Origin of the sequence: Flavobacterium undicola (genome assembly GCF_009909155.2) — a bacterium.
Lineage (GTDB): Bacteria > Bacteroidota > Bacteroidia > Flavobacteriales > Flavobacteriaceae > Flavobacterium > Flavobacterium undicola.
Genome location: NZ_JAAAPM020000031.1, coordinates 1 through 41,511, shown reverse-complemented (window position 1 = coordinate 41,511; position 41,511 = coordinate 1). Strand labels below are relative to the sequence as shown.

At 33.8% G+C, this 41,511-nt stretch carries 36 protein-coding genes and 1 tRNA gene; 26 read left to right on the top strand and 11 right to left on the bottom strand.

The features are described 5' to 3' along the window. Window positions 1–333 precede the first annotated feature (333 nt). On the bottom strand, window positions 334–768 hold the full coding sequence (locus GTZ96_RS15390) for a hypothetical protein (protein ID WP_161644799.1): 435 nt from the start codon (window positions 766–768) through the stop codon (window positions 334–336). 142 nt (window positions 769–910) lie between these two features. On the opposite strand from GTZ96_RS15390, the gene GTZ96_RS15385 reads away from it, so the two are divergent. The 3 genes from GTZ96_RS15385 (at window position 911) to GTZ96_RS15375 (ending at window position 3,145) form a co-directional block, all read left to right on the top strand. Beyond that, on the top strand, window positions 911–1,822 hold the full coding sequence (locus tag GTZ96_RS15385) for a tyrosine-type recombinase/integrase (protein ID WP_161644801.1): 912 nt from the start codon (window positions 911–913) through the stop codon (window positions 1,820–1,822). Further along, entirely contained in the window at window positions 1,801–2,916 is a 1,116-nt protein-coding gene (locus GTZ96_RS15380) for an IS91 family transposase (RefSeq protein WP_161644798.1), read from the top strand. The genes GTZ96_RS15385 and GTZ96_RS15380 overlap by 22 nt, the downstream gene beginning before the upstream one ends. Window positions 2,917–2,998: 82 nt before the next feature. Beyond that, window positions 2,999–3,145, top strand: a complete 147-nt coding sequence (locus GTZ96_RS15375; RefSeq protein ID WP_181033215.1) for a hypothetical protein — start codon at window positions 2,999–3,001, stop codon at window positions 3,143–3,145. On the opposite strand, the gene GTZ96_RS15370 is transcribed toward GTZ96_RS15375, so the two are convergent. From GTZ96_RS15370 to GTZ96_RS15350, 5 genes are all read right to left on the bottom strand, one after another. Beyond that, entirely contained in the window at window positions 3,135–4,277 is a 1,143-nt protein-coding gene (locus GTZ96_RS15370; protein WP_161644797.1) for a pentapeptide repeat-containing protein, read from the bottom strand. The two genes, GTZ96_RS15375 and GTZ96_RS15370, sit on opposite strands and share 11 nt — an antisense overlap. A gap of 346 nt (window positions 4,278–4,623) precedes the next feature. Further along, window positions 4,624–5,913 (bottom strand): DEAD/DEAH box helicase, encoded by a 1,290-nt coding sequence (locus GTZ96_RS15365; RefSeq protein ID WP_161644796.1) that lies wholly within the window; start codon window positions 5,911–5,913, stop codon window positions 4,624–4,626. A gap of 324 nt (window positions 5,914–6,237) precedes the next feature. Next, on the bottom strand, window positions 6,238–8,280 hold the full coding sequence (locus tag GTZ96_RS15360) for a protein-disulfide reductase DsbD family protein (protein WP_161644795.1): 2,043 nt from the start codon (window positions 8,278–8,280) through the stop codon (window positions 6,238–6,240). After that, on the bottom strand, window positions 8,280–9,590 hold the full coding sequence (gene tilS / locus GTZ96_RS15355; RefSeq protein WP_161644794.1) for a tRNA lysidine(34) synthetase TilS: 1,311 nt from the start codon (window positions 9,588–9,590) through the stop codon (window positions 8,280–8,282). The genes GTZ96_RS15360 and tilS overlap by 1 nt, the downstream gene beginning before the upstream one ends. 17 nt (window positions 9,591–9,607) lie before the next feature. After that, window positions 9,608–10,894 carry an anthranilate synthase component I family protein gene (locus GTZ96_RS15350; RefSeq protein ID WP_161644793.1) on the bottom strand — a complete coding sequence of 429 codons (1,287 nt, stop codon included), beginning with the start codon at window positions 10,892–10,894 and terminating at the stop codon, window positions 9,608–9,610. Between the two features lie 196 nt (window positions 10,895–11,090). Here GTZ96_RS15350 and GTZ96_RS15345 point away from each other — a divergent pair, with 196 nt between their 5' ends. Then, window positions 11,091–11,981 carry a DUF4349 domain-containing protein gene (locus GTZ96_RS15345; RefSeq protein WP_161644792.1) on the top strand — a complete coding sequence of 297 codons (891 nt, stop codon included), beginning with the start codon at window positions 11,091–11,093 and terminating at the stop codon, window positions 11,979–11,981. Window positions 11,982–12,951: 970 nt separating this feature from the next. Further along, complete coding sequence (locus GTZ96_RS15340) at window positions 12,952–13,332, top strand: DoxX family membrane protein (RefSeq protein WP_161644791.1); 381 nt, start codon at window positions 12,952–12,954, stop codon at window positions 13,330–13,332. A 61-nt stretch (window positions 13,333–13,393) separates the two neighbouring features. Here GTZ96_RS15340 and lpdA read toward each other — a convergent pair whose 3' ends face one another. Further along, complete coding sequence (lpdA, locus tag GTZ96_RS15335) at window positions 13,394–14,797, bottom strand: dihydrolipoyl dehydrogenase (protein WP_161644790.1); 1,404 nt, start codon at window positions 14,795–14,797, stop codon at window positions 13,394–13,396. 353 nt (window positions 14,798–15,150) lie between these two features. Here lpdA and GTZ96_RS15330 point away from each other — a divergent pair, with 353 nt between their 5' ends. Beyond that, window positions 15,151–15,819, top strand: a complete 669-nt coding sequence (locus GTZ96_RS15330; protein WP_161644789.1) for an FAD-binding oxidoreductase — start codon at window positions 15,151–15,153, stop codon at window positions 15,817–15,819. A 209-nt stretch (window positions 15,820–16,028) separates the two neighbouring features. Here GTZ96_RS15330 and GTZ96_RS15325 read toward each other — a convergent pair whose 3' ends face one another. The 3 genes from GTZ96_RS15325 to GTZ96_RS15315 form a co-directional block, all read right to left on the bottom strand. Then, window positions 16,029–16,334 carry a hypothetical protein gene (locus GTZ96_RS15325; RefSeq protein WP_161644788.1) on the bottom strand — a complete coding sequence of 102 codons (306 nt, stop codon included), beginning with the start codon at window positions 16,332–16,334 and terminating at the stop codon, window positions 16,029–16,031. Between the two features lie 126 nt (window positions 16,335–16,460). Then, on the bottom strand, window positions 16,461–17,888 hold the full coding sequence (locus GTZ96_RS15320; RefSeq protein ID WP_161644787.1) for a hypothetical protein: 1,428 nt from the start codon (window positions 17,886–17,888) through the stop codon (window positions 16,461–16,463). 232 nt (window positions 17,889–18,120) lie between these two features. Next, window positions 18,121–21,084 carry an FAD-binding and (Fe-S)-binding domain-containing protein gene (locus GTZ96_RS15315; protein ID WP_161644786.1) on the bottom strand — a complete coding sequence of 988 codons (2,964 nt, stop codon included), beginning with the start codon at window positions 21,082–21,084 and terminating at the stop codon, window positions 18,121–18,123. A gap of 764 nt (window positions 21,085–21,848) precedes the next feature. On the opposite strand from GTZ96_RS15315, the gene GTZ96_RS15310 reads away from it, so the two are divergent. From GTZ96_RS15310 to GTZ96_RS15240, 15 genes are all read left to right on the top strand, one after another. Beyond that, on the top strand, window positions 21,849–23,429 hold the full coding sequence (locus GTZ96_RS15310) for a glycoside hydrolase family 10 protein (protein ID WP_161644785.1): 1,581 nt from the start codon (window positions 21,849–21,851) through the stop codon (window positions 23,427–23,429). Continuing rightward, on the top strand, window positions 23,413–24,672 hold the full coding sequence (locus GTZ96_RS15305; RefSeq protein ID WP_161644784.1) for an MFS transporter: 1,260 nt from the start codon (window positions 23,413–23,415) through the stop codon (window positions 24,670–24,672). The genes GTZ96_RS15310 and GTZ96_RS15305 overlap by 17 nt, the downstream gene beginning before the upstream one ends. Before the next feature lie 128 nt (window positions 24,673–24,800). Next, window positions 24,801–25,625 carry a KilA-N domain-containing protein gene (locus tag GTZ96_RS15300; protein ID WP_161644783.1) on the top strand — a complete coding sequence of 275 codons (825 nt, stop codon included), beginning with the start codon at window positions 24,801–24,803 and terminating at the stop codon, window positions 25,623–25,625. A 26-nt stretch (window positions 25,626–25,651) separates the two neighbouring features. Continuing rightward, the gene (locus tag GTZ96_RS15295; RefSeq protein WP_161644782.1) at window positions 25,652–27,247 is read left to right on the top strand and encodes a glycoside hydrolase family 3 protein; all 1,596 of its coding nucleotides are present in this window, start codon (window positions 25,652–25,654) and stop codon (window positions 27,245–27,247) included. Between the two features lie 134 nt (window positions 27,248–27,381). Continuing rightward, window positions 27,382–28,020: a peroxiredoxin gene (locus tag GTZ96_RS15290; protein WP_161644781.1), complete on the top strand. Its 639-nt coding sequence runs from the start codon at window positions 27,382–27,384 to the stop codon at window positions 28,018–28,020. 211 nt (window positions 28,021–28,231) lie between these two features. Then, entirely contained in the window at window positions 28,232–28,540 is a 309-nt protein-coding gene (locus GTZ96_RS15285) for a thioredoxin family protein (protein ID WP_161644800.1), read from the top strand. Window positions 28,541–28,581: 41 nt separating this feature from the next. After that, window positions 28,582–28,839, top strand: a complete 258-nt coding sequence (locus GTZ96_RS15280) for a DUF6952 family protein (RefSeq protein WP_161644780.1) — start codon at window positions 28,582–28,584, stop codon at window positions 28,837–28,839. Window positions 28,840–29,025: 186 nt separating this feature from the next. After that, window positions 29,026–29,523: a thiol peroxidase gene (tpx, locus tag GTZ96_RS15275; RefSeq protein WP_161644779.1), complete on the top strand. Its 498-nt coding sequence runs from the start codon at window positions 29,026–29,028 to the stop codon at window positions 29,521–29,523. Window positions 29,524–29,533: 10 nt separating this feature from the next. Continuing rightward, window positions 29,534–29,908 carry a diacylglycerol kinase gene (locus tag GTZ96_RS15270; RefSeq protein WP_161644778.1) on the top strand — a complete coding sequence of 125 codons (375 nt, stop codon included), beginning with the start codon at window positions 29,534–29,536 and terminating at the stop codon, window positions 29,906–29,908. 20 nt (window positions 29,909–29,928) lie between these two features. Next, window positions 29,929–32,376 (top strand): DNA translocase FtsK, encoded by a 2,448-nt coding sequence (locus tag GTZ96_RS15265; RefSeq protein WP_161644777.1) that lies wholly within the window; start codon window positions 29,929–29,931, stop codon window positions 32,374–32,376. A 4-nt stretch (window positions 32,377–32,380) separates the two neighbouring features. Then, window positions 32,381–33,022 carry a LolA family protein gene (locus GTZ96_RS15260; RefSeq protein WP_161644776.1) on the top strand — a complete coding sequence of 214 codons (642 nt, stop codon included), beginning with the start codon at window positions 32,381–32,383 and terminating at the stop codon, window positions 33,020–33,022. 8 nt (window positions 33,023–33,030) lie between these two features. After that, window positions 33,031–34,488 carry an LptF/LptG family permease gene (locus GTZ96_RS15255; RefSeq protein WP_161644775.1) on the top strand — a complete coding sequence of 486 codons (1,458 nt, stop codon included), beginning with the start codon at window positions 33,031–33,033 and terminating at the stop codon, window positions 34,486–34,488. Beyond that, entirely contained in the window at window positions 34,488–35,621 is a 1,134-nt protein-coding gene (gene ribB, locus GTZ96_RS15250; RefSeq protein ID WP_161644774.1) for a 3,4-dihydroxy-2-butanone-4-phosphate synthase, read from the top strand. The genes GTZ96_RS15255 and ribB overlap by 1 nt, the downstream gene beginning before the upstream one ends. Before the next feature lie 168 nt (window positions 35,622–35,789). Next, a tRNA-Ser gene (locus GTZ96_RS15245) sits at window positions 35,790–35,877 on the top strand. 248 nt (window positions 35,878–36,125) lie between these two features. After that, on the top strand, window positions 36,126–37,370 hold the full coding sequence (locus tag GTZ96_RS15240; protein ID WP_161644773.1) for a site-specific integrase: 1,245 nt from the start codon (window positions 36,126–36,128) through the stop codon (window positions 37,368–37,370). A gap of 84 nt (window positions 37,371–37,454) precedes the next feature. Here the strand turns inward: GTZ96_RS15240 and GTZ96_RS15235 are convergent, their stop codons facing one another. Further along, window positions 37,455–37,754: a hypothetical protein gene (locus GTZ96_RS15235; RefSeq protein WP_161644772.1), complete on the bottom strand. Its 300-nt coding sequence runs from the start codon at window positions 37,752–37,754 to the stop codon at window positions 37,455–37,457. Window positions 37,755–37,985: 231 nt separating this feature from the next. Here GTZ96_RS15235 and GTZ96_RS15230 point away from each other — a divergent pair, with 231 nt between their 5' ends. The 5 genes from GTZ96_RS15230 to GTZ96_RS15210 all read left to right on the top strand — a co-directional run bounded on the left by GTZ96_RS15230 (window position 37,986) and on the right by GTZ96_RS15210 (window position 41,190). Continuing rightward, the gene (locus tag GTZ96_RS15230) at window positions 37,986–38,567 is read left to right on the top strand and encodes a Crp/Fnr family transcriptional regulator (RefSeq protein ID WP_161644771.1); all 582 of its coding nucleotides are present in this window, start codon (window positions 37,986–37,988) and stop codon (window positions 38,565–38,567) included. A 124-nt stretch (window positions 38,568–38,691) separates the two neighbouring features. Continuing rightward, a complete protein-coding gene (locus GTZ96_RS15225) occupies window positions 38,692–39,429 on the top strand; it encodes an SDR family NAD(P)-dependent oxidoreductase (RefSeq protein ID WP_161644770.1) in 738 nt (245 codons plus the stop codon). A 120-nt stretch (window positions 39,430–39,549) separates the two neighbouring features. After that, window positions 39,550–40,200 (top strand): NAD(P)-dependent oxidoreductase, encoded by a 651-nt coding sequence (locus GTZ96_RS15220; RefSeq protein ID WP_161644769.1) that lies wholly within the window; start codon window positions 39,550–39,552, stop codon window positions 40,198–40,200. A 157-nt stretch (window positions 40,201–40,357) separates the two neighbouring features. Continuing rightward, entirely contained in the window at window positions 40,358–40,720 is a 363-nt protein-coding gene (locus GTZ96_RS15215) for a nuclear transport factor 2 family protein (protein WP_161644768.1), read from the top strand. A gap of 11 nt (window positions 40,721–40,731) precedes the next feature. Further along, on the top strand, window positions 40,732–41,190 hold the full coding sequence (locus GTZ96_RS15210) for a nuclear transport factor 2 family protein (RefSeq protein ID WP_161644767.1): 459 nt from the start codon (window positions 40,732–40,734) through the stop codon (window positions 41,188–41,190). Window positions 41,191–41,511 lie beyond the last annotated feature (321 nt).

Here is a 41,511-nt window from a genome sequence, read left to right as displayed (position 1 = left end):
AAAATCCTCTTGAAAATCTACAAATTTATTTTACGATAACTCCATAGTGTGACGGATGTGTAATCGGTTCCGTTCAACACGAGTTTCATTGTTCGTGCTGCGCACGCAACGAAACTCTAACTGTTAGGTACAGGCTATTTATCGCTTTTTAAATTATTAACATATTTGGATGATTTTCCGTTCCAATAACAGTTTATGCATCTGCCATTTTCAAATTTGTGCTCGCAATTTTTCTTTTCATACAAATAAAATGAGCATTCAGGACATAAAGAAGTCATTTCTGATGATTCTGAAAAATAAAGACTTTTGCATTCGTCACATTTTTGAGTTTTACTATTCATTTAAAGATTGCCTTTTTAAATTTATAACAGTATTTACACTTTTAATTAATCCAATTGAAGCTTTTCCTGTTTCCATTTGAAAATCCATTTGTTCTCCGTAAATATCAACAATTCTAAAGATTGATAATTTTGGTTTATTTACAATGCCTTTAAAATCTCTAAAAATCACATCATCAATTGATTCAAAATCTATTGATTTAAGTTTGTTATTTTCTATCTCTAAAATCTGACGAGTTGTTATTAAAGTATGTTTAGCTTGACTTTTTATTTCAAAGATTGGAAGCTCATTTTTATCCAATTCAAAGTCAATATACTTATTTTCAGTTTCTGCCGTAACTATTTTAGAATATGTCCAAGTATTAATATCCATCGCAGAGCGTTTTATAGACGCAATTGTTATATTTTGAATAGAGATGTCTTTTTTCACTTAAGGCTCTTTTAGCTTGTAGCGTATGTTGAACTAAACCTTCGGTAGCACTTATCGTAGTTTTAGTACCTTACGAATATAATTAAATTTCGTAAGTTATGGTTACAAAAAAAAGCATCCAGAAGATTTAAGAGAAAATAAAATTCTCAATCAAGCCAAACGAGAAGTTCCCGGTTTTGAGGAGCTACTAGATCGTTTTGAGCGCACGGTTTCGGTCTTAGGTCGAAGCCAAAGTACTTTTACTAATTATTCTCGTCACGTAGCTTCTATTTCCTTGTATTTTGGAAAAATCCCAACGGAGCTCGATGCCGAACAAGTTCATGACTACCTGTTTTATCTTCAAAAAAAGTCTAAAACACCTTCTCAAACGTATTTTAAGCATTGTGTTTACGGGCTTCGTTTTTTATTAAAATCCGAAGGCTTGCCTTATGAGTATCTTCGTTTACCTTCGATAAAACACGAGAAGAAACTTCCAGTTGTTTTGAGTAAAGAAGAAGTTTGGTCGCTGCTCGTACATGCTAAATTACTTAAGCACAAAATTCTAATTGGACTTCTTTACGGTTGTGGACTTCGTTGTATGGAAGTGCGTTCAGTACGTTTGCAGGATTTGGATTTTGATCGCAAACAGCTCAAGGTCGTTCAAGGCAAAGGCAAAAAAGACCGTTATGTTCCGCTTTCGATTCACTTAATACGAGGCTTAAGAAAATACATTGAAGCAGAAAAACCTCAAGATTATCTTTTTAATGGTCAGCCTGTTGGTCGCGGAGGAGGCGATTTTGATAGTCGTTATTCCCAGCGAGGAGTGCAGTGGGTTATCAAACAAGTAAGTAAATCAGCTGGTATAATTAAAGAAGTTCATGTGCATTCGCTGCGACATTCTTATGCTACCCATCTTTTGGAAGACGGGATGGATATTATGACCCTCAAAGAGCTTTTGGGACACCAAAACATAGAGACTACCTTAGAGTATTTGCAGATAGCACAATTAGAGAGTCAGCAAAAGTTCAGTCCCCTTGATACGCTCTTTGCCCAATGCAGCCAAAATTTGAAGTAGCCGATGTACTGCAAAAGTTAGGAGCAAGAATAGAAAATTTAGGTTTAAATACTTGGCAGCTTCGAACCTTGTCAGCAGTTAAAAAATGCCGAACATCACAATTGGGCGGTCATATTGATGCCTGTGATAGTTGTGGGAATATGAGCATTAGCTACAATAGTTGCCGCAACCGTCATTGCCCGAAGTGTCAGGGTGAAAATCGAGAAGATTGGATATCCAAAAGAGAAACAGAACTTTTGCCTGTTCCTTATTTTCATGCGGTTTTTACTTTGCCTGATAGCATCAATTCCTTAGCGATGCACCAGCCTAAAATGGTGTACGATACCTTGTTTGAAGCGACTTGGGAAACACTACAAACTTTTGGTAAAAAGAAGGGAATTCAAATGGGTATGATTGCCGTTTTACACACTTGGGGACAGCAATTGAGTTTGCATCCACACCTGCATTGCATTGTGCCTGGAGGAGGAGTAAATAAAGAGGGACAATGGCAAAACAGCGACTCCAAAGGCAATTTTCTATTTTCAGTCAAGGCATTATCCAAGGTTTTTAGGGCTAAATATTGCGAAAAACTCAAGGCGAAAAATCCGATTGGCTACGAACAAATTCGGCAGGAATTATGGAGAAAAGATTGGGTGGTATTTGCCAAGCGACCTTTTGGAAGTTCAAAATCGGTGGTGGAATATTTGGGGAGATATACCCGTAAAATCGCTGTTAGTAACCATAGAATCAGGAATATTGATTCTCAAAACGTGATTTTTGATTACAAGGATTATCGAATGGCGGGAGTCAAAAAACAAATGTCCCTTACGCACGGGGAGTTTATTAGACGGTTTTCGTTGCATATTTTACCCAAACGGTTTGTAAAAATTCGCCATTATGGTTTTCTGAGCAGTACTTGGAAGCGTGAAAAGCTAAAGCTTTTACAGGAAAAACTTCAAGTAAAAGTATTAGAAAAAGTAGAAAAGAAGCCTTTTTTACCCAAATGTCCTTGTTGTAAAGTGGGCAATTTACATACGATAGCTGTTTTTGATCAGCGTGGTCCGCCTGTTTGGTATCTTGGCGGTAGCCAAAACACAAGTCCCTATAAAAGCTAAATTATGGGTAAGGGTATGTATGCCCAAAAGTGAAGAAAAACACTCGGAAACGCACAAAAATACTTCTCAAAAAAAAAAGAGGATGCTGAATCCTCTTGAAAGGCTAAAAATATTTTATCAAAAAACCCATAGTTGCGGAATGACAGCGGTTCCGTTCAACACAGGTTTCATTGTTGGTGCTACGCACGCAACGAAACCTTTGCTGTTAGCGGTAGGACTTAGTCGTTAATCTTCTGAATCTGTTCCAATAAAATTTCTTTGATATTGTTATCATATTCTGCTATAGGCAAAACCCATTCATATTTTAAAAAATGGTCAAACATTCCCCAATGTTCATTTGGTTTTTCAATAATTGGAATAACTTGCAGTGATGGCATACTTTGAACAATACCTAAAAGCTCTTGCGGAATACTTTTTGGATCTGTTATATCTGCTACTATGAATTTACTCAATCTTGCAATTGTAGTTATTGTTTCTTGAGTTGTCCTATTCGAAGGTTTTTCAAAATCAAAAATTATTGGAGCATAACCATGGCTTCGTAAAATCTCTTTTATTTCATTAAGTTTTAGCTTTCTTTCAGGAGTAAACCTTCCTAAGATTAAAACAACTTTTGATGTAACAGTTTCTATAATATCTTTAATCTCAGAATTATTTAAAAGTAAATAGACAAACTGAGCAACTTTAATATTGTCTAAAGTTATTTCTGGTTCATGTTCAGCAGTTATTATTAAATCATTTTGAATAGTGTTTTCATTAGTTGAAACGTTCCAAATAGATACTCCATAAATATTCGAATAAGATAAATCAGTGCCATATAAAATATTGTCAACAAAATGACATCCAACTAAAATGCAGTTTCTCAAAATTGCATTTTGTAAATTAGCTTGTGTGAAATTACAATGTGTTAAATCGCAAAATTCAAAATTTGCGCTTTCTAAGTTTGCAGTATTAAATTCACAACCTGATAATTCGGAATTGGATAAGTTTGCGTTTTCAAAATTTGAGTCGTAGAATTTTGCGTCATAAGTTAACCAATTAGTAAGGATAGCGCTTTCAAAGTTGGCTTCGCAAGCTTGCATATTACTGGCTTGAACGTCATTTAGATTTGCCCCAATAAATATAGCATTATCGGCAATCACTTCTTGTAGATTGGTGTTTTCTAAATTTGAATATGAAAAATTTGTTCCATATAGCGAAGCTCCATTAAAATCACCGTCTTTAAAATTATAATATGACAAGTCTAAACCATCTAATTGCGCCCAAACAAATTCGGGTTTCATTTCGGGGTTTTCTAAACGCCACTTGTTCCATTTCTCATGGCCACTATAAAGTAATTCTAAATGTTGTTTGTTTGGTTCCACTTATATGTTGTTTAGTCTTACCGCTAACTTGTATATAGGCGAAACAAACCTTCGCCAATCTACCCTAATTTGGGTGTATACGCGAAGGTTTATTTCGCTTTATGATTTTTCAAATATATTGATTTTTTCTTACAAGTCATTTGGCTATTTTAGATTTGTGAAATGAATTTGCAAAATGATATTTTGAAAATATAACGCTCTAAATAGCCCCGACCTGTCTGCCGACAGGCAGGTAGAAACGAAAATCCTCCCGATTTTTCTTCGGGAGATTGTAGTGTATAGCGGGAGGAGACTTCCTTAAAAAACAAAATCATGCTGCTCCTAAAAAATCTTAATTTCTTAGCTATTATCTATTAGAACGTCTGTCATTATTGGTATTTGGACGTCTTGGACCAAAGCTGTTATTGCTGCTACGGTTTGTACTATCCGTTTTTGGTTTCTTAGGAGTCGAATTACGTTGTGGTCTGCCTTGACCTTGTTTTATAGGTTCGGTTGAAGCATTAGGATCTGGCTCAAAACCTTTAATATTTTCTTTCGGCAATTTCAAGCCGACCAATTTTTCTATATCGCGTAAAAAAGTGGTTTCGTCCGGACTAACTAACGAAATAGCTTCTCCACTTGCTCCGGCTCTTCCGGTTCTACCAATTCGGTGAACATAATCTTCAGGAATATTGGGCAATTCAAAATTAACAACATGCGGTAATAATGGAATATCCAAACCTCGAGCGGCAATATCTGTGGCGACCAAAGCGGTTAGGCTTCCGTTTTTGAAACCGGCTAAGGCTTTAGTTCGTGCGCCCTGACCTTTATTTCCGTGAATAGCTGCTGCTTTAATACCTGCACTAATCATGCTTTCGCAAAGTTTGTTGGCCCCTTGTTTGGTACGGGTAAATACCAAAATCTGTTTCCAGTTGCCTTCCGTAATCAGTTTAATGATCAATTCTGTTTTTTTCTGCTTTGCAACAGGATATACTTTTTGAATAATAGCATCTACTGTTGTGTTTTCCGGGGTTGCTTCAACATGAACGGGATGGTGCAAAATACCCATTGCCAATTTCTTAATATCTTTTGAAAAGGTTGCCGAAAACATCAAGTTTTGCCTTTTTGAAGGTAATACTTTTATAATGCGCTCAATATCTCGTACGAAACCCATGTCTAGCATACGATCCGCTTCATCTAAAACTAAGATTTCAACTTTGGCAAGCGATATTAAACCTTGGTTTTGCAAATCGATTAATCGACCGGGAGTCGCGACCAAAATATCAAGACCTTGACGTATTTGTGCGGCTTGTGGTTTTTGGTTTACGCCTCCAAAAATTACGGCGCTGCGCAAATCCAGAAATTCACTGTATTCTTTTATATTGGCAAATATTTGAGCAGCCAATTCTCTTGTAGGAGTCAATATTAAGGCACGAACGGGTCTTTGTCTTAAGTGTTGTCCTTGCGATAATAATTGTAATATTGGTAGTGTAAAACCTGCCGTTTTTCCTGTTCCAGTTTGCGCAGACGCTAATACATCTTTACCTTCTAAAATTGGTGGAATTGCCTTTTGTTGTATTGGAGAAGGTGCTGTATATCCTTTTTTACTGATAGCTTTTAATAAAGCATCAGATAAGCCTAATGAATTAAATGACATAAATTGTGTTTATGAAGTAAACACTAATTTGAGTACTTCTTTAATTTGGCGCGAAGATACTGCTAATTTTTTCAATGTGCTTTTTATTGCTTGACTTTGCTTAAATAAAAGATAGTGATGGCTGGCTGGGATGATTATAGGGATTTTTGAATACAGATTAACGATTCTTGATTTTAGATTTTATGTTAGTAAATAAAAAATCGTTTGTTTTTCAGGAACTCGTAAATCTGAAATCAAGAATCGTTAATCAAAAATCTACAATCATTTTTATTGTATCGTACTTCTGTGATAAAAAAATGAAATTAGTTATAGGTCTAATTGCTATTACTTAAACTTCGCTATTCCAGCTTTCAACCAATTATAATATTCTTCAACTCCTACATAACTAATTGTTGGCTGCTCAGCATTTAAACTATTACCTTCTAAGTCAGTTAACACATATAAAGGCTGCGTATTGGTTTTGTATTTAGAAATCATAAAATCAGTCCACTTATCCCCTATGGTTTCAATTTCAGCACCCGTTGTTGGAGAAACAAACTGTTGTAATTTTGGCAATTCTCTTTTATCATCAACGTAAAGCGAAATCAAAACGATTTGGTCTTTCAAAATAGACAATACATTAGGATCTGACCAAACATTGTTTTCCATTTTGCGGCAATTTACACAAGCAAATCCTGTAAAATCGAGCATTATGGGTTTATTTACTTTTTTAGCATAAGTCAATCCATTTTGATAATTATCAAAAACAACTAATCCATGAGGGCCAATTTTTGCGCCTTCAGGTAAATCAATTTTAGCCGCACTTTTCCCCGAAACACTCAATCCCATTGGGCTTTCGCTATATTCCATCGGTGGTGGAAAAGCATTGATAATTTTCAAAGGCGCTCCCCAAAGTCCCGGAATTAAATAAACAGTAAAGGTCAACACTAACAATCCCATTAGTAATCTTCCAACAGAAATACTTGACATTGGACTATCATGCGGCAAGGTTATTTTTCCAAACAAATACAAAGCTAAAGCTCCGAAAACAGCAATCCAAATAGCGATGAAAACTTCTCTTTCTAATATATGTAACTGCAAAACCAAATCGGCATTCGATAAAAATTTAAAAGCCAAAGCCAATTCTAAGAATCCTAAAACCACTTTTACCGTGTTCAACCAACCTCCCGACTTTGGTAAAGAATGCAACCAACCCGGAAAAAAAGCAAATAACATAAATGGCAGAGCCAATGCCGAAGAAAAACCAAGCATCCCTATTATTGGTGCCAAACCGCCATTAGAAGCGGCTTCAACCAACAAACTTCCTACGATAGGTCCTGTACAAGAAAAGGAAACAATGGCTAAGGCCAATGCCATAAATACAATTCCTAATATTCCGCCTCTATCGGCTTGACTATCTACTTTATTTGCCCAGGAATTGGGTAATACAATTTCGAAAGCTCCTAAAAAAGAAATCGCAAAAACGACCAATAAAATAAAAAACAACAGATTAAACCAAACATTTGTTGACAAGGCATTCAATGCATCTGCACCAAAAATAGCCGTAACAATCGACCCCAATAAAACATAAATTACAATTATCGAAACTCCATAAATAATAGCATTTCGTATTCCTCTGGCACGCGTTTTACTTTGTTTGGTAAAAAAACTAACCGTCATTGGAATCATCGGAAAAACACAAGGTGTCAGCAAAGCGGTAAACCCAAACAAAAAAGCAACAAAAAAGATAGACCAAAGACTTCTTGGAACAGTTTCAGTAGTATTTGATATAGCTGCTTTTTCAGGAGCAACCACAATATCACTTGCACCAAGACTAGGAGTTATCGAATCTGTTTTTGTACTATCAATAAGCTTTGTATTTTGAACTGATTCATTCAGAAGATTCTCTTTATGATTAGGAGTAACTACAGCAATTGAAGTAGCAGGAATTTGAAAAGTAAATTTCTTAGATTGATTAATACACACTTCTTTACAGGCTTGGTAGTTAAGTTCTACTTCAACCTTATTTAGCTTTAAATTGGTTAGTTTAATCTCCTGCTGAATTTGAGCTTTACCTTCAAAAAAGGTTTCATTTACCTCAAAAACATCATTATAAGCCGTCTTAGTTTTACTCTCTTTGGCTTTGCCAATTAAACTATAATTCCCTGATTGATTTTTAAAAACAAGCTCCATTGGCAACGGTCCTCCATCTGGAGTAAACTGCGAATACATGTGCCACTCTTTTTCAATCACCGCGTTAAAAGTCAATACAAAAACACCTTCTGACTTTTGTTCTATTTTGGTTGTCCATTTAACAGGATCTAAAATTTGAGAATTTACATTGGTAAAAACCAAAAAAGCGGTAAGTATAAATAATAGTTTCTTCATTATTGCAATGCTATTTTTAATATGTTTTTTGTGGAATTATCGATTCTGAATCGTTCATCTTGTCGAATGCCAACCACCCAAACAATCTGATCTGCCGACCATAAAACCCAACAATTTTCTTTTTCTAATAAAGATAATTTTTCGTCTTTAAAAAGCTTACTTAACTTTTTAGACTTTCCATCCATTCCAAAAGGCTGAAAAGAATCACCTTCTTTCCATTTTTTTAAAACCAATGGATAAACCAACTTATCTTCATCAACAAATATAATTGAATTTGAAGCATCTGAAATAACCGCTGCTTCGCAAAAAGTAAGATTTAAGGGAATATTAACAGCCGGAGTATTTTTTTCTACAAAATACACTTCATTATCTTCTTCCTGAAAAACTGGACTCAAAATCAATACTTCTCTGTCTTTCAACAATCGATAATCCGCTGAAAAAACCTGCTTCCCTGATTGACTCTCCACCAAACCATAAACATCGTCCCAGGCCGAAAAACCAAATTCATGCAACCATTGGTACAAATAAGATTTATAATTGGGTAATTTCAGCAATTGGTTCAAGTCAAAAACAATAGTCTCACCTTCTTCTCTTGCTACTTGCTGATACACCATAATAGCAGCGTCTTCAACTAATTCCTGAGAGTCATTCAAATACGACTGTGTTTTTTGAAAGGATTCCACAAACTGCGGATTCAATTCTTTCAACAATGGCACCAGATGATGTCTAATTTTATTGCGCAAATATTTATCCGAAGCATTACTGCTATCTTCCCGCCACTGAATGTTATTTTCACTGGCATATTCCAAAATTTCTTCTCTTGTAAAAGGCAACAACGGACGTACAATTTTATCATTTTGAGCCGGAATCCCAACCAAACCTTCTAATCCAGTTCCACGACTCAGGTTGATTAAAAAGGTTTCGATATTATCATCGGCATGATGCGCCGTTAAAATGTAATCGTAATTCTCCGTTTCTAAAAGTTCATAAAACCAATTGTAACGCAATTCCCGAGCCGCAATTTGAGTCGAAAGCTTGTAATCATTCGCAAAAGCTTCGGTGTCAAACTGAGTCAAAAAAAATGGAATTTCATTTGCATTAGCGTAATCCTGAACAAAATTCTGATCTCCAAAACTTTCCAATCCACGCAATTGGAAATTACAGTGTGCCAAAGCAATAGAATGCTTTAATTCATTAAACAAATGAACTAAAACCATACTGTCAATTCCGCCACTTGTAGCCAGCAGCAATTTGCTTTTTTCTAAAAAAGCAAAATTTTGATCGATATGTTTTTTGAACTTGTTGAGCATATACTAAAAATTAAAACTTATTTTAAAACTTCAAACATCGCTTTGGCTTTCAGCAAACATTCTTCGTATTCTTTTTCAGGAACAGAAAGCGAAGTGATAGCACTTCCTACCGAAAAGGACAAATATTGATTTTGCTGATTATACAATATACTTCGAATAACAACATTAAAATCAAAATCGCCATCAGGAGTAAAATACCCCACGGCACCGCTGTACAAACCTCGCTTAGTTTCTTCGAGTTCTTCAATGATTTTCATTACCGAAATCTTAGGTGCTCCCGTCATACTTCCCATAGGAAAAGTATGTTTTAAAGCATCAACTACAGTGTACTGCGGGTCTAATTTTGAAGTAATAGTTGAAATCATTTGGTGCACTTGCAAAAAGGAATAAATTCCACACAATTCCGTCACCTGAACCGAACCTTTTTGAGCCGTATGCGATAAATCATTTCGTACCAAATCGGTTATCATAATATTCTCAGCACGTTCTTTAGCATCGGCGGCTAATTTATTTTTCGATTCTTCATCTTCAATTGGATCTAAAAATCGTTTTGCCGTTCCTTTTATAGGCTGAGAAATAAGCAACTCCCCTTCTTTTTTCAAATAACGTTCTGGCGATGCCGACAATAAAAATTGCTTGTAATTCTTAAAAAACACCGCAAAAGGTGGTTTCGAAATTTTATTCAGCTTCAAAAAAGTCTCCAACGGATCAATTCGGGCGTTTTCAGCATAAAATTCCATGCAAAAATTAGCCTCATACAAATCTCCATGATGAATGTGTTCGAGCATTTTAGACACTTTTTCGCGATAGCCCTCAGCTGAAATTCGTTGCTGAATTTGCACATGGGTATCAAAAGTCTCAAAATCGGTAACAATTGCTTTGATTTCGTCCCAATCGGCTTCAAATTCATCATCGCAAAAATTCAAATACCGAATTTCGATTTCATTTCCTTTGGCTAAAAAGAGTTTTTTAGGCTGAAAGAAATACAAATCAGGAAATTCTAAACCATCAAAATTAGCCGACGTTAAAGTCTCAATATCATTTTTTAAATCATAAGACAAATAACCAAAAATCCAATCCTGAATGGTTTGCTGGTATTGTTTTAAATCTTCAAAAGCATTAAAATAATCGGTTTTTATAGAAGTAAAAGCATCAACAGCCAGAATCCAATCGTAACTGGAATACTCTTGTTGGTATTGGTTACTATCCATAAAAGTTACTTCTCGAAATTGTTGCGACCACAATAAAAGCTGCTTTTTGATATCGACCAGATGCGTTATGTCTTGTTTAAAGGATGTTCTCAATGTAAAATTTTAAAAGGTAAAATTACAATAAAAAAAAATAGCTTCTCTAGTAGAAATTTCACAAAACCAGCGCATAGTTAAATAAATATTAAAAAAGATTTTTCTTACCAAAACCTCTTATATTTGACATGAAATTCAGGCCTAAAATTTCGCGAACAATCAATCAAAAAATCATCCACTCTAAAAGAAAAAATCTATGAACAAAATTGTAAAAAGTAGTTTGCTACTATTCACTTTTACGACATTAATGATTAGCTGTAAAAAAAGTGAAGCGCCAGAAGAACTAGCAACAAATAATATTGTTACTGAAGCTGCTATTTCTTCTTCTGCTGCAGTAGAAAAAAAAGACAGTACCCGAAAATTCGTTCGTACGGCCGACTTGAAATTCAAAGTGAAAAATGTTCCCCAAACTACTTATGCTATTGAAAACATCACCAATAAATTTGATGGATTTGTTACTTACACCAACTTACAAAGTAACATTATTGATCAATATGAAACCAAAATAAGCCAGGACAGCACGCTGGAATCCATTCGATACAATATTGAAAACAACATCACAATTCGAGTACCTAACAAACGTTTGGATACGGTTATAAAATGCATCGCCAAACAAATTGACTTTCTAAATTATCGCGTCATAAAAGCGGATGATGTTTCGCTAAAAATACTTTCGAACCAACTCTCACAAGAAAGAAGTGCCAACAAAGAAAAAAGAGTAGAAAAAGCGATTGATACCAAAGGCAAAAAAATCAATGATGTGATAGATGCTGAAAATAACTTGGCAAACCAAAAAGAACAAAAAGACGCAGCGAAATTAGAAAACCTGTCCATCCAGGATCAGGTTAATTTTAGCACACTGACTATCCAAATATACCAACGCGAATCGATCAAACAAGAAATGATTGCCAATACCAAAGATTACAATCACTATAAACCCAACATTGGAATACGCCTACTCGATTCTCTAAAAGCAGGCTGGAATGTTTTGCTTGATATTATTGTATTTGTTTTTGAAATTTGGTGGTTACTATTAATAGGCTTTGGTGGATTCTTGCTTTATAAAAAGTATTACCAAAAAGAATAACTTATAACACCCCTTAGGTGTAATTTTTATTCTAAAAAAGTAATATAAAATGACGTTATAACTTCTCGTCAGTTCGAGTGAATTTTCAGAAAATGCGATAGCTTTTTCTGAAAATTTGTATCAAGAACCATTTTTTAATAAAAACGTCATTGGTAGTGTTTTTTTTTTTGTGTAGTCGCGAAAAATCGGGACTACACAAAAAATGCTTGTCTGCCACAGGCAGATATCGAGAACCTTGTTTTAATGATATTTTTCTTGTTCTCGATACGATCCCGCCCAAAAGTGGGATCACTACCAATGAAGTTTTTATTAAAAGTAAAAAATTAGATTTACCAATTTTCTTTTTTGCTTGATCAAAAAAGAAACAAAAAAATCAAGTCTCACGCTTCCTCGTCGGTCAAATTAGTTTTCGAATGCTAAAAGAAAAGAACTCTCCGCCGCGGCGGATCAAACAGCTTTTCTTTTTACGTATTCTTCAAACATTTGACACTCGACTGCGGAAGCTAAGGACAACTAAAACCCTAGAAAAAAAACAATTTAATTTACAATTGACAAAATATCAACGTCATTTTATATTGCTTTTTTGAATAAATCATACCTCGAACTGACGAAAAATTATCATCAAAAACTAATTACCCACTCAAAACGAATACACATTACCCAATTTATCACAAGGAAATAAAAGCCAAAAACAACCTAATTCCACTCCATTTACTGTAACAAACAATTAATTGATTATCAAATTAACATTTTATTAAATAATAATTCTTCTATATCAGAAAAATCAGTTCTTTTTTTTGTAAATTTACTATAAGCTACAAAAACATACAACGATTATTAATCGTTACATAGTTAAAAAAAGCTTGTTTTTCTGATTTAGACGGTTATCTAGGGAGAGTTTTTACTACGAATGAAAGTGCTGAACCGCAACAGAATTTTGTGATTTGTTAACCAATAAAACCTATATATCATGAAAATCGCAACTCTTATTGTTCGTACGTTAATGGGAGCTATATTCCTTTGTACTTCTATCAGTTATTTTGTCCTCTCAAATCCGGAACCCGTTTCAACAGGTGATTTCAAAGCATTTCAAGTGGGTCTTATTGCCTCAACTTATTTGATGCCATTAGCTAAATCAATTGAATTTTTATGTGGTTTATCCTTTGTATCAGGAAAATTTACCACCTTAGCCAATATTATCATTTTCCCAGTGATTATCAATATTTTATTAATCAATTATTTTTTAAACCCACACGACTTACCTATAGCTATTGCTGTTTTTGCAGGCAACGTATTTCTAATTTATAGCCACTGGCATAACTATGAAGGATTATTTAAAATGAATGGTTAAAAAAAACAAAAAACCCGTCTCATAAGAAACGGGTTTTTTTTATATAAAAAGGAACTGATTTTTAAATGTGTAACGCTCTATTGTCAGTTGCTGCTAATGCTGCTTCTTTTATTGCTTCCGCAAATGTAGGATGTGCATGAGACATTCTTGAAATATCTTCAGCAGAAGCTTTGTATTCCATTGCTACTACCGCTTCAGCAATTAAATCAGCTGTTCTGGCTCCAATCATGTGAATACCTAAAACTTCATCCGTTTTAGCATCAGCAAGGATTTTTACAAAACCATCTAAATCAGCACTTGCTCTTGCACGTCCTAAAGCTTTAAATGGGAAACTTCCTGATTTGTAAGCTACGCCAGCCGCTTTCAATTGCTCTTCTGTTTGTCCAACAGCCGCAACTTCCGGCCAAGTGTAAACTACTCCAGGAATTAAGTTATAATCAATATGTGGTTTTTGACCCGCTAATATTTCAGCAACCATAGTTCCTTCTTCTTCCGCTTTATGAGCTAACATCGCACCACGTACTACGTCACCAATTGCGTAAATATTAGAAGCCGAAGTTTGTAAATGATCGTTTACTTCAACTTGACCTCTTTCAGAAATTTTAACTCCTGCATTTTCAGCGTTCAATCCATCAGTATATGGACGACGACCAACAGAAACTAATGAATAATCTCCTTCTAAAGTAATTACTTCTCCTTTTGCATTTTCTGCTTTCACAGTAACTACATCACCAGCTCTTTCCACTGATTGTACTTTGTGAGAAGTATAGAATTTCATTCCTTGTTTTTTCAAGACTTTTGTCAATTCTTTAGACAAAGAAGCATCCATTCCCGGAATAATTCTGTCCATGAATTCCACAACCGAAACCTGAGCACCCAAACGTAAATACACTTGACCTAATTCGATTCCGATAACTCCACCTCCAATGATTACAAGGTGTTTTGGCACTTCTTTTAAATTTAAAGCTTCAGTAGAAGTGATGATTCTTTCTTTATCAATTGAGATAAAAGGCAAAGAAGATGGCTTAGAACCTGTTGCTATAATAGTATGTTTCGCTTCTATAGTTTCTGAAGTTCCATCTGCTTTTGCAACAGCAACGTGTGTAGCATCAACAAAAGACCCCAAACCATTAAAAACAGTAATGTTATTTTTATCCATCAAGTAGTTGATTCCACCAGAAGTTTGATCCACAACTGCCGTTTTACGAGCAATCATTTTTTCTAAATTCACTTTTACTTCTCCCGAAACTTCGATTCCGTGATCTGCAAAATGAGCAATTTCAGCATAATGATGAGAAGAAGACAACAAAGCTTTTGAAGGAATACATCCTACATTAAGACAAGTTCCTCCAAGTGTGGAATATTTTTCGATAATGGCTGTTTTGAAGCCTAGTTGCGCACAACGAATCGCTGATACATATCCTCCAGGTCCAGAACCTATAACGACTACGTCAAATGAATTCATAGTATATTGTTTTTTATTATTTTTTTAAAATCTCGAAGAGCAAAAATAGGGAATTATGTTTTGTTTAAAGTTTAAAAAATGAGATATTTTGTTAGTTTTTGTAATCAATTTAAGCTCTTTAAGACTGATATCTTTACAAATGAATGGCTAGATTTAATATAAAATTACGCCCTGCAATTGAGCTATCATTTATAATAAACATTAAAAAGAATTTTTAAAATAAACTATAAAACTAAAAACCAACAATTTAACCACTTGTAATCACACAAAACTTAATCATTTTTCGTAAATTTAATACTCATTTTTAAAGTTTTGGTATCCACTTGAGTCTTAACCATCTAAAACAATTACTTATGGATAATTATGTTGTTAAAGTCTTGCAAGCTGTTTTTATCACCCATGATGTAAAACGTTTTGTTGTTGAAAAACCGGAAGGATATCATTTCATTCCCGGTCAGGCAACAGAAGTTTCCATCAATCTACCGGAATGGAAAGATGAATTAAGACCTTTTACATTTACCTGCCTGGGAGAGGAGAACCATCTCGAATTCATCATTAAAATTTACAACGACCATAAAGGGGTTACAGCCATGTTAGGTCGTGTTAACAAAGGAGACGAATTGATTATTCGCGATGTTTGGGGAGCCATTCAATACAAAAAACCGGGAATATTTATTGCCGGAGGTGCAGGAATCACTCCTTTTATTGCTATTTTCAGGGATTTGTACCAAAAAAACCAACTACAAGGAAACCGACTCATCTACTCCAACAAAACCTCGGAAGATGTTATCATAGCTAAGGAATTACAAGAAATGCTCAACGATGATTTCATAAATATCTTTACCCGGGAAAACGTCACCGGATTTGTGGGTAAAAGAATAGACCGTAAATACCTGATAGAAAATATTGCCGATTTCAGTCAACATTTTTACATCTGTGGGCCATCTGCTTTTGTAAAAAACATCAGCAATTTATTGATTGAATTGGGTGCAACTGCTGATGAAGTTGTTTTTGAAAAATAAAACAGTATAAATACTTATTTCAATTTTACCGCAAAGTTCGCAAGGCTTTTTCTGTTGATATATTGAGAAAACGCAAAGTTCGCAGCACTTTGTGAACTTTGCGTTTTATTTAAACTTCTTTATAAAACCTTGCGAACTTTGCGGTTAAAACTTTTTTCACATTATTAAGATTTGTGGGCACTATCTCTATACATAACGGAATTGTGTAACTATTGAGTTAAATCAGTGTGGTCAGGAATTTTATTTCTAAAGTTATTATTCTTTATCTTATTTACTATTTTATATATTAAAAAGACAATGAAAATTATATTAATCAAATTCCATAAATTCAAACTAATATAATTTGTTTTTTGCCAAAAAGTCATACTTTCCAGACTTCCATATTCTCCTTTACTTTCCTCATAAAAATCATCATACCCCATTAACATCACCCCAAGAAAAAGATACACAGCTAAATCAAAGACAATTAATCCCATCCCAATTAATATATTTTTTAATGTGAATAGCTTTTTCATTGCTAGTTAAAATTTGTTTTGAAAATCTTTGCGAGTACAGAATACAATTCTGCGCTAACAATTGTGGTAAATCTGCGCGGTCGGGTCTACGCTAACGATTTTGGTAAATCAGCACAGTTCTTTTTTTTAACTTATAGTTATTTCTCTAATTCTGTCAGATAAAAACCTTTCAGTATATGCTGTATTCCAATTGTCATAGTTTTGTAAAAGTTGAATTATGTCATTATCAACTAGTGGAATAATCAGACCACGACCATCTCGAAAAGTATCTTTACATCTATTCATAAATAGTTCAAAATTATCAATTTGTCTACAAATAATAAATCCTACTTGTCCTCTGTTTACAGAAAAACGACCGCCAATTTGGTCAAGTTCAGGATTTACTATATCTCGACTATAGTTTTTACATTCGATAAATATGAATGGACAAGGAATTTTATGGTTTTCTGATAATCTGTAAAAAACACCAATTTTGGCTGCGTTATCAAAAGTAATATCAATTCTTTTTCTTCCTTCGTGAATTTCCCTTTCTTTTATTGGATTTATTAAATGAGGATAGAATACTAATTCTAATATTCCAATAATTATGTTATGAAAATCTGAAGCAGAATCAGTTCCTGGTGGGATAGCTTGCAACCTAACAATCAAATCTTGTGTAATTTGTGTAATATCAATATCCGTAATTTCAATATTTGTTAAGGATTTTATATCAGTTTCATCTTTAAATTGTTCTAATACTTCTGGGTGCTGTAAAGTGAAACGTCTCAAAAAACCTTTTGATTGTGGATTTATTTCTTTAATACTTTTTTTAGTAACGAAATGCGCACCATTGTTTTTTCTTTGAACTAATGCGGTTTGTAACCTTAAGTTTTCGTTTTGTAAACACTCTAAAACAAAGTGATTATAATATTTATCAGGTGTGTAGCCTTTACAAAAAGAAACTATTCCTTTAGGAATTAATAGAATTTTTCGATCATTTATAACAAGCATCTCAGTATGTTCAATTTCCCATTCATCTGTTCGTCTATTCCAAAAATAATCAGAAGAAATACCAGGAGTTAATAGAATGTTGTGAAGATTACATTGATTCTGAGTATAAGTTATCAAATGTGAAGTAATTATATTGGTTGTCATATCTGATAATTTATCTTTTCCAAAATTATCTACAAACAAAATATTATCTTCAATGTCTTGAATTAATCCTGTTTGGATAGCTCTACTTCTTAGTAAACTGTCGTAAATTTTATCAGTATCTTGATTTCCAACACCGCGACCTCTTGGATTTCCAACTGACATTCCTAAACAAGTAGAATTTGGCTCGTGAAGATGGTCAAATAATTCTTTTGCCTCATCTTCATTTCCGTTTCTAATCAAATCTATAACACGTTGAAAAAAACTTCTTAAAGTTAATGTAGCATCAATTGACCAATTATCTTGTTTTTTTCCCAAAAAGAAAGGGTCTAAAAATAGTGGTAAATCTTCATTGGTATCAATATTAACAAAGTCAAGCTCAGCTTGAGATTTGTTTAGATTAAAAATCTCACTAATTTTCATAATTTAATTTTTTGTCATTTTTTTTGCAAAAATTGCTTGTAACTCATAAACACATACAAGTTTATACAACTTTTCTTAATATGCAAAACAAAAATACGTTTATTCTTATTTTTTCATATAAACAAAACACCAAAACAACTCACAAAAAAAGAGCTAAACTCCTTATAGAAGAATAGCTCTTTTTACTATTGATTTTTGAAATTGAAATTGATATTGCAATTGCTATTGAAATTTAATTCCTCAAACAACTTTTTAAAATAGAAACTGGATGCTGGGCTTTTCGACTGGTACCATCAAAAATTTGATGACGACAAGAAGTTCCTGCTGCGGCAATATCTACATCAGCATCAGTTGATCTAATTTTTGGGAACAAAGTATCTTCTCCCATTTGCATACTTATTTCGTAGTGTTCTTCTTCATATCCAAAAGAACCCGCCATCCCGCAACAACCGGAGTTGTAAATAGTAACCGAATTGTTTTTAGGTAGATTCAACATCGTAAAAGTAGCTTCGACAGCACTCAATGATTTCTGGTGACAATGTCCGTGAATTTTAATTTGTTTTTCGTTGGTTGAAAATTGTCCTGCATGGATTTTTCCTGCTCCAATTTCTTTCTTGAAAAACTCTTCGATAGTCAAAACGTTTTTAGCTAAATTTTGAGCCGCAGTTTTGTCTTCTGCCAATCTTAAATATTCGTCTCTAAAAGTCAATATTGCCGAAGGTTCAATTCCTATTAACTGGCAATCGTCTGAAATAATAGGTGCAAAAGTAGCGACGTTTTTAATGGCGATCATTTTAGCTTCTTCCAGAAATCCTTTCGAAATATAAGCTCTTCCACTTTCTTCATGTTCCACAACAATCACTTCGTAACCTAATTTTGTCAACAATTCGAAGGCATCAATCCCAACATTCACATCATAATAATTAGTGAATTCATCGCAAAACAAAACTACTTTTCCATTTGGATATTTCTTATTGTCATTACCATTGCTATTGACATTGTTATTGACATTGTTATTGACATTGTTATTGACATTGTTATTGCTAAGCCATTTTCTAAAAGTCTGTTTGGCTAACAACGGAACTTCTCTTTGCTGCGCTACTCCCATTCCTTTTTTCACAATGGAAAGATTAGAAACAAAATTAGTCAAGGCAGGAAAAAGACTTCCCATCTTATTCATTTTGGCATTATTAGCAAAGATTTTATTTCGAAATGAAAAACCATTTGCTTTTTGGTATTGGTACAAAAACTCCGCTTTTAAAGTCGCCACATCCACATTAGACGGGCATTCGCTGGCACAGGCTTTACAACTCACACACAATTCAAAAACCTCATACAATTCCTTGTGATTGAATTTATTATCTTTTTCAGAATGCGTTAAATATTCGCGTAAAGCGTTTGCACGGGCACGGGTTGTATCTTTTTCATTGCGGGTAGCGCGATAACTAGGACACAAGGTTCCTCCTGCCGAAGGTAATTTTCTACAATCGCCGGAACCATTGCATTTTTCGGCAGCTCTTAAAATCCCCATACTGTCTGAGAAATCCTGAATGGTTTGAATATCCGGTTCTACCCTATCAGTTTCAAAACGGAAATTCTCATCCATCTTTAGCGCATTGACAATTTTCCCCATATTCAATACCGAATTCGGGTCGAATGCTAATTTGATACGTTTGAGTAATTCGTAATTTTTTTCGCCAATCATAAAAGGTAAAAACTCACCTCTTACAATTCCGTCACCGTGTTCTCCACTTAACGAACCTCTATATTTTTTTACCAAAATAGCCACTTCGGTAGCGATGTTTCTAAATTGGTAAACACCTTCTTTCGTCTTTAAATTCAAAACGGGACGTAGGTGCAATTCGCCCGCTCCGGCATGTGCATAATAAATGGCGTCTTGTCCGTGACGTTTCATCATAGCCGAAAAATCGGCAATATAATTAGGTAAATCACTCAACTCCACTGCTGTATCTTCAATAGAATCGGCTGCTTTATCATCGCCCACAATACTTCCTAAAAGTCCAAGACCCGCTTTGCGGAGTTCGTTTACTTTATCAACATCTGCTCCATATAATTTTACCGAAGCATAACCAAAATTATTGTCTTCTAAATCTTTGATCAAAGCATCAGCCTGTTTTTCGGCCTCATCCATATTAATATAGGAAGCCACTTCAAACATCATAATCGCTTTGGGTTCACCCTGAATAAAAAAGCGATTTTTACTTTGCTCTTTATTGTGTTTGGTACAATCTAAGATGATATCATCAATCATTTCGCAGGTGTACAAATGATGCTTCATGGCAATCATTACTGCTTCTAAACTCTCTTGAATACTCTCAAAATGAGTTACCACCATGATGTTGTTTGTTGGCGGTAAATCATCTAATTGCAAAGTCACTTCGGTTGTAAAAGCCAGTGTTCCTTCGCTACCACAAAGCAACTTACCCACATTTATTGTTGGTTCAGTACCACCAAATAAATCCGATTTTAATAAAACATCAACCGCATAACCGGTATTTCGTCTGTGGATTTCCGGTTTTGGAAATTCGTTTATGATCTCTTGCTGGTTGGCTTCATTGGACAATTCCTCATAAAGCTCTGTATAAATCGAATTTTCAAGTGAATCTCCTTTGGTTTTTTCTACGAATTCAGCCGAAGTAATGGTATTAAAAACTACCTGAGAACCATCGGCCAACACCGTTTTTATCTCAATAATTTTATCACGGGTCACTCCGTAACGGATAGAAGTTGTTCCCGAAGAATTATTCCCCACCATTCCTCCTACCATACAACGATTAGAAGTAGACGTATTAGGTCCAAAAAACAATCCGTGTGGTTTTAAATACAAATTCAATTCGTCCCGAATCACACCTGGTTGTACTGTAATCGTCTTTTTCTCCGCATCAAAAGCGACAATTTTTGTAAAATGTTTTGATACATCTACCACAATTCCGTCTCCAATAGTTTGTCCAGCTAAGGAAGTCCCGGCAGTTCTGGGAATTAATGTCGTTTTATTGTCAATTGCATAACGCACTAACTTGACAATATCCTCAGTCGTTTTGGGCAAAGCTACCGCCAAAGGAACAATTCGGTATGCCGAAGCATCAGTAGCGTATAATGTTTTATGAAGATTATCAAATAAAAGTGTTCCTTCTAAAGAATCGGACAATTGCTTTAACGAATGTGAATGAGACATATGTGGACTATCTTAGGGTATCTTAAAATATTATTCAAAAATTATTTGACAAATATAAATATACCTGTTGGTTGAAAGTGTTTTTTGATTATAAATTTTCTTGTTCTCGATACCTGCCTTTGGGCAGACAGACATTTTTATCAAAAGTAAAAAAATTGATTTACCAATTTTCTTTTTTGCTTGATCAAAAAAGAAACAAAAAAATATTCATGCGCTCTTATTGTTTTTCGGTATTCATGAATCTTCGATTTCAAGTCTTACACTTCCTCGTCGGTCAAATTAGTTTTCGAATTAGCTTTGCTCTGTTCGCCTTCGGCTCGAGTCTAAAAGAAAAGAACTCTCCGCCGCGGCGGATCAAACAGCTTTTCTTTTTGCGTATTCTTCAAACATTTGACACTCGACTGCGGAAGCTAAGGACAATAAATAGTAATTTGATTTATCCATAGAATACAAGTGTAAAACGTTATTTTATATTGCTTTTTTTTAGAATAAAAATTATACCTCGAACTGACAAACGCATTTGTTAATTATCAAACACAACCTTAACAGATTAACAGAAATAAATCCGTTTAAATCTTTGAAATCCGTGGCAAAAAATAGTATTCATTTAATTTACCAAATCGAATTAAAAGAATAAAGAATAGTGTAATTCTGATTTTGGCAAAAAAATTGCAAGACTAAAAACATAAGGAAAATTAATCCTAATTAAGCTGCTAAACTTCGCTAAAAAAACTATTTTTGGTAACTGTAAAACATCGCATTCAATGAATCACAAAAATCTAATCTGCTTATTTATCTCTGTTTTGTTGCTGTCTTTTGGCAACAGCCAAGCACAGCAAAAAATCACCAATCCTAAAAACGAATTCAGAGGCGTTTGGATTGCAACAGTTGCCAATATTGATTGGCCAATAACTAATACCGATGCTGTCGAAAAACAAAAAGCCGATTTCATTGAAATCTTAGACACTTATAAAAAACTGAATTACAATGTAGTTATAGTGCAAATTCGTAGCGTAGGCGACGCCATGTACCCAACTAATTTAGCGCCTTGGTCTAAATACCTAACCGGCAAGCAAGGACTGGCGCCTTTCCCTTTTTACGATCCATTGGACTGGATGATTACTGAAGCGCACAATCGCGGATTTGAATTTCATGCCTGGTTAAATCCTTACCGTGCAACGATGGATTTAAACACTTCTGAATTGAGTAGAAGCCACGATGTGATCAAGCACCCTGACTGGATGATTAAATACGGTGGAAAATACTATTACAATCCGGCGCTGCCTGAAGTTCAAGAACATCTAATAGCTGTTGTGGACGAAATAGTTACAAAATATGATGTGGATGCAATTCATTTTGATGATTATTTTTATCCGTACAGAATAAAAGGAGAAGTATTTAATGATACTGCTTCTTATAAAAAATACAGTAAAGGTTTAGGTCTTGAAGATTGGCGTCGTGATAACGTTAATGTTTACCTGAAAAACACTTATGAAACTATCAAAAAACTAAAACCTTGGGTTCAATTTGGTATTAGTCCGTTTGGCGTTTGGAGAAATAAATCGGTGGATCCAAGAGGTTCTGATACACAAGCCGGACAAACCAACTATGACGATTTGTATGCCGATCCAATGGCCTGGATGGAAGATAACTATGTCGATTATATCTTGCCGCAGTTGTATTGGAGCATAGACCATCCGAAAGCTTCTTATGCTAAACTATCGAAATGGTGGTCAGAGAACACCAACAAAAATACTGCACTTTACATTGGTAATGGAAGTTATAAAATCAACGCCGATTCGGATAAAAAATGGTTCGATCCAAATGAAATCCCAAATCAAATCGATTTAACCCGCAGCTTTAAAAACATTAATGGAAATGCTTTTTTTAGCGCCAAGTCTTTTGTAAACAAAAACAATGCAGTAACGCAATTGCTAAAAGACAATCAATACCAATATCCAGCCTTAGCTTTTGTGGTTCCAAATTCAAAAAGAGAAGTTGTAGACATCCCTTATATCACTAATATAAACAATCAAAGTTACAATGCTGTCATTACTTTGAGTTTTCCAATACAAAGTAAAATTCGTTATGTAATGGTTTATGGTACTACTAATAAAACGCTGATTAATATTAATGATCCAAGCCAAATTATTGATAAAATTGCTTTTAAAGAAACTAAAGACAGTATTGCTATCACTATACCAAAACTGTATCTTGAAAAACACAATAACTGTGCGCTAACTTTTATAGATTACTTTGGAAACGAAAGTCAGGCAACCTTATTGAAAGCAAACAATCAAAATTCAACCAATCAAAGCGCAACTAAAAATGAAGACAGACAATAAACCCTGGTTTTGGATTCCATTATTAAATTTTGCTTCGGGTTTTCCGTATGTAATTATAATTTCCGTTTCGGTATTGATGTACAAAAACCTTGGAATTAGCAATGAAGACATTGGTTTATACACCAGTTTACTGTACTTGCCTTGGGTAATTAAACCGTTATGGAGTCCATTTATTGAATTACACGGCACTAAACGAAAATGGTTTTTGAGTATGCAATTATTCATTTCCATTGCCTTTTTAATTGTTGGTTTTATTATTCCAACGAGTCAGTTTTTCATCTTGAGTTTAGCTGTTTTTTGGGTCGCTGCCTTTGCTTCTGCTTCAAATGATGTAGCCAGTGACGGTTTTTATTTATTAGCCTTAACTAAGGATCAACAATCGTTCTTTTTAGGAATCCGAAGCACTTTTTACAGAGCTTCGATGCTAACTGGAAATGGATTAATCATTCTATTAGCGGGTTATTTAGAACATCTGTATGGCGACAATCAAAAAGCCTGGTCTTATACAATGATTTTTGTTGGATTAGTAATGTCAATTTTAACGATTTACAACTATTTTGCTACTCCAAAAACCGAATTACCAATTAAAGCAGGAGAAACCGAAGAGAAGAATTTCGCGACTGTTTTTGCCAGTTTTTTCAAAAAGAAACAAATCGGATTGACACTTGCTTTCATCCTTTTATTCCGTTTAGGAGAATCACAACTACTTAAAATGCTTACTCCTTTTTTAGTTGATAAAACTGATGTTGGCGGTTTAGGATTAGAAACTGAAGATGTAGGAATCATATATGGAACTTTCGGATTAATTGCACTTACTGTGGGTGGAATTTTAGGAGGAATAGCGATTTCAAAACAAGGTTTAGGAAAATGGATGTTGCCAATGATTTTAACGATGCACTTACCTATTATTGGTTTTATATTGTTGGCTCATTTTCATCCTGCTTCGGTTTATTACATCTATGCAGTAGTTATTCTGGAACAATTTGGTTATGGATTTGGTTTTGCTGCTTTCATGATGTATTTAATTTACGTTGCTGAAGGCGAATCAAAAACCTCACATTATGCCATTGCCACTGGTTTCATGGCATTAGGAATGATGCTTCCAGGAATGCTTAGCGGATACATTCAGGAATATTTAGGGTATGGCAACTTCTTTATTTGGGTTTTAACAGCTACTATTCCGGGATTAATTTTATCCCGATTTTTGATTTATCCAAAGGATTTTGGGAAGAAGGTGGAATAGTGTTTTTATTGACATTGGCAAAATGATAATTTTAATCCCGTCGAATTCGACGGGGTTAGAAAAAACAAAATATGGCAAATTTGCCATAATTAAAAGTCAGGCAGAATTAATATCTAAGCATAGATAATATGGCTAAAAACAAAAAAATAAGTGTACAGGGGATAGATATTGTTTTATACGAGGATAATAAAGAAGATTTTATATCCTTGACTGATATTGCCAGACACCGTGATGAGGAACGTAGTGATTATATTCTTCAAAACTGGATGAGAAACAGAAGTACAATTGAATTTATTGGATTGTGGGAAAAATTTAATAATCCAAATTTTAATTCCATCGAATTCGATGGAATTAAAAATATAGCTGGATCTAATAGTTTTTCGTTAACTCCAAAAAGATGGATTGAAACTACTAATGCTATTGGAATTATTTCCAAAACTGGTAGGTATGGAGGTACATTCGCTCATAAAGATATTGCTTTTGAATTTGCAACTTGGTTAAGTGCTGAATTTAAATTTTATCTAATAAAAGAGTTTCAACGTCTAAAAGAAGAAGAAAACAGTAGCAAAAAACTTGAATGGAATTTACAAAGAACCATTTCAAAAATCAATTATAGAATTCATACCGATGCTATAAAAGAAAATCTAATTCCAATAAGTTTAACAGCGAATCAAAAGAATTTTATTTATGCCGACGAAGCCGATATACTAAACGTGTCGCTATTTAGTAAAACAGCCAAAGAATGGCGTACCGAAAATCCAAACGAAAAAGGAAATATTAGAGATACCGCTACAATCGAACAATTGGTCGTATTATCCAATCTTGAGAGTATCAATGCAATGCTAATTCAACAAGAAATAACACAACAAGAACGGCTTATAAAACTGAATGAAATTGCTATTAGCCAAATGAAATCCCTTATCAATACCAACGCATTGGGTAAATTGAAATAAATCTTACCAATGCTAAATTCTCAATAATGACATTAAAACAAAAAATAGGACAATTCTTTTTTCCTGCTGTTTTTATCAATGACAGCGAAGAAAATATCCAAGCAACCGAAGAACTAATTAGAAAATACAATATTGGTGGATTGACTTTTTTTCACAGTCGTGCCAGTGCTGCAACGAATTATGAATCGAAGAAAAAAATTGAATTTAACGATGACAGTTACCTTCGATTAAAAGAATTAATTGTCCGTTATCAAAAATGCGCTTCCACTCCTCTTTTAATGAGCATTGATGCCGAATGGGGTTTAGCAATGCGTGTCGAAAAAACACCGCAATATCCTTATGCTATTACGCTTGGCGCTTTACCGGAAGAACAAAAAGAGTTGGTTTACGAAGTTGGAAAACAAATTGCATTAGACTTAAAATCGGCGGGAATTCATTATAATTTGGCTCCTTTAGCTGATATCAATAATGATCCAAACAATCCTGTTATTGGTTATCGCTCTTTTGGCGAAGACAAAAATAAAGTCGCCAATTTTGCGCTCGAATATTTACGTGGAATGAGTAACGCAGGCGTTTTAGGCTGTTTGAAACATTTCCCGGGACACGGAAATACCAATGTCGATTCGCATTTAGGATTGCCTATTTTAGAAGAAAATCTGGAACAATTATTAGCGAACGAATTGTATCCATTTATCAAAGGAATCGAAAATGATGTCGATTCGATTATGATTGGACATTTGGCTGTTCCGGCTTTGAATGAAGGAAAAGACACTTCGGCAACCTTGTCTAAAAATATTATCCAAACGCTTTTAAGAGAACAATTGGGTTATGATGGTTTGGTGATTTCAGACGCCTTGAACATGCACAGTGTTTCGAAATTATACAACATTAAAGGCCAACTGGAATGGGAAGCTTTTAACGCCGGAAACGATGTATTGTGTTTTGCCGAAAATGTTCCTGAAGGAATTCAAACCATTTTAGAAAATGCTTCTGCGGAGCGCATTGACGAAAGTTTTAATCGAATTTGGAAATGCAAAGAAAAAGTAGGTTTATTTCAATTAGAAAAAAATAATGCAAAACTAAATTTTGAAAAAGCCTCAGCTTTAAACGCTCAAATTGCCAAATTTAGCATCACAAAAGTGATTGATACTATTGATTTCGAAACTATCCAAAAAGCAAATCAAGAACAAAAAGTAGCACAATTGTCTATCTATAAAAATGCGGAAAATGATTTTTCAAAAACTATCAATTCCAAATTGCATTGTCCTCAATTTGCGATTGAATCGATATTGGATTTTGATTTTGTAACTTTCGAAAAAATAGCAGCATCCTTTGATTATCTTATTATTTCGTTATTTGTTCCAAAGGCAAAACCTTTGAATAAATTTGAAATTGATAATTCAATTTTTGAATTATTAGAAAAATTATTGGCTACAAAAAAATGCGTTGTTTACGTTTTTGGAAATCCGTATGCCTTGCCTTTAATTCCTAATTTAACTAAGGCTTCAAGGCTTATTGAGGTGTATCAGGATTTCAGCGAATTTCAAATCAATGCAGCGAATCAATTTTTATCGAATTCGGAATGTGTGGGTAAACTGCCCGTTTCAATTGATATTCAATAATGTAAAATCAAAAACAAGCTTACTATAAGTAAATGTTATTATTAAATAAATATTAATAATCAACTGCTATTACTTATAAATCTTTTTTAGGCTTATTTTTGCAGCAACAAATAATAACTTTAAAAACAAATAATATGTCATTAGTAGGAAAAAAATTCCCAAGTATTGCAGTAGATGCTATCTCAGAAATGGGTGATAATTTAAAAATCAATATCTTTGAAGAAGCAGTAAACAACAACAAAAAAGTACTTTTGTTTTGGTACCCAAAAGATTTTACTTTTGTTTGTCCAACTGAATTACACGCTTTTCAAGCTGCTTTACCAGAATTTGAAAAAAGAAACACAATTGTAATTGGTGCTTCTTGCGATACTAACGAAGTACACTTTGCTTGGTTAAACACTGCAAAAAACAACGGTGGAATCGAAGGAGTTACTTACCCACTTTTAGCTGATACTAACAGAAACTTAGCTAACATTTTAGGAATTTTAGATATCGATTCTACAGAATACAGTGAAGAAACTGATTCAGTAATCATCGAAGGATCTAACGTAACTTTTAGAGCTACTTACCTAATTGATGAAACTGGAAAAATTTTCCACGAAAGTGTAAACGATATGCCATTAGGTCGTAACGTAAACGAGTACTTGCGTATGGTTGATGCTTACACGCACATTCAAGTTAAAGGTGAAGTTTGTCCTGCTAACTGGGAAGCTGGTAAAGAAGCAATGACTGCTGACAGAAACAGTACTGCTCAATACTTAAGCGCTAACTAATTTCCAAAAACAATATCAATGGCAATTTCAAAAATCAATTTGACTTTGCCATTGAATATTAATTTAAAAAAACTCCAAAAAACAATAACAATAATCTCAATTGCAATCGCAAAAATCAATAACAATTTCAATGTTGAAAAACTTATCTTGAAATTGCATCATTCAAAAATTGATTTTTGACATTGAAATTGATATTGAAATTTTTAAACCTATGTTAATCGAATTAAACGAAGATACGCTAGCTGATTTAATAACAAAAGACGAAAAAGTAGTAGTTCAATTTTCGGCATCATGGTGTGGCAATTGCCGTATTATGAAACCAAAATTCAAAAAACTGGCTACTGAAAATGAATCTATCACTTTTGCACTAGTTGACGCTGAAAATTTTCCAGAGTCCAGAAAATTAGCCAATGTGAGCAACTTACCAACCTTTGCTACTTTTGTAAACGGAAAATTGGTAAACGAAACACAAACTAACAAACAAGAAGTACTGATTGATTTAGTGAACGAAATTGTATAACAAATCGAGTAAAACACTTCTAACCTCCAACTTCTAACTTTATGAAACTACCCGTAATAAAACAACTGACTCAGTTTATCGAAGAAAATGACCAGGATTACATCATCGAAACTATTGAAGTACTGGAAGCAATGACTGAGATTTCTTCTCTTAAAGATGAAGAATTAGATGTTATTGGCGAGTTAATTTCGAATATGTACGGCGCACTGGAAGTCCATAAATTAGTCCAAAACGGAACTGATAAAAAAGAAGCACTCAATACTTTTATGAAAAGAGTTTTGGGTTCTATCGACAAATAAGACTTTTTTCTATTAAAAAGTGCCATTAAATGCATCTCAAACAGTTGCATTTTTTTTGCATTTATTCCTATTCCTCATATAAACATTACTTTAAAAATGATTCCTCCAAGGATTTAAAATCTTAAATTAGAAATCCTAATTCTTAAATAATTTTCATACTTTTGAACCTCATTAAATAAATTAATTATGGCTTCAATAACATTAGGAGGAAATCCAATAAACACTGCAGGAGAATTACCAAAAGTAGGTTCAAAACTTGCCGATTTTAAATTAGTAAAAAACGATCTTTCTGTTGCTTCTCTAAGCGATTTTAGTGGAAAGAAATTAGTTTTAAATATTTTCCCTAGTATTGATACTGGAACTTGTGCTACATCAGTAAGAAAATTCAATGAGGCTGCTGCCAAATTAGATAACACTGCTGTTTTATGTATCTCAAGAGATTTACCATTTGCTCAAAAACGTTTTTGTGGAGCTGAAGGAATCGAAAATGTAGTTAACTTATCAGACTTTCAAGAAGGAAGCTTCGGAAAAACAAACGGATTAGAAATCGTTGATGGTCCTTTAGCTGGATTGCATTCGAGAGTATTAATTGTTGCTGACGCTGACGGAACAATTTTACATACGGAACAAGTTGCTGAAATTGCAAACGAACCTAATTACGATGCTGCATTAGCGGTACTTTAATCTCTACTTAATGGCATTTCAAAAAGACAATACCTTTGTTACCGGAAGATTTAAAAGTGTTGGCTTCGCTTTAAAAGGAGCTATAAAACTAATTACTACTGAACACAGTGTAATGGTTCAAACTTCTCTTGGAGTTATTTTAACCATTACTGGGTTTGTAATAGGAATTACTCCTACTGAATGGCTTTTTCAAACTTTTGCTATTGGTTTAGTATTAAGTATTGAAGGACTGAATACAGCAATAGAAAAAGTAGCCGATTTTATTCATCCGGATTACCATGAAAGAATTGGTTTTATAAAAGATATTGCTGCCGGATCTGTATTTTTTGCAGCAATTACAGCAATAATTATTGGTTTAATCATATACGTACCTCACTTTATTTAGAGATTTAGTTACACTATAGAATGGCAAAAACAACAAAAAAAGAATCTTTAGACCCGAAAGACAATTCTAATCCTAAAGTTTTCAAATCATGGGAAATATCTAAACAGCATAAAACAATTTTAGGCTGTCTACTCATCTTATTTTCTATTGCTTTATTAGTTGCTTTTGTTTCTTTCTATGTTTATGGACAAGAAGATCAAAGTGCTGTTTTAGAATTAGCTGACAGAACAGAAACTGTAAAAAATTGGCTGGGAAAGTTTGGTGCTTTCCTGGCCAATATAATTGTTTATAAAGGCTTCGGACTGGCTTCTTTCCTATTCGTGCGCTTATTATTCTTAACCGGAATCTTTTTAATATTAGGCATTTCAAGCCGAAAACTAAAAAACATCTGGTTTTGGGATTTGTTTGTTATGATTAATGTATCGGTATTATTTGGCTTTTTTGCCACTTCATTACCTGAATTAGGCGGAACAATTGGCTACGAATTAAATATTTTTCTACAAGACTACATTGGAAAAACGGGTACTTTATTGTTGTTACTATTTGGCATCCTCATTTATGTTATTTTCAAACTAAGATTAACTCCTGAAAAAGTTCAATCCTTTTTTGAAAACAGCAAAAAAGAAATTATCTCAGATACCAACACTATTTTTTCTCAAAAAACCGATAGCGCTTACAACTTAGAAGAATTTGCGATAACGGAACAAGAACCTGAACCTGTAAAAGAAATAATCCCTGAATTTAAAGCTTCTCAATTCGAAATTAATAAAGAAGCATTAAAACCTACCATTAGCAATTCATCTGAAATTGATTTAAATCCTCTTTCAAAACCATTTGCTATTGAAAAAAATGTAGCAGTTGCCATGGCTGTAGCCAATGAAGATTTCGTAATTGAAACCGCTCCTGAAGAAGAAGTAATTGAAGAAAACCTGGCTGCTAGATTGGTTTCTGATTTTGGATTATTCGATCCAACATTAGACTTATCCAATTATAAATTCCCAACGATTGATTTATTAAAAGAATATTCAACGGGCGGAATTACCATCAACCAAGAAGAATTAGAAGAAAATAAAAACCGAATTGTAGATACACTTCGTAATTATAAAATTGAAATTGCCCAAATTAAAGCAACCGTAGGTCCTTCGGTAACTTTATATGAGATTGTACCCGAAGCCGGAATCCGAATTTCTAAAATTAAAAGTTTAGAAGACGATATTGCGCTTTCACTTTCGGCACTTGGAATTCGTATCATCGCTCCTATTCCCGGAAAAGGAACCATTGGTATTGAAGTTCCAAACAAGAATCCTACTATGGTTTCGATGAAATCGGTTATTGGTTCGGCTAAATTTCAAGAAGCAGAAATGGAATTGCCAATCGCTCTTGGAAAAACCATTTCTAACGAAACTTTTGTTGTCGATTTGGCAAAAATGCCTCACCTTTTGATGGCTGGTGCTACAGGACAGGGAAAATCGGTTGGATTGAATGCCGTTTTAACTTCTCTTTTGTACAAAAAGCATCCAGCCGAAGTAAAATTTGTTTTGGTTGACCCTAAAAAAGTAGAGCTTACGCTTTTCAATAAAATAGAAAGACATTATTTAGCCAAATTACCAGACACCGAAGACGCTATTATCACTGATAATGCTAAAGTAGTCAATACTTTAAACTCGCTTTGTGTAGAGATGGACAACCGTTACACCTTATTAAAAGATGCAATGGTTCGAAACATCAAAGAATACAATGACAAATTCAAATCTCGAAAATTAAATCCTGAAAATGGACACCGATTTTTGCCTTACATCATATTAGTAGTCGACGAATTTGCCGACTTGATTATGACTGCCGGAAAAGAAGTCGAAGTTCCTATTGCTCGTTTGGCTCAGTTAGCTCGTGCTATTGGTATTCACTTAATTATTGCTACCCAAAGACCTTCGGTAAACGTAATTACTGGTTTAATCAAAGCCAATTTCCCAGCTAGAATTGCCTTTAGAGTAACTTCTAAAATTGATTCCAGAACCATTTTAGATACTCAAGGAGCTGACCAATTAATAGGTCGAGGAGATTTATTATATACAAACGGAAATGATGTAGTACGTGTACAATGTGCTTTTATCGATACTCCCGAAGTAGAAAAAATTACTGATTTTATTGGTTCACAAAAAGCCTATGCAACTGCTTATCTGCTTCCAGAATATGTGGGAGAGGAAAATGGCATCAATCTTGATATTGATATCTCCGACAGAGATACATTGTTTAGAGAAGCTGCAGAAATTATAGTAAATGCGCAACAAGGTTCGGCCTCTTTGTTACAGCGAAAACTAAAATTAGGTTACAATAGAGCCGGCCGATTAATTGATCAATTAGAAGCCGCAGGAATTGTCGGTCCTTTTGAAGGAAGCAAAGCCCGCAGCGTAAACATTCTAGACATGCATGCTCTTGATCAATTTTTTAATAATGAAGAAAATAATTAATACAATGAAAAAGTTTATCCAAATTACATTTATCTTACTAATTTGTTTTTCTGTACAAGCACAGGACAAACAAGCAAAAAGCCTTTTAGACCAAGTTACCGCTAAAGTGAAAAGTTATGATAATATTGTAATCGATTTTAAATATTCACTAAACAATAGTAAAGAAAACATCAACCAAGACAGCAAAGGAAATGTTACCTTAAAAAACAATCAATACGTATTGAATTTTATGGGAATGACTAAGATTTTTGATGGAAGAAAAACCTACACTATTGTTCCTGAAGACGAAGAAGTAAATATTTCAACAGTAAATGAGAAAGATGACAATGCCGTTACTCCTTCTAAAATGCTGACTTTCTTTAACAGCGGTTACAGGTATTCCATGGATATTTTACAAAATGTAAAAGGTCGAAAAATTCAATATGTGAAATTGATTCCAACAAGCAGTAAAGATCAAAGAAAAGAAATCCTGTTGGGTATTGATGTACAAACCAAACACATCTACAACTTAATAGAAACAGGTAAAAAAGGAACAAAAACAACTTTAACCGTTAATTCTTTTAAAACCAATCAGCCTTTGTCAAAAAATCAATTTACCTTTGTAGCTAGCAAATATCCAAATTACTACATCAATAAATTAGATTAATTCATTTCGTGAAAATCCTTGACAAATACTTATTAAAAACATTCCTGATTACATTTACTACGGTATTTGTAATCTTGTTTTTTATATTCATCCTTCAAACCATTTGGCTATTTATAGCTGAACTCGCCGGAAAAGATTTAGATGTTGGATTAGTTATTAAATTCTTACTGTTTTCAATGCCAAGAATTATTCCATTGGTATTGCCGTTATCTATTCTGCTTTCCTCGATTATGACCTTTGGAAATCTGGCTGAAAACTATGAATTTGCAGCAATGAAATCCTCTGGAATCTCTTTACAAAGAGCCATGAGAAGCCTCACCCTATTTATTGTAATATTGAGTATTGTGGCTTTCTTTTTTGCCAATAATGTAATTCCTTTTGCCGAATATAAGTTTATAAATTTCAGAAAAAACATTGCCCAATTGAAGCCTGCCATGGCAATCACCGAAGGTCAGTTTAGCGATGTAGGCTACTACAACATCAAAGTCAATAAAAAGTCAGGGGAAAATGGTAATAAACTAACCGGAATTACCATTCATAAAAAATCAGTTAACGGCGATGGCAGTAAAACAGTCATAAAAGCTAAAAAAGGAGAACTAATTAGTAGCGAAAATTCGAGCGTGCTACAGATGGTATTGAATGACGGAAATTACTACGAAGACATTACTCCTAAAAATTATTCCGACCGAAACAAAATCCCTTTTGCTAAAAGTTCGTTTAAAAAATACACTATAAATATAGATTTATCCTATCTAAACAAAGTAGATGTAGACAATGAAAAAGTAGACAATACCAATACGATGTTAACGGTAAATGAATTGAATTATACCTTAGATTCATTAAACAAAAATTTCAAGACTGAAGTAGCTTCCTATTCCGAGAACATTAGTTTAAGAACCATTATCGAAAACAAAACCTTTAATGATTTGGCCGATAAAGAACTGGTTCGAAAAAGAAAAACACTTCCTGCTGATATTCTGTCTTTATATGACAACAAAAAGAAGTCAGAAATTTTAAAAACAGCCAGCAGCAATCTTAGCAGTATTGGTTATAGTATTGACGGAAGCAGAACCAATTTGCAAGCCAAACAAAAAAACATCAACAATCACTTACTCGCTTTCTATGATAAGTTTGTAATTGCATTTGCCTGTTTTATGATGTTTTTTATTGGAGCACCACTGGGCGCAATTATTAGAAAAGGAGGACTTGGATTACCCATAATCTTTGCCGTATTAATATTTATTACCTTTCACTTTATAAATACTTTTGGAAAAAGATTTGCGCAAGAAAACGGAATGACGCCTTTCTTAGGAGCCTGGATGTCTTCATTTATCCTTACGCCTCTTGCCATATTATTAACTTATAGAGCTACAAACGACATTGGTTTAATCAACATGGATGTTGTATTGGCTCCACTACAAAAACTACTACAGAAATTTATACCTAATAAAAAAACAACTACCTAATGGTCACAGATAATATACAACTCCACACAATTGAAGAAGCAATCGAAGATATCCGTCAAGGAAAAATAATCTTAGTTGTTGATGATGAAGACAGAGAAAATGAAGGTGATTTTTTAGCTGCGGCTGAGAAAGTAACTCCTGAAATGATCAACTTTATGGCTACACATGGCCGTGGATTAATTTGTACTCCACTAACCGAAAAACGTTGTAAAGAATTAGATTTAAAACCAATGGTCACAAACAATACTGATCATATGGAAACTGCTTTTACCGTATCAGTTGATTTAAAAGGAAACGGAGTAACTACAGGTATTTCGGCTGCCGATCGCGCAAGAACAGTACTGTCTTTAATTGATTCTAAAACAAAACCGCAGGATTTAGCCAGACCAGGACATATTTTCCCTTTAATTGCAAAAGAAGGTGGTGTTTTAAGAAGAACCGGACATACTGAAGCTGCGATAGACTTTGCCCGATTAGCAGGCTTTAAACCAGCTGGAGTTATTGTTGAAGTGATGAACGAGGATGGAACTATGGCCCGTTTACCACAATTAGTGAAAATTGCTAAAAAATTCGATATCAAAGTTGTTTCAATCGAAGCTCTTGTGGCTTACAGAATGCAACACGACAGTATTATTGTCAAAAAAGAAGATTTTGATATCAATACTCGTTTTGGAACTTTCCGCTTAAGAGCTTACGAACAAATAACTAACAAACAAATTCATATTGCTTTAACAAAAGGAACCTGGAATACAGGAGAGCCTATTTTGACAAGAATTCACTCTTCACAGGTAAATAACGACTTATTAGGCACTTTAACCAATAACGTTGACCAACAATTAGACGATATGTTTAAAATAATCAACGAAAATGGTCGTGGAGCAGTTATATTCATCAATCAGGATATGTCAGCTGTAAACTTGCTTAATCGTATCACCGAATTGAAAACACTTCAAGCCGGAGGAACAATGAAAGCACCTAAAGTTGTTATTGATATCAAAGATTACGGTATTGGGGCACAAATATTACACGATATTGATATTTCAAAAATACGTTTAGTATCCAATACTGCTCAAACCAAACGTGTGGGAATGATTGGTTACGGCCTGGAAATAACCGAATATGTGAACTATTAATTCGTATTTCAAATAAATTAAAAAAATAATTAAAGGCTAACTATCACATAATAAAAACGTTAAATCAGCTATCAAAAAATAGCTGATTTTTTTTTCGAAATAGTTTGGATTTAAACGAAAAAACCTCTTATATTTGCACTCGCAATCAGCTAATGAAAGCGACATACTGGAGAAATGGCAGAGCGGTCGAATGCGGCAGTCTTGAAAACTGTTGACTGTAACAGGTCCGGGGGTTCGAATCCCTCTTTCTCCGCCAGTAGAAATACAAAAAAGGCTAAAACGCTGTAAAACTTATGTTTTACGGCGTTTTTTTATTGGTGGCTATACCAACAAAGTTCATTAAATGGTATTCTTTCAGTGACCTATTTAGTGACCTGTTTGCATAAACCCAAATAGGTCACTAGAAATCGCTGAAACACTTGTATAATAAGGTGTTCACGGTTTGAACATCTTGTAGAGAGTGTTTAAGAAGTATAATTTTATCAAACTTAAAGTCACCACAAAATGAACAAAACATTCAACCTTCTTTTCTTTATCAAGAAAAGCAAAATCAAAGCCAACGGCACTGCTCCTATTTATTTAAGAATTACTATAGATGGGAAGCCAAAAGAAATTGCTTCCAAAAGATACATCCAACCCGAAAAGTGGGATAACAAACTTCAAAAGGTTTCAGGTTCTTCAGACGAAGTAAAATCATTAAATTTTTATTTGAAAACATTAGAACAGCAAGTTTACGATGCACATCATTCCATAATGAAAGACAAAACTACTGCAACCGCATCTGGTTTAAAGTCTAAATTGCAAGGTACAGAACAAAGAGCGAGAATGTTAGTTCCAATATTTCAAGAACATAATGATAAAGTTGAAACTCTAGTTGGCCAAGAATTTGCACCAGGAACATTAGAGAGGTATAAAACATCTTTGAAACACACAATCGAATTTATAGAATGGAAATATTTCGTTTCGGATATTGACATAAAAGACATTGACCACGCTTTTATTACGGAATATGAATTCTTTTTAAGAAGTGTTCGGAAATGTGCCAATAACACAGCTGTCAAATACATCAAAAACTTTAAGAAAATAGTAAAGCTTTGCATTTCTAATGGATGGTTGGACAAAGATCCATTTGTAAATTATAAAGCTAAAATTCGTGAAGTGGAAAGAGCGTTTTTATCTCAAGAAGAAATTCAGACTATTTATGCAAAAGAATTTGCAACTGAAAGACTGAATCAAGTCAAGGATATTTTCGTTTTTGCTTGCTTTACAGGATTGGCATATATTGATGTAAAACAATTAACACTATCAAATATCAGCATAGGTATCGATGGTGGGAAATGGATTTTTACACATCGTCAAAAAACAGAAACAGCATCAAGAATCCCCTTGCTTCCTATCCCGGAAGAATTAATCCAAAAATATGCAACACATCCACAATGTATAAATGAAAATAAATTGCTACCTGTTTTGAGCAATCAAAAAATGAATAGTTATTTAAAGGAAATAGCAGACGTTTGCGACATTCAAAAAGATTTAACCTTCCATATAGCCCGACATACTTTTGCAACGACTGTAACGCTTACAAATGGCGTACCAATTGAAAGTGTAAGCAAAATGCTTGGGCATACTAATATTAAAACCACTCAGCATTATGCTAAAATTTTGGATAAAAAAGTGAGTGAGGATATACAGGTTTTGAGAGATAAGTTTTCTATGATAGTAACTAGTCAAGAAAAGAAGATAATATGATTAAAAATTAAGCATAAGTCAATTTTTAATCATATTACCTTTCGTTTAGCTTAATAAACTATAAATGTATATTTTAGAAGGCTTTTACTTTGACCAATTTGCAACTATCCAATCAGCAATTTTCTTATGCGTACGAATATCTGATGGAACAGAGTCTTTTATCATTTTTTCCATCTTATTATATGTTGCAAGATTTGGAGGAGTTACTGTCCAATGCTTTCCTCCTATGTGATTAATAAAATACAATACTTCATAACCTTCTGTTCTGTTTAATTGAGAATGGTCAGTCCCTTTTGTATAATAAGGATTATCATGATCTGCTTTCGCAGTCCATTTATAATGTTTTCCATCATCATAAAGCATTTGTGATTTTAAATATGACATAGTAAGTATCTTTTTAGTTGTTTTACCAAATATATAATAAGTATTTGATTTTAAAATTACATAGCAAAAAAATGATGCAAAAACTTACAATTAGTACCTCTACAGCGACAATTTTACCAAACTGTTGTTTTTACCTCTATATAGTTATAAACCTCTAAATTCCATCAAATTTAAAGAAATAGAATCATTTTTCATATCTTGCATTGTCTTTTAATATAGTTTATCAAACCAATGCACGAAAATCTTTTCTCTTACATCAATCAATATACTGCTTTGCCACTTACAAGTGAAGAGAAAGCCTTGATTACAAATGCTTTTCAACCAAAAAAAATTAGAAAAAAGCAATACTTTTTACAAGAAGGCGATATATGTAAATACACTGGTTTTATCACAAAAGGAGCTATGCGACAATACAGTATAGATGATAAAGGTGGAGAACATATTGTACATCTGTACATTGAAAACTATTGGGCTAATGACCGTGAAAGCTTTACAATGCTTACGCCTTCGAAATATAATATTGATGCTTGGGAAGATACAGATCTACTCCTTATTACAAGAGCCGATATGCTGGATTTGATGGAAAAGATACCTGCATTGGTAGAAATGGTAAGATTAATGGATGAAAGAAATGCCATAGCTAACCAACGAAGATTAAACTCTACTTTGAGTAACACTGCTGAAAAACGCTATGAAGAATTTGTCCTCAATCATCCGCAATTTCTCCAACGATTTCCGCAACACCTTATTGCCTCTTCTTTAGGTATTACCAAAGAAACGTTAAGCAGAATTAGAAAGCAAGCTATAAAATAACCTGCTATTTTAAATATTATTTTAAAAAACCGTTGATATATGTCAACGGTTTTTTTTATTCTATATCATCGTTATAGGGTTTTCTTATACTGCAACTTTGTCTTTATAATTTAAAAATAAAAAGATGAAATCAGTATTAATTACAGGAGCCAATAGAAGTATTGGTTTGGAAACAGTGAAGCAACTTTCAAAGAAAGGGTTGTTTGTTTATATGGGTAGTCGTGACATTGATAAGGGGATTGCAATAGTAAATCAATTAAAAGGAGAAGGTTTTGATAACATCAGGGCTATTGAAATTGATAATACTAGACCTAATACCATTTTGTCGGCCAAAAATATTATCGAAAAAGAACAGGGTAAACTAGACATTCTGATAAATAATGCAGGAATACTCGGTCCAAATCCTCAAACAGCCATTGATACACCTATCAAAGAAATTCAGAATGTATTTGACACTAATTTCTTTGGGGGAATTAGTGTTACACAAGCCTTTTTAGAACTACTTAAAAAGTCTGAAAGTCCACGTATAAGCAATATAACTTCTGGACTTGCTTCTTTAGCTTTACACAGTGATCCAAGTTGGAAATTCTATGATGTAAAATCGATTGCTTACGTAGCTTCAAAAGCAGCTTTAAATGCTTTCACTGTTCTTTTGGCCTATGAGCTAAAAGATTTGCCTTTTAAAGTAAATGCAATTGATCCAGGTTTTACCAAAACAGATTTCAACCATCATATTGGGACAGGATCAATAGAAAGTGCCGCATCTTTTATCATTAAACATACACTAACTGATGATAATGCACCGACAGGTAAGTTTTTCAGTAACGACATCGAAGATGAAACCGAAGTAAGTCCTTGGTAAAAATTGATATTACATAAAACCGTTGATAAATATCAACGGTTTTTTTTATCATTTCTCATCATTTTAAAGCTTACTTGTGATGCAATTTTGCATAGTTAAATAACTTAAAAAACATAAATCATGAAAATTTTATTAATTGGAGGTACAGGTAACATTGGTCAGCGAATTTTAAAAGAAGCCCTAGATAAAGGGCATGAAGTAACCGCTGTTCAGCGCAAACCAGAAGCTCTAGAACTAAAGCACGCCAATTTGACAACAATTAAAGGTGACTTGCTAAATGAAACAGAATTACCATCGCTAATTGCGGACAAAGATGTGGTTGTCTCAGCAATATCTCTTTATGCAGGGCTAACACCTGAACAGTTTAAACAAGCGCATCAAAACCTTATAAACGCCTTAAAAAAACAACCACAGACAAGAATTATTGCAGTTGGCGGAGGTACTAATAATGAGATTGCGCCGGGCTTGAAAATGTTGGATAATGCCGACATTATGAAAAACATTCCTGACGAATATAAACCTTCTATTTTCGCACATGGTGAAGTACAAGGGCTTTATGAAAATTCGGAGTTGAAAAACTGGACTTACTTTAACCCGGCTGCAATGATACAAGCAGGTGAACGCACAGGTAAATTTAGACTAGGTAATACTAATCTGGTTGCTGACGAAAACGGAGCAAGCAGTATTTCATTCGAAGACTATGCGGTTGCATTGGTTGATGAAATCAAAAATCAGCAATTTGTAGGTAAACCATTTACTATTGGTTATTAAATCATATAAATAAAATGAAAAAACTAACAATTATTACGGCGGTAATTTTTGCAACATTCTTGTTATCATTTAAAACAGCGGATCTTCGTAAGTTGAATGATCTTTCAAGAACAGTAATCGGTTTAAGTAATTTTAATAACAAATAAAAATAAATATAATGGAACAAAAATTTGAACAATTATTGACGGGACATTTAAAACAGATCTGGAACGAACGTGATGAATCAGTTAGACTTAAGGTTATAGAAAGTATATATGCAAAGGACGTAGAAATGTATGATATGGACGAAGAATCGTTTTTTGGACATGATGCTATAAATAAAAAGGTTACCAGCCTATTAAATAGCTTACCTCCTAATTTTTCTATAACCCAAACGATAAAAAGTGTCTCTAGTAACAATGTTGCTAAGTTAGAATGGGGTGCTGGTCCAGAAGGTGCTCCACCGGTATTAACAGGTACAGATATTGTTTTTTTTAAAGACAATAAAATAAAATCCTTTTACGTATTCGTTAACAAATAAAATTTAAAAAAATGGAAAAATTAGTAAATTCGAATGACAGCAAAGCTGTTCGAAACATGAACAACATTATTGGTCTTCACGATGTGATGATTAATCAAAGAAATCCCGAAGAAGCCATAGCGAATTTTTTAGACCCAAACTACATTCAGCACGACCCACTAGTAGAGACAGGTGCAGCAGGTTTGTTGAAATTCTTCAAACAAGTTGTAAAAGATCATCCTACTGCAAGTTGGACATGTCAACGCATTATAGCAGTAGATGATTTTGTATGGGTACATTCAAACTTTAAAAATATTTTTACTGACGACCCTAACGATACAGGAATTGCAGGAGCAGATATTTTTAAAATGAACGATGAGGGTAAAGCTATTGAACATTGGGAAGTGCTGCAACTTGTTGGTACACCCGATAATGCAGCTCCGTGGGTAGCCCCTAACCTAAAAGCAGCCAACACAAACGGGATATTTTAAATCGCATTACAAGCCTAAACGGTTAGTAATAAAATGATAATCAAATTCAAATTGAAGAAAAACCATTGATAAATGTCAATGGTTTTTTTTATCATATAGCATCGATTTAAGGGTTATTTATAATGCAACTTTGCCTTACTCGGATTAAAAAATTAAAAATTTTGAAATCAAAATATTGTATCATCATTAATTAAAATTTTTGAGTTAGTCATTTAGTTTCTGTATTTTTATGTCTTTAAAAACAGTCGTTATGGAAGTATTTGAAGGACAAAGCATACTAAACTTTATAAAAGAATTGCCAAATGATGAAGCTTGCAAAGC

Coding starts and splice junctions, on each gene's coding strand:
- GTZ96_RS15380 (WP_161644798.1), top strand. CDS start 1,801: ATGCAGCCAAAATTTGAAGTAGCCGATGTACTGCAAAAGTTAGGAGCA.
- GTZ96_RS15375 (WP_181033215.1), top strand. CDS start 2,999: ATGCTGAATCCTCTTGAAAGGCTAAAAATATTTTATCAAAAAACCCAT.
- GTZ96_RS15365 (WP_161644796.1), bottom strand. CDS start 5,913: ATGTCATTTAATTCATTAGGCTTATCTGATGCTTTATTAAAAGCTATC.
- GTZ96_RS15360 (WP_161644795.1), bottom strand. CDS start 8,280: ATGAAGAAACTATTATTTATACTTACCGCTTTTTTGGTTTTTACCAAT.
- tilS (WP_161644794.1), bottom strand. CDS start 9,590: ATGCTCAACAAGTTCAAAAAACATATCGATCAAAATTTTGCTTTTTTA.
- GTZ96_RS15345 (WP_161644792.1), top strand. CDS start 11,091: ATGAACAAAATTGTAAAAAGTAGTTTGCTACTATTCACTTTTACGACA.
- GTZ96_RS15340 (WP_161644791.1), top strand. CDS start 12,952: ATGAAAATCGCAACTCTTATTGTTCGTACGTTAATGGGAGCTATATTC.
- lpdA (WP_161644790.1), bottom strand. CDS start 14,797: ATGAATTCATTTGACGTAGTCGTTATAGGTTCTGGACCTGGAGGATAT.
- GTZ96_RS15330 (WP_161644789.1), top strand. CDS start 15,151: ATGGATAATTATGTTGTTAAAGTCTTGCAAGCTGTTTTTATCACCCAT.
- GTZ96_RS15325 (WP_161644788.1), bottom strand. CDS start 16,334: ATGAAAAAGCTATTCACATTAAAAAATATATTAATTGGGATGGGATTA.
- GTZ96_RS15320 (WP_161644787.1), bottom strand. CDS start 17,888: ATGAAAATTAGTGAGATTTTTAATCTAAACAAATCTCAAGCTGAGCTT.
- GTZ96_RS15315 (WP_161644786.1), bottom strand. CDS start 21,084: ATGTCTCATTCACATTCGTTAAAGCAATTGTCCGATTCTTTAGAAGGA.
- GTZ96_RS15310 (WP_161644785.1), top strand. CDS start 21,849: ATGAATCACAAAAATCTAATCTGCTTATTTATCTCTGTTTTGTTGCTG.
- GTZ96_RS15305 (WP_161644784.1), top strand. CDS start 23,413: ATGAAGACAGACAATAAACCCTGGTTTTGGATTCCATTATTAAATTTT.
- GTZ96_RS15300 (WP_161644783.1), top strand. CDS start 24,801: ATGGCTAAAAACAAAAAAATAAGTGTACAGGGGATAGATATTGTTTTA.
- GTZ96_RS15295 (WP_161644782.1), top strand. CDS start 25,652: ATGACATTAAAACAAAAAATAGGACAATTCTTTTTTCCTGCTGTTTTT.
- GTZ96_RS15290 (WP_161644781.1), top strand. CDS start 27,382: ATGTCATTAGTAGGAAAAAAATTCCCAAGTATTGCAGTAGATGCTATC.
- GTZ96_RS15285 (WP_161644800.1), top strand. CDS start 28,232: ATGTTAATCGAATTAAACGAAGATACGCTAGCTGATTTAATAACAAAA.
- GTZ96_RS15280 (WP_161644780.1), top strand. CDS start 28,582: ATGAAACTACCCGTAATAAAACAACTGACTCAGTTTATCGAAGAAAAT.
- tpx (WP_161644779.1), top strand. CDS start 29,026: ATGGCTTCAATAACATTAGGAGGAAATCCAATAAACACTGCAGGAGAA.
- GTZ96_RS15270 (WP_161644778.1), top strand. CDS start 29,534: ATGGCATTTCAAAAAGACAATACCTTTGTTACCGGAAGATTTAAAAGT.
- GTZ96_RS15265 (WP_161644777.1), top strand. CDS start 29,929: ATGGCAAAAACAACAAAAAAAGAATCTTTAGACCCGAAAGACAATTCT.
- GTZ96_RS15260 (WP_161644776.1), top strand. CDS start 32,381: ATGAAAAAGTTTATCCAAATTACATTTATCTTACTAATTTGTTTTTCT.
- ribB (WP_161644774.1), top strand. CDS start 34,488: ATGGTCACAGATAATATACAACTCCACACAATTGAAGAAGCAATCGAA.
- GTZ96_RS15240 (WP_161644773.1), top strand. CDS start 36,126: ATGAACAAAACATTCAACCTTCTTTTCTTTATCAAGAAAAGCAAAATC.
- GTZ96_RS15235 (WP_161644772.1), bottom strand. CDS start 37,754: ATGTCATATTTAAAATCACAAATGCTTTATGATGATGGAAAACATTAT.
- GTZ96_RS15230 (WP_161644771.1), top strand. CDS start 37,986: ATGCACGAAAATCTTTTCTCTTACATCAATCAATATACTGCTTTGCCA.
- GTZ96_RS15225 (WP_161644770.1), top strand. CDS start 38,692: ATGAAATCAGTATTAATTACAGGAGCCAATAGAAGTATTGGTTTGGAA.
- GTZ96_RS15220 (WP_161644769.1), top strand. CDS start 39,550: ATGAAAATTTTATTAATTGGAGGTACAGGTAACATTGGTCAGCGAATT.
- GTZ96_RS15215 (WP_161644768.1), top strand. CDS start 40,358: ATGGAACAAAAATTTGAACAATTATTGACGGGACATTTAAAACAGATC.
- GTZ96_RS15210 (WP_161644767.1), top strand. CDS start 40,732: ATGGAAAAATTAGTAAATTCGAATGACAGCAAAGCTGTTCGAAACATG.